Genomic DNA, 56,595 nt, shown 5'->3' with positions numbered 1-56,595 from the left:
GCTGGGTGCCTACATTGACGACGTCGGTCGTCGCAAGGGCCTCATCGTCACACTGTCCATCATGGCGAGCGGGACGGTGCTGATCGCGTTCGTTCCGGGCTACGCCACGATCGGGCTTCTGGCGCCCGCGCTCGTGTTGCTCGGACGTCTCCTGCAGGGATTCTCGGCGGGCGCGGAGCTGGGTGGCGTGTCGGTCTACCTGGCCGAGATGGCCACGCCTGGCCGCAAGGGCTTTTTCACGAGCTGGCAGTCCGCCAGCCAGCAGGTGGCCATCGTCGTGGCGGCGGGCCTGGGGTTCGCGCTCAACCAATGGCTGAGCGCACCGGCCATTGCAGCGTGGGGGTGGCGCGTGCCGTTCTTCGTCGGTTGCATGATCGTGCCGTTCATCTTCGTGCTGCGCCGCAATCTCGAGGAAACGCAGGAGTTCAAGGCGCGCAAGCATCGTCCGAGCATGAAGGACGTATTCGGCACACTGGTGCAAAACTGGACCATCGTCATCGCCGGCATGATGCTGGTAGCGATGACCACCACGAGCTTCTACCTCATCACCGTCTATGCGCCGACTTTCGGCAAGACGGTCCTGCACCTGAGCACGGCCGATAGCCTGCTCGTAACGCTCTGTGTGGGGGTGTCGAACTTCGTGTGGTTGCCGATTGGCGGCGCGCTTTCCGACAGGATCGGCCGCCGGCCGCTGCTCATCGGCATGACGTTGCTCACCATCGCCACCGCATACCCGGCGCTTTCATTCCTTGCTCACGCGCCGAGCTTCATGAACATGCTCGTCGTGCTGCTGTGGCTTTCGTTCATGTACGGCATCTACAACGGCGCGATGATCGTCGCGCTCACGGAAGTGATGCCCGTGCAAGTGCGCGTTGCCGGGTTCTCGCTTGCCTATAGCCTCGCGACGGCAGTGTTTGGCGGCTTTACCCCCGCCATCTCGACGGCCGCCATCCACCTGACCGGCGACAAGGCAGCCCCCGGCTACTGGATGAGTCTTGCTGCGGTGTGCGCTCTCCTGGCGACGTTGACGCTCTATCGTCGCCGCACGGTGACGCTGGCACCGGCGCACTGACGCTCAGTGCATTCCGCCTCCCGCATGTTCATCAATACGTACGACCTGGCATCCCACCATGAAAACTCTGTTTCTGAAACTGTGCGCAGCCGCGCTCGTCGCAACCTCGGCCATTGCGGTCAACGCTCAGGCTGCCGAGCTGCACGTCATCAGCTCTGGTGGCTTTACCGCCGCCTATCAACTGCTCGGGCCGAAATTCGCATCGCAGACGGGCAATACGCTCAACACCGCGCTTGGGCCCTCGATGGGCAAGTCCCCCGAAGCGATTCCGAATCGGCTCGCGCGCGGTGAGCCTGCGGACGCCGTCATCATGGTCGGCTACGCACTCGACGATCTGATCAAGCAAGGCAAGGTCATCCCGGACTCGCGTGTGGAACTGGCCGACTCGCGCATCGGCATGGTGGTGCGCGAGGGCGCGCCCAAGCCCGACATCAGCTCGGCGGAAGGTCTCAAGCAAGTGCTGCTGCATGCCAAGTCGATTGCGTACTCAGACAGCGCAAGCGGCGTCTATATCGAGCGCGAGCTGTTCAAGACGCTCGGCATTGAAGCGCAGGTCAAGGCGAAGTCGAAGATGATCCCGCGCATTCCGGTGGCGTCGGTGGTGGCAAACGGCGATTACGAAATCGGCTTCCAGCAAGTGAGCGAGCTGCTGCCGGTGCAGGGTGCAACCTTTGTCGGAAAGATTCCGGAGTCGCTGCAGTCGGTCACGCGCTTTGCAGCGGGCATCCCCGTTGGGGCACAGCATCCGAAGGAAGCCAAGGCGCTGCTCGACTACCTCGCTTCGCCTGGGGTGCAGGCAGATGTGAAATCGACCGGGCTCGATTCCGTCGCGGCACATTGATCAGCGACGGGGCGCGGCGGGTCAAGCGGCCTTGCTATGCATCGCTTGTGGCCCCGACGCCGCGCTTCGCTTCAATGATCATCCGGTGAAATTCCTCCGCGGCCGGTGTGAGCGCCCGGCCGCGCCGCTTCACGATTCCTACGCGCCGGTTCACCACCGGCTCCACAAGCGGCACGCTCGTGAGGATAGGGTGGTCGTGCCCCGGCATGGCCATCGATGGCACCGCTGCGACCCCAAGGCCCGCTTCAACCAATCCGAGCATGGTCGTGACGTGGCGCGTCTCGCAGACGCTCGGTGCACGCGGCGCCACGGCCGACAGCGCCTGGTCCAGCAACAGGCGGTTGCCCGAAGTCTTGTCCACTGAGACGTATTCGTGCTCGTAAAGCTCGCTCCACGTCACGCGCTTCTTTCGGGCGAGCGGATGATCGCGCCGGCAGGCGGCAACGAATCGCTCCTGCAGCAGCGTCTTGAATTCGATTTCGGGCTCCTGGCTGCCCATAAAACTCAGGCCAAAATCTGCCTCGCCGCTGATGACTGCACCAAGCACTTCGTTCGCGCTTGCATCCAGCAGCTTGACCCTGATGCGTGGAAAGCGGCGGTGATAGCGCGCAATCAGGTTCGGCAGAAAGTAGTAGGCCACTGACGGCACGCACGCGATGGTCACCTGCCCCAGGCGGCTCGATGAAATGTCGCGGATGCCGAGCAGTGCGACGTCGAGATCGTCGAGCAGTTGTTCTGCACTGCGGGCAAACACGCGGCCGACGGTGGTGAGCGTGACGCTGCGTGTGGTGCGCTCGAACAGGGGCACGCCCAGTGCGCTCTCGAGCTTGTCGATCCGACGGCTCAACGCGGGCTGGGAAATGCTGATCGCCTCGGCGGCCTTTCGGAAGTTGCCCAACTCCACCACCGCGCGAAACGCCTGCAAGTCCGTCAAATCGAAGTTGATGCCCACCGCCCGGCCTCCACGTCCCAGATGCAGAACATTTTGCGTGATTTATCCCATCGGTGACACATATCCACGGGCGCGCGGGCAGGCGTCGCCCGGTTTGGTGCTGTGCACGGACACTGGGCGCCGACGGCCGGAATCGATGCTGTTGTCATAGCGATGCGTCATGTGCGCAAGGGACCATGTCCGAATGCTCCCGGATGCTTTTTCAACAAAGCTCATCAAATCTGCCCATGCATTGAAATGTGCTGACGCTTCGTGTCACATGTCGCAACAAGTCGCGTCACCCCTCTTTAGTAGGGGGTGTGGCACGGTTCGTGCAGCCTTGCGCACGGTTTGACGACAACAAAAAAAAGCTGGGAGGGTGTATGAGCAACAAGCAGGTACCAGGAAATCCGCTGTTGGAAGCGTCGAGCCGACCGGGCAGCGCGGTGCAGCTCTCGCGCCGCCACTTCGTGATGGGGCTGGGGGCGTCGCTACTGGCCGGTTGCGGGGGCGGTGGCGATGATGCCGACGCTGCAAGCGTCGCCCCTGCGACAACGGCAGGCGGGAGCACCACAGCGCCCGCTTCGCCGATTGCCAAGACGCCTGTCGCGCCGCCCGCGGGCACGGTGCTGATCCAGAGTTTCACGCATCCGGGTCTGCTGCATACCGAAGCGGATTTCGCGCGCATGCGCACCAAGGTGGGGGCCCACGCGTCCCCCTGGATCGATAGCTGGAACGTGCTGGTCGCGAATGGCCACACGCGCCTGACGAACAAGCCGAATCCGCAAGTCGCCATCTACCGGGGCAATGACCCGACGCATGGCCAGAACTACGGCACGCTCTACCACGACATCGCGGCTGCCTATGGCGACGCGCTGCGCTGGAAGGTGTCGGACGACAAGCAATACGCCGACAAAGCCATTGAGTATCTGGACCAGTGGGCATCGACGCTGACAACGCTTGGCGGCAGCGACGTGGCGCTGGCCGCCGGCATCTACGGCTACGAGTTCGCCAACGCGGCCGAAATCATGCGCAGCTACAGCGGCTGGAGCCCGGCTGGCCTGGCCGCGTTCCAGGCGATGATGCGCAAGGTCTTCTACCCCGTCAGCCATGCTTTCCTGACGCGTATCGACACCGCCATGGACACGCACTACTGGGCCAACTGGGGCCTGGCCAACATCGCGTGCATTCTGGCCATCGGTGTGCTGTGTGACGACGCCGATCTCGTCAACGAGGCCATCACCCATTTCAAGACCGGTGGCAGCAACGGCTGTATTCGGCAGGCCGTGTACTACATGCACCCCGGCAATCTCGGACAGTGGCAGGAAGCCGGCCGTGATCAGGGTCACAGCGTGCTCGGCATCGCATTGACGGGCGCCATTTGCGAGATGGCATGGAACCAGGGCATCGACCTGTACGGCTATGACAACAACCGCTTCCTTGCCGGCGCCGAATACGTCGCCAAAGCTAACCTGACGCAGCCGGACGGCACGTTCTATACAGTGCCTTTTGTCACGTATCAGAACAGCGCCGGCGTCATCCAGACGCAGTTCTCCACCGGTGGGCAGGGCGGTGCCCTGGGTCGCCCGTGCTGGGCGTTGGTGGCCAACCATTACATCAACCGGAAAGGCCTGGCGGCGCCTTACACGAAGCGTGCGGCCGACCTCGTGGCGCCCGAAGGCGGTGGCGGCAACTACGGCCCCAACAGCGGCGGCTTCGACCAGCTTGGCTACGGTACGCTTACCTGCACGCTGGATCCGGGCACACCCGCAGCAACGCCGACCGGGCTGACGGGCTACGCAAGCGCGGGACAAGTGGTGCTGTCGTGGTGGGGCACCAGCAACGCCACGAGCTACACCGTCAAGCGCGCCACGATTGCCGGCGGCCCGTACACCACCATCCACAGCGGTATCACCGATCTGCTGACCTATACCGATACGCCGCCCGCTGCCGGCACGTATTTTTATGTTGTGACAGCGCAAACGATTGCAGGCGAATCGGCGATCTCCAACGAAGTGAAGGCCATCACGGCGGTGCAGCTGCTTGCGCATCTCACCTTCGACGAGGGCAGCGGCACCACCGCAGCCGATCGTTCCGGTAACGGGCGCAACGGCACGCTCAATGGTGCAGTGTGGGGCGCCGGACGCAGCAGCAACGCGGTCTCGCTGAACGGCTCGGGCGCCTATGTGGCGCTGCCCAACGACCTTCTGGTCGACGTGTCGGACTTCACCATCGCCTCGTGGGTGTTCTGGAATGGCGCGCAAACATGGGCCCGTCTGTTCGACTTCGGAACGGGTTTTCACCGCTACCTGATGTTGACACCCCGTGCGCAGTTGCGCAGTGGCTGGGCCGGCATACGCTTTGCCATGACGGCCAATGGCCCTGGCGATGGCCCTCCGGAGCAGATCATCGACGCCCCCGCCGAGCTGCCCAGCAAGCAATGGGTGCATGTTGCCGTGACGCTATCGGGCTCCACCGGCACGCTGTACGTGAACGGCGCACCTGTGAGCACGAACACGGCCATGTTCCAGGCGCCGTTCCGCCTGGAGAGCACCACACAGAACTGGCTGGGCAAATCGCAATACACCGCCGACCCGACCTTCAACGGTCGGATCGATGATTTCCGCATCTATCGCGGCGCGCTCAGCGCTGCCGAGATTGCGTCGCTCATGACGAGTTGATTGCGGTGCAGCCCCATGGAGGGCTCGGCAATCAGATGCACCTCTTCTCTCAAGGATTTCTTCGATGACCGTGTTTTCTCAACGATGGATTGCCATCGCAGCGATTGCGTCTGCGCTGGTTGGCTGTGGCGGAGGGGCCGATAGCACGCAGGGCGGCAGCACAACAGGCACGGGCAGTGGCACCGGGACGCAAGGCGGTACCACTGGAGGCCAGACCGGCGGAAATGGCGGCGGAAACACCGGCGGCGGCACGTCCAGCCTGTCGGCCAGCGCCGCGCTCGTCGCGAAGATGGGCAAGCCTTCGCGCGTGCTCGTCGGCCTGGGTTCGGGTCAGTCGATTTCGGATATGCAAAGCCAGGGCATTCGTCCGGACATCATCGACGTCTACCTCGTAGGCGCGGGGCCCGGTTCGTGGCCTTACTGGAACAGCCCTGATGGCGCGTACATCACGTATGCCGCCCAAGCCGCCCAGGCCTATGGCGCAACGCCGATGTTCACGTTCTACCAGATGGCGCAGAACGGTGACGGCAACCTGAGCGGCATCACCGATGCGACGTTCATGAACACGTACTGGAGCCAGGCGAGATTGATGTATCAACGCATTGCCGCGCTGAATGCGCCCGTGCTGATCAACCTGGAGCCCGATTTCTGGGGCTATGTGTGGGCGCAGGCACCGAGCCATGATCCAACGCAGATGGCCGCGGTGGTGAACAGCCAGCCCGAATGCAGCAGCCTGCCCAACACAGCCGCCGGCATTGGGCAGTGCCTGGTGCAGATGGCCCGCCAGATCGCACCCAAGGCGCTGATTGGATTCCCGCCGGCGTTCTGGTCGGGATCGCCGACTGCGGTTGGGGGGGAAATGCGTGCGGTTGGCGCGCACCAAGCCGATTTCATCGTCGCGCAGACGAGCGACCGTGACGCCGGCTGCCTCGAAGCTGCCACGGTGTCGGAATGCACGGGCCGCAGCGGTACGTTCTACTGGGACGTGAGCAACATCAACACGCCCAACTTCCATCAGTCGCAAGGCAGTTACTCGGACTATCGGACCGCATTGGGTAATGGGCTGCCCATTCTGTGGTGGCAGACACCGCTGGGTGTGCCGTCCAGCACGCCGGGCGGCACCAACCAGCATTACCGCGACAACCGTGTCGATTACATGCTGCGCAACACGCAGGAATACGGCGACAGCCATACCTTCGCCATCGTCTTCGGTTCAGGCGGCACGTACCAGACGACGATCAACACCGACGGTGGCCAGTTTGCGCGCCTGCTCGGTCTTTATCTCGGCGGGGGCGGGGCCACGTTGCAATAGCGAGGCGTAGGGCTATGCCGTTGTCGCGTAGTCGACGCAGTTCCGCCCTCTGCGCTTGGCCGCGTAGAGGGCGTCGTCCGCTGCCTTGGTCAAAGCGTTCAGTGACGGGAAGCTCGATCGACGCGCGGTAGCGCAACCTACACTCACTGTGAAGGGTGCCAAGCCTCGGGTCCCGATTGCGGTGCGGGTCGCTTCGACTTCCGTACGTATCGCTTCGGCGATTTGCTTGGCACCAGCTTCGTCCGTATCGGGCAACACCACCACGAACTCCTCTCCGCCATACCGGGCTGCGAGGTCGCCGCGTCGACGCGCATGCTTGGAAATGCAGTTGGCGAGGTACTGGAGCGCGGTGTCGCCCTGCGCATGCCCGTGCTCGTCGTTATAGCGTTTGAAGTGATCGGCATCGACAAAGAGCACGGATAGGCGACTGTCATTCCGCTGCAGGCGATCCCACTCGTTCTCCAGTGCGACATCCAGTGCGCGCCTGTTCTTCAGGCCGGTGAGCGGGTCGGTTTGCGTCAACTCACGCAGGTGGCTTTCAGCCATCAGGCGCCCGCGCAGCGCAAAAGCCAGGAGCCACACGCCGGCGCAGAAGGCGAGGCTCACGGACACCGACGACAGCCCGACGATCCATGACAACCGCTGCCAGGGCGCAAGCGCATCGCTCATGGCCGGGGCCACCACGGCGATGAAGGGTGTGCCCGGCACACGTTGAAATGTATAGAGGCGCAGCACGCCGTCGCTGGCCGAGGGCGCTACATAGAAGCCGGACTCCTGGTTCACCATGCGCGGGAACGTCAACGATTTGTTCAGGTTGAACTTCTGGGCTGCGCCAGGCGGCGGATTTCTCGCCACCAACGTTCCGTCGATGCGGACAATGGCCGTGATGCCGCGTGGCCCGACGTCGAGCTTCTCAAGAAGCTGCTTGAAGTAATCGAGGTCGATTGCCACCAGCGCGGTGCCCGCGAACGTCCCATCGGCTCGGTTCATCCTTCGGCTCAGCGCAATGGTCTCCACTCCCCCGCGTGAGCGCGCCTGATAGACGGCGGAGATGTAGAGGCCAACGTTTGCGTGGTCGCGATGGACGAAGAAATAGTCGCGGTCGCTGAAATCCCACTGGTGCGTCGTGGAGCAGCAACCGTCAACGAGCCGGCCCTTGTCATCGGTGACACCCATGCCTGTGACATGCTGGGCCGAGGTCGTCCGGCTGAAAAGCAGATCATGCTGCACCTCCGGATCGAGGTTTCGGATACCGGGCTTGTCGAGTGCGGTAATCAGCATCTGCAGCGATTGATCTGCCGAGTCGACAGTGCGCGAGATGTGGCTTGCCAGAACGGCGGCAACATTCTTCGAGGTTTCGTGAGCGTGCTCGATGGCCGTTTCACGGTTTGCCCACAGCGTCAGCACACTGATGGCCAGGACGACCAAGGTCAGCAGCGTCCCGAGCGTACCAACGACAAAGGGGTGGTGGCCTGCCGATGTGGCCAGCCGTTGGGCGTAGGGGCGAAGAGGCATGTCGTGGTCTTGAGCGCGACGACAGACCGCGCGTCTGTCTGTTCGGCAAGGCTGGCTGCGGTCGATCGGGGGGCGATATTGATGCGTGCCTGGCACGCCGTCACCGCTGGTTATCGGCACAAGGCCGGAAAACTGCAGTTCAACGAGCGGTTTTTGTCGCAAGCCTTTCCCATGGGGCCCAGATGCCCGGAAGAGGGCAGGCATCAGGCGCTTGCATGCCGGCCCGCCCACCCTGAATGCGGCTCAGCCGGCACAGGCACAGGAAGCGCCGCCTGGGACATCACAGGGTCCGAGGGCAAGTCGCGCATAGCGAGCAGGCTGTCGCGCGCTTGTCGTCGTTGGTCATGGTGCGCGACACCGTCCGTCTTGGCATGGGGGCCGCGTGTCTGCCCGGGTCGACACTGCTCGATAAGCGCGCCGGAATACCCAGTGCGCGGCACAAGGCGATCATCAGGTGCGCAGAATTCCGGGCAGGTCGGATGCAGCTACTCGGCATTCATGGATTGGCCAGGCACAAATCCATCGATGATGTCTTCGGCCATCTTCGCTGCCGCACGTTTTGCCGTCCCGATGTTCTCCCATTGGATCGCCAGCAGCGGGAAGATTCGGGAGCGTTTGATATTCGGCGGCTCGCCTTCCTGGCAGATCAACACGGAGGCACTGTAAGAACGATCCGGGCGCCGCTCATGCCATTCACGAGGCGGATCAAACAGGTAGATCAGGGGGTAAACATCGAACCCCTTGTAGCGGCAAGTCGGATAGGCGTCCACAGCGATCTCCGTTGAAAGGGGTGGCCTCACTGTACGCTCTTTCCGGCGGCTCCATTGAACTATTCCCGAGAACGCAAGTGCGCACGAAGCGGCCCTTGTGCGGTACGTGATCCCGCCGGTCTGAGATCGCCTTCCCAAGGCCGCGCGCGCATATCGAGGGTATGGTCACCTTCAGCAGTCTTTGCGTAGAGGCTGTCGCGGATCACCTGCCCGATGGCCAAACGACAAAAGGTTTCAACGCTGCCCGCTGCTGCGGATGGCAGATCCGATGGACTTGCCAACACCCTGAAGGACCGTCGTCCTTCACCAACGAAACTGGTGAATTGCACGCAGTTCGGCTGCCCATCGCAGATAAAACCGACCGTGATGGAATACGCCATGCCTTTCGCCGCTCCGGGGAGTGTGCAGAGAAAGCTCGTTTTGTCCGAAGCATGAGTCATCTTGTTTCCTGGCTGGTCGCGCAAGCAACACGCCGCGCCAACGCAACATCAAAAGAATCCGCGGGCTCCATCAACACGTCGCGCCCATTACAGCGACGCCACCGATTCGCCTGGTACCAGGCCATTGATGACGTCTTGGCCGAACTGCAGCACGCCCCGCCTCGCGGTGCCCACGTTCTCCCAGGCGGTAGGCGTCATGCGGAAAACGCGCGAGTGCTCGGCTCCGGGTTGATGTCCTTCGCGGCAGATCATCACGGACGCGTTGAACGTACGGTCGGGACGCTTGCGCGGCCACGACTGGACCGTCTCAGTCCTGTACACCAACGGATACAGGTCGAAACCTTTGTACGTGGCTGACGGGCTTGCATTCATGAATGGCTCCAACCGTGGTGGGCGTGGTCGACACCCGGCAGGGCATCGACAGTGACTGTGAACAGCAATCGGCAGATCGACTCGGGAGGTTATCCATCCACCCCCAGATGAGTTACGGTGATCATGAACGTCCGACCTCCCAGGTTTTCCTGGGAATGCATGCCCAGGCGCGCTCGCAGAAAGCGGTCAAGCATGCACTGCAGCTGGCAGAGGTCTTGTTGGTCTGCATGCATCAACTGGCTCATGACGTCGTGCGTGAATGCGATCGTGAGCGTTCTCACACGCCAGATGCGACTATCGAATTCAGGCACCTGCCAGTTTGCCGCCAGCACACGCGGACCGGAGTTCCAGGTCCGCACATCCTGCCCGGTAATTTCATCCAGCACCGGCTTGGCAAACGCGACAAGGTCGAGCATCACGGATCTCCATGACTTACATCGCGAGTCGGTGCATCAACAGGCAAGCGTCCCTGTGTGGGACTGGCGCTGGCGAGGATGACGGCGTGCCGGGCTTGATCCAGCGTAGGAGGCGCCGCCGAGCGCGGTGATCACAAGTGCGGGTAACAATGCTTTCGTACCAACGGATGCATGATCCGACGCACCAGTGTTGGTGTACCACTGTACTCCCATATATGCACGGTGGCGTGACGATCTTTCAAAGTACCGCACAGCATGCCGCGCGCGAGCAGGAGACGTGTGGGCAGCGACGAAAAAAAAACCCCGCGACGCGGGGTTCTTCTTGGGCAAGCGATTGGTCAGATCACTTCAATCTTGGTCGCCACCGGGCCCTTCTGGCCTACGCCGGACACAAAGCTGACTTTCTGTCCTTCCTGGAGCGACTTGAACCCATTGCCCTGAACTTCGGAGAAATGCGCGAACAGATCGTTGCCACCTGCGTCAGGCGTGATGAAGCCGAAGCCTTTGGAGTCGTTGAACCACTTTACGATACCGATTTCCATGCTGAATTCCTTAAACGTTCTGGATGAGCGCGTGCTCGCCAGGCATGACGATCAAGGAAGGAACAAAGAGAAAAAGGTGCCGCTTGATGTGACAACCCAAAACTTCGGAGTAACTGCTTGAAAAGCCTGCGGTGCAAGGTGTACCGGCATCGCAAGGTTCTGTCAATCAAAAGGGCGATAAACCTGAAAATAACCCATGAATGTGGATGCGGCCGCTCTCTGTCACTGCTCGATGGTGTCCATACGCCGCAGACGTTGCTTGTCAAAGTTGGCCAGCACCATTCGATGGCAGCGCGCAAGGCGAACCGTGGAGGTGGCACAGAGAGCAGGGATGGCGAGAAGCTGTTACTATGCGCAAACTTTTGCCCGTCGTTCGAATCGATCGGGCTGGGTGCCAAGCAAGAAGACATATCAAGCGCTGGCCCCCGTCGGGCGTACACCCGAATCATCTGGGCCACGCGGCCCATCACCTACCTGACCGGCGGTTTATCCGCTCCGTATGCAGCGCGCATGTACTAGGCGTGCCAGCCTACGCAAGTACGGTCACCTCGTTGCCAATAGCTTGCCCCATGCATTTGTATGCATGAACCAAAGGCGTTGGCCCTACCCATCGTGGCGTAGCTCATCAGCAGGAACCGGTTCGCTCAGGCGCTCCGCGTATGCCATCAGCCCTCGCCCGAAGCCAAGCAGTGTATTGAAAAAAATCGACTCCCCGTACACGGTGTCCGTGTATCCAATTGAACAAGAACCCGGCGTCTGGTTTGCCACCTATCTCATCAATGAGTACAGGGATGGCACGGAACGCCTCCTCGCTAACGTCTCGATGCGCCACAACGTACATGGCACGGAAGCGCTTGCAAGGAATGCAGCCCGGGTTGCAGGAAGGGCAGCCATCGCACGTCTGGCACCCCATCACAAGAACTGAACCGCTCAAGCCGCCTCGGGCGGCTTTTTCGCTTGCTACAACGGCAGGCGTAACCCAAAAGTCAACAGGAAGGAAATCACCATGTCTGTTAGCGAAGAGTGGGAAGAACTGCATCTAACGCCCCAGGGCTGGAAAGATGGCAGCTATCGGCACGTACCGGGTGACGCCGTCATGATCGAACCGCCTGCCAACGATGTGCTCACGGTGCGCAGGCATGTGGCTGCCGTCTATGGCGGGCCGTCACGCGTGACAGAAGATCGAACACCGCGCACCGATGACATGAGCCAGATCGAACAATTGCTGTTGAAGTATGGCGCGCCTGTCTTTGGCGTTTAGACCGAAGACGATGCAGAGGACCGCGTCGTTGACCAACGCCGCGGCGCTTCCTCGCATCCGCGCCACATCAGTTCCACGTTATTTGAGAGAGGAATTGGCATGACACTCTGCCGCGCTTGCCTTGCGATTGAAGTCCACCGACTTGGTGCGTCAGGCCATGCTTTCCTAAGAATCACCGACACACAGCGCATCAAAGCGTCCAAGACCGCGGCTGTCACGGTGAGTACGTTTGCATGCCGCACGTGCGGCGCGAGCTGGACCTATCGCGAAGGCAAAAACGTGCCCAACCCGGGATGGTCGCTCGATCAGTAGCGTCTTCATTGGTTCGCTAGCCTCCGGCGTTCTCGCCGAGGCTTTGAGCAACGCTTGGCGGCGCGTCAGGCAACTCACTCCAGGAGTGCAACACCGTGCTTCGCCGTTCCCAGTTCGCTCAGCGCGCGCTACCTGTTCTCTTGAAGCTGTTCGCCTCGCTGCCGCTGCCTGTCATCCACGGCATCGGACGCGCATTCGGTCGGCTCCTCTATGCCTTACCGGGCGGGTATCGCCGCCATGTCCAGCGCAATGTCGCGCAGGCCGGATTCAAAGCCCCCCGCTTTGCGCGGCAGGCAGCCGCAGAAACCGGCGCAATGATGAGCGAATTGCCGCGGATCTGGTTTCGGAGCGATGCATGCATGGCCCAAGTCATTTGTGAGGACTGGAGCGTCATCGAGCAAGCCCTGGCCGAGGGTAATGGGCTCATCATGCTCACTCCGCACCTGGGTTGCTTTGAACTGGCTGCACGCTACGCGGCGCAACGCATTCCGTTGACGATCATGTTTCGCCCGCATCGCAAAGCCCTGCTGCGCAGCCTGCTGGATGCCGTGCGCGACACTTCGAACTTGAAGGCAGTGCCAGCAACATCTCAAGGCGTGCGATCGTTTGTACGCGCATTGCGGCAGGGGGACGCGGTCGGCCTTCTTCCCGATCAAGCCCCGAAGGGTGACGGTGTATGGGTTCCGTTCTTTGGCCGACCGGCGTACACCATGACGCTGCCGGGCAAGCTTGCCCAGCAGACGAACGCTGCCCTGATCGTTGCCGCCGGCGAGCGGCTGCCCGGCGGGCGTGGCTGGCGGATGCACGTGAAGCGCCTGACGGGGCCGCTTCCCGAGGGTGCCGAAGCCCAGGCCGCCTGGATCAATGCAGAAATGGAAGAGATGGTTCGGCGCTTTCCCGAGCAATACCTGTGGGGCTACAACCGATATAAGGTGCCCGCTGGTGCGCCAGCCGCTCCTACGGGCACCGTATAAGCGCGCCGCATCCACCGCGCCGCATCCCACAACCTAGTGACGGAAAAGGGATTCTTAGGGGGTGAGACGTTCGTTGAGCCGTCTGGCGACGGCATTGAGCTTAGCCTGCGAACTGAGTCCGTCGCTTTGAGTTGGATCGCCTCTAGCATGGCGTGGTCCGCGTCTCCGACTACAGCAATATCCCAGCCCGAATGGTTCGATACGCTCGAAACGTCCCGCCGTCCCTCAGCCTTTCAGCCCGTCAGCCAAACTTGCGCGCCGCATCGCGCGCCAGGCCAGAACCGATCCCGCCGAACAGGTCGCCCTCGACGCGCCGCGCCGACGGCAGCACTTGCGCCAGTTGCTCGCGCAGCAACGGCACCCCGCTGGAGCCGCCGGCGAAGAGAATGGTATCGACCGCTTGCGCTGCGACGCCCGCCGTCTTCAGCATCGCCTGCACCGTCGAGACCGTCTTGCCGACCAGCTTCCCAATCGACTGGTCGAAATCCTCGCGCGTGACGGGCTGCTTCAACTCGGGCGCGATGCGGTGCAGGTCGATCTCCGCCACCGGGACGTCCGACAGCGCGATCTTCGCGTCTTCCACCTGGATGGCCAGCCAGTGGCCGGCGCGCTCGCGGATCAGGCGGATTAGGCGGTCGAGTTTTTCGGTGTCGGCAACATCTCGGTAATTGTCCATCACCACCGCCCACGCCTTGCGCGTGTACACATGGTTGATGGTGTGCCAGCTCGCCAGGTCGAAATACTGGCCGGACGGCATCGCCTTGCCGTTGCGCAGCGTGCTGTTCAGGCCCAGTAGCGGCATCACGCTGGCTAGGCTCAAGGCGCGGTCGAAGTTTGTGCCACCAATGTGAACGCCGCCGTTGGCGAGGATGTCCTCACGGCGATCAAGGCGTTTCGCGCGGTCGGGCGACAGGCGCACCAGCGAGAAGTCCGACGTACCGCCGCCAATGTCCGCCACCAGCACAAGTTCTTCACCGCTGATGCCGGCCTCGTAGTCGAACGCGGCGGCGATGGGCTCGTACTGGAAGGCGATCTCGTCGAAGCCGGCGTCGCGCGCGATTTCCGACAGCGTGTCTTCGGCGAGCTGGTCGGCCTTGGGATCTTCGTCGATGAAGAACACCGGGCGGCCCAGCACGGCGCGGCGGAATTCATGGCCGGCGGCGCGCTCGGCACGCCGCTTGAGTTCGCCGATGAAATGCGCGAGCAGCTTGCGAAAGGGCATGGCCTGGCCCATGACCTCGGTGCTGTCGTCCATCATCGACGTGCCGAGCAGGCTCTTGAGCGAGCGCATCAGGCGGCCCTCGTAGCCGGCAAGGTAGTCGGCCAGCGCGGCACGGCCGTAGCTGACCAGCGGGTCTTCGGCGTGAAAGAAGATGACGGAAGGCAGCGTAACCTTGCCGTCTTCGAGCGGCAGCAGGGTGGGTGCGTCCGATCTCAGCCAACCGACGGTGGAGTTGGACGTGCCGAAATCGACGCCGCAGGCGTTTGACATCATAGGATCGTGGCTTCTGGAGTGCAGCGGGGGGGCATGCGCCTGCACGGGATATCAGGAGCGGGCGCCACCGTCGAAGGGGCGCCATTGTAGTGGCTTTGTGCGACGGTTCTCTACGACGGTGGATGCCTTGGTTGCCACGTTTGTTCGGGCTTCTATGTTCGGTAGGTGCAAGTGGCCGCTTGGCGGCGTCGCGGTGTAGCAGACAACTCCAATCGATCGTTAACCGAAAGCTTGGGCTGTTTCATGCGCATACCCGCCGTCCGCTACCGGCCAGAAACGGTCGGCGGTTCAGCTTCAGATATTGGCCGCGATTTATCTAGTCAGACAGATGGAGAAGGATCTCTTGCAATCGCCCAACAGCGCTAGTGCTGCTGCAAAAATCCAGCCGTTCGTGATGGTAGACATTCCTGGCCTTGGTCGTCTTTATGAGCCCCCAGGGGACAGGTATGTTCCGCATGTGCTAGTGCTCCATGGTTCGGAAGGGGCGTGGTCCGGCTTCGCACACTTACAAGCAGCCAGCTTTGCGGCGAGGGGTATTGCAGCGTTGCCACTGGGATACAGCCTGGGCGGCAACCTCTGGAACGCGGGCGCCATCGAGAATGTGCCCATCGATAAAACTGCCGAAGCACTGGATGCCTTGCGACGCCTACCAAGGTCGACCGGTAAGGTCGGTGCCTATGGCGTATCTCGTGGAGCCGAACACGCCTTGCTACTCGCGGTACTCATGACGGTAGATGACTCGATGCATGAGCCCGACGCTGTAGCAGTACACGCTCCACCCGATGTGGTTTGTGGAGCGTTCGACGCTAAAGAATGGAGAGACCCAGGCGACCCCGGCTGGCGAGCATGGGACCCCTCGCGACGCGCCTGGACTTGGAAGGGCGCATCGGACACCTTGCTTCCATCTCAGCCTATTGAGATTCAACGATACGCAGGCCCGCTACTAATCAGCGCTGGTGAGAACGACACGACGTGGTCGTCCGCCATGGCGAAACGCCTTGCGAACCGATACGCCACCGACGGCCGCGTTGCCGAGCAATTGATATTTCCCGGAGAAGGTCACGTGTTGTCAGCCGAGGCGACAATGGTCCGGGATGCTCGCATATCGGCGTTCTTTGCTGAGCATTTGGTGCAGCAGCGAACGCCTCTTTGAGCACGCAAGGCGCTTGGTTAGACAGTAGGCCGCGCCTAAGACCGGTCCGGCCGTCGTAGCCACCGTCCGCTTCCGGCCAAGAGTGGACGCTGGCATCCCTCTGGGGATACAGACGACAGACGAGAGGTCAACATCGGTCCGCCATTCGGAAAGTGAAACTATTTTTGTGACGTATTAAGCTCTTTCATGCACTCTGAAGAGCGGCTCGACTTCGCGTGAACTTCGATCGCTGCGAACCCTCGGCCCCTTTCGCGCCAAATCTCCACCATCTCCAGTTTCGCTAACTTATTGATGGGGAAGCAATTTTTTACCGTGAGGTCAGGCAGGCGCAGCGCAGAGTTCAGAGTTGAGTGAACAAAGTTCAGCGTTGAGTGAATCTCGACACTCGACCACCCCCGTTCTTGAAATCGTAATACCCCGTCCCTATAATTAGCACTCGCCGGACAGGAGTGCTAACAGCGATTCCAGTCCCCGATGCTTTCCCGATGCGCCGTGTCTTGCGGCGCGTTTTTGTGAATAAACACTCACTTTGCATTGAGGAGTTTGTATGAACCTGCGTCCCTTGCATGATCGCGTGATCGTGAAGCGCCTGGACAACGAAACGAAGACCGCTTCGGGCATCGTCATCCCTGACGCCGCCGCTGAAAAGCCGGATCAAGGCGAAGTGCTGGCCGTCGGCCCGGGCAAGAAAGACGACAAGGGCAACGCGATTGCGCTGGACGTGAAGGTCGGCGACCGCGTGCTGTTCGGCAAGTACGCCGGCCAAGGCGTCAAGGTGGATGGTCAGGAAGTTCTGGTCATGCGCGAAGAAGACATCATGGCCGTGGTGGCGAAGTAAGCGAGCGCTTCGTCGCATCGGCTTACCAGTAAACCAATCCTCATTGTCTGCCCCGCGGATTTCCCCGGCGCAGGCAACATCCAAAGATCTCGGAGATTCTCAAGATGGCAGCTAAAGACGTAGTGTTCGGCGACGCCGCACGTGCCAAGATGGTCGAAGGCGTGAACATTCTCGCCAACGCAGTGAAGGTGACCCTGGGCCCGAAGGGCCGTAACGTGGTGCTGGAGCGCAGCTTCGGTGGCCCGACCGTGACCAAGGACGGTGTGTCGGTCGCCAAGGAAATCGAGCTGAAGGACAAGCTGCAGAACATGGGCGCGCAAATGGTCAAGGAAGTCGCTTCCAAGACCAGCGACAACGCCGGTGACGGCACCACCACCGCAACGGTGCTGGCCCAGTCGATCGTGCGCGAAGGCATGAAGTACGTTGCCGCCGGCATGAACCCGATGGACCTGAAGCGCGGCATCGACAAGGCTGTTGGCGCTGCCGTCGAAGAGCTGAAGAAGATCAGCAAGCCGACGACCACCAGCAAGGAAATCGCTCAAGTTGGCGCCATCTCGGCCAACAGCGACGAATCCATCGGCCAGCGCATCGCTGAAGCCATGGACAAGGTCGGCAAGGAAGGCGTGATCACCGTGGAAGACGGCAAGTCGCTGGCCGACGAGCTGGACGTCGTGGAAGGCATGCAGTTCGACCGCGGCTACCTGTCGCCGTACTTCATCAACAACCCGGAAAAGCAAGTTGTCCAGCTGGACAACCCGTTCGTGCTGCTGTTCGACAAGAAGGTCAGCAACATCCGCGACCTGCTGCCGGTGCTGGAACAAGTGGCCAAGGCTGGCCGTCCGCTGCTGATCATTGCTGAAGACGTCGAAGGCGAAGCCCTGGCAACGCTGGTGGTCAACAACATCCGTGGCATCCTGAAGACCGCTGCCGTCAAGGCTCCGGGCTTCGGCGACCGCCGCAAGGCCATGCTGGAAGACATCGCCATCCTGACGGGCGGCCAAGTCATCGCTGAAGAAGTCGGCCTGACGCTGGAAAAGGCAACCCTGAACGATCTGGGCCAAGCCAAGCGCGTTGAAATCGGCAAGGAAAACACCACGATCATCGATGGCGCAGGTGATGCCCGCAACATCGAAGCCCGCGTGAAGCAAGTGCGTGCCCAGATCGAAGAAGCGACCTCGGACTACGACCGTGAGAAGCTGCAAGAGCGCGTGGCCAAGCTGGCCGGCGGTGTTGCCGTGATCAAGGTTGGCGCTGCCACCGAAGTCGAAATGAAGGAAAAGAAGGCTCGCGTGGAAGATGCGCTGCATGCAACGCGCGCTGCCGTGGAAGAAGGCATCGTGGCTGGTGGCGGTGTTGCACTGCTGCGCGCCCGTGCGCTGATCTCGAACCTGAAGGGTGCCAACGCTGACCAGGACGCCGGCATCAAGATCGTGCTGCGTGCCATGGAAGAGCCGCTGCGCCAGATCGTCACGAACGCTGGCGACGAGGCTTCGGTGGTGGTGGCCAACGTCATCGCCGGCAAGGGCAACTACGGCTACAACGCTTCGACCGGCGAGTACGGTGACCTGGTGGAAATGGGCGTGCTGGACCCGACCAAGGTGACCCGCACCGCGCTGCAGAACGCCGCTTCGGTCGCTTCGCTGATGCTGACGACGGACTGCGCCGTGGCAGAACTGCCGAAGGACGATGCAGCTCCGGCAATGCCGGGCGGCATGGGTGGCATGGGCGGCATGGACGGCATGATGTAATTTGCCGCACCGGCCCTGGCCCGGCCATCCTTCGGGATGGCTGTTCCAAACAAAAACCCCGTGGGTGCGAGCCTGCGGGGTTTTTTGTTGCCCGTTTTGTTAAGACGGCGTTAACGCTGCAATGCGCCGGGCTTCGCTACAATCGGCCCACCCGCGAGCCTCAGCGTCGTTCAGTGTCGATCAACGTCCTGAAGCGGGCACGACAACAACTCAGGGAAGGGAAAAACAGATGAACGACATCGCACGCGAGTCCGTCCTGGGCAGCGCCCCCGCGCCGGCTGCGCCGCAGCCCCTGCGGCTGCGCTTTATCGGCAGCGGCTCGGAATACTTCCGCATCTGGATCGTCAACCTGTTGCTGACCATCGTCACGCTGGGTGTCTACTCGGCCTGGGCGAAGGTGCGCACGCTGCAGTATTTCTATCGCAACACACAACTGGCCGGTTCGAGCTTCGATTATCACGGCAGCCCGATCGCCATTCTCAAAGGCCGCGCGATCATTTTCGTGCTGGCGCTTGCGTTCAACCTGCTCGGCCATTCATCGCCGCTGCTGGGGCTGGGGTTGCTTGCGTTGATGGCCGCTGCGTTTCCGTGGCTGCTGGTGCGCTCGCTGCGTTTTCGCATGGCCAACTCCAGCTACCGCGGCCTGCGCTTCGCCTTTACGGGCAAGGATGCCGATGGCTACATGGTGTTCCTGGTGTGGCCGATCCTGAGCGTGATCTCGCTGTATCTGCTTGCACCGCTGGCGCACCAGCGCTTCAAGCGTTTCCAGCACAAGAACACGCGCTTCGGTACCGCGGCGTTTGATTTCTCGGGCACGCCGGGCAACTTCTACGGCGTGTATCTGCGCACGTTCGGCTTGGCGGTGCTGGCCGTTGTGGTGGCTGGTGTGCTCTCGCTGCTGCTGGGGGTGTCGTTCCACCGTGCGCCGGGTGTGGGCCAGATCTTCGGCTTCATCCTCATCGGGCTGTTCATGTATGCCGCGATGCTGTTCCTGACGCCGTACTTCCTGTCGCGCCTGCAGAACGTGGTGTGGAACCACACCACGCTGGGCGCGCATCGGTTCCAGAGCCAAGTGGGTGCGGGCAAGCTGTTCTGGATCTTCGTGTCGAACGCGGTGCTGATCCTGATCACCATCGGCCTGTTCACGCCGTTTGCACGTGTGCGCACGGCGCGCTACAAGCTCGACTCGGTGACGATGTTGGCGGCCGGTTCGCTCGATACCTTCGTTGCCGGGGAAACCACCAAGGTGGGCGCCCTGGGCGACGCCACGGTGGACTGGTACGACATCGATATCGCGCTGTAAACGCGCCGCAAGGCAAAGGCAACCGACGTGATTCTTGCTACCTACTTCGACGGCCGTACCTCGCGCGCGCAACCCGTGCGCCTTGCCGTCGAGGCGGGCGAGGCGGTGCTGTTCAACCCCGAGGGCACGGCGCTGCGCCGCGCGCCTCTCTCTACGCTGCGGGTCTCGGAGCGCGTCAAACATGCACCGCGCTTGATTACGTTCGAGGACGGCGCGTTTTGCGAGATCACCGACCCCGCGGAGCAGGCGTCACTGAACGTGCTGCTGCATCGCACCGGCTATCGCGAGGGATGGGTCGTGCTGGCGCAGAACAGCTGGAAGCTGGCGCTGGGCTCACTGCTGGCCATGGTGGTGGTGCTGGCGCTGGGATATCGCTACGGTTTGCCCTGGGGCGCCAAGGTGGTGGCCGGCATGGTGCCGCAGCGGGCGGAGGCGCAACTCGGGCGCAGCACGCTGAAGGCAATGGACGAGCGCTGGCTCAGGCCGAGCAAGCTGCCGGTGGCGCAGCAGGACCGCATCCGCGCACGCTTCACGGCGCTGCATAGGCCGCCGCAAGCCACGCACACGTATCACATCGTTTTTCGTGACGCCGACATCGGCGCCAATGCTTTTGCGCTGCCCGGCGGCGACATTGTCGTGACCGACGCGCTGGTCAAGCTGGTGGGTGAGGGCGATGGTCTGACGGGTGTGCTGGCGCACGAGGCGGGCCACGTTGAATATCGCCATGGGCTGCGGCAGGTGATTCAGTCGTCTGCCATCGGGGCAACGGCAGCGCTGCTGTTTGGCGATGTCTCGACCATCCTGTCGGGCGTACCGGCAGCGCTCTTGACGCTGCGCTATTCGCGTGACTACGAGCGCGATGCCGACCGCTATGCCGCGCTGCTGTTGCAGGAGAACGGCCTGTCCGTCGGCGCGTTTGCCGATGTGCTGCAGGCGCTGGAAGACACGCATGGCGGTACGCGCAAGGCAGATGCCGCGAAGAAGCCCGACGCTGCCAGCGATGACGATGCTTCGGCGTTCTTCTCGTCTCACCCGCTGACGCGCGAGCGCATCGACACGCTGCGCCGCTTCGACCGCACGCACGGCGGCAGCGACAACGGCGACGCAGAATAGCGGGAGCGGGAATGACGAGGGCGCATCAGCGGAACGTCCAGAACCGGTGCAGCACGAAAGTCAGGGGCGGCACCGTCGTCAGAATGCCCGCCAGCCCGATCCAATAGCTCAGGCCCAGCGTCTGCGCACACCACGAAATCGCGAGCGTCAACGCCAGGCCCAGCAGCGAGACAGCGTAGAAGCGCAGGAAGTTGGTGCGCGCCGGCTTGGCCGAAAAACTCCACAGGGCGTTGAGCAGGTACGAGCACACATTGGCGCAGACAAACGCCGCTCCGTTGGCTGCGACCTGAGTTGCAGAGAAGCCACCGATGAGCGCCATGGCAATCGCCACATGCACCCCGGTGGCGACGACGCCCGAGACCCCAAAGCGGAAGACGCGGATCAGCAGCATGCGATCCGGCAGCGGCAGCACGCCTGCAAGTGCGTTCATGACGGTTGATTCAGCGTGCCGCATGAGGCGTCTCCGGTTGGCATCAGCGACGTGCGGCGTGACTGCGCTGGCGTTCTCCTTGCGGCTGGCGCAGTCGGGCGCTGGCAATCGGAATCACCTGCCGGCTGTTGCTGCCCTGCACGCGGCTGCGGGGGCGGCGCTCCTGATAGCGGCGCTTGACCAGGTAGATCGGCCGGCCCTTGGCTTCGTCATAGATGCGGCCAACGTATTCGCCGATCATCCCCAGGCCGATCATCTGCAGCCCGCCGAAGAACAGCATCAGCGACAGCTCCGAAGCGTAGCCCGGCACCACCACGCCGAAGATCATCGTGCGCACGATGATGAACGCGCCATAGCAGAAGGCCAGCGCGGCGACGAGCGCGCCGAGATACGTCCAGCTGCGCAACGGCAGTGTGCTGAAACTCGTGATGCCCTCCAGCGCGAAGTTCCACAGCCGCCAGCCCGAAAACTTCGACGTGCCCGCGCTGCGTTTCTCGCGTTCGTACTGCACGATCACCGTGCTGAAGCCTACCCACGCGAACAGGCCCTTCATGAAGCGGTGCCGCTCCGGCAACTGCTTGAGCGCGTTGACCACGGCGCGGTCCATGAGGCGGAAGTCGCCCACATTCTCGGGCAGCTTCAGGTCGGACAGTCGGTTGTGGATCCGGTAGTAGGCTGTGGCCGTCACGCGCTTGAGGAACGAATCGCACGCGCGGTTGGCGCGCTGCGCGAGTACGACTTCGGCGCCCTTGCGCCAGTGCGCAACCAGCGTCGGGATCAACTCCGGCGGGTCCTGCAAGTCGGCATCGATTGGGATGACGGCATCGCCCTGTGCCTCGTCCAGGCCTGCGGTGAGTGCGGCTTCCTTGCCGAAATTGCGGGTCAGGTCGACCACGCGCACGCGGGGATCGGCATGTGACACGGCGACGAGCTTGGCGAGCGTGTCGTCTGCGCTGCCGTCGTTCACGCACACGATCTCGAACTGCATGCCGTCGATCGATTCCAGGATCGGCACCACGCGGGCGAAGAACAGGTGCAGTGCATCGCCTTCGTTGTAGAACGGTGCGACCAGGGAAAGCAGTGGCGTGTCGTGTTGGTCTTGATGATTCGGCTGCATGGCTTCCCCCAAAACTTTGATGGCGATACGCAGACCTATGGCTGGCCTGTCGGTGGTTATGCGGTGGTGCGTGCGTTGGCTGCTGCCGGCATGCTCGATGTAGATGCCGGGCCGGGCTTGGCGTTGGTGGCGTGGCCGGCGGTGTGCACTCGCGCGTGCGTGAGCGTGCGATACACGACCATTGCCATCATGGTCACCAGGAAGAACGGCCCGACCTGCGGCAGGTGGAGCAGCGGGTTGGTGAACTCGAACACCGGCAGCAGCCACGCCGCAACAAGCAGCGCGCGCTCCGCACTCGACAGGCCGAAGCGAACACCGTGGCTGATGTAGCCCGCAATGGCCACGACGAGCCAGGTCAGCTCATACGCACGCACATATGGCGAGATCAGCAGCGTGGCGGTTGCCAGCGCTGCAACGCGCAGCCCCGTATCTGTTGTGCGGCGCCATACGGCGGCGGTTGCAAATAGCGCCAGCACGGCCATCGACACTTGAATCGCATAGGCGAGTTTGATGCCGATGCCGGCGGCGCGTGCTGCCGCCAGGAACGTTGGCATGACATACCAAGCCGTGCCGCCGTGTTCGACCAGGTTGGTCTCGGCCCAGTGCGCACTCTGGAAGAAGGCGGGCACCGTGTCCCAGCCGCACACGGCAATGCTGGCGGCGCTGAACAGCACAGCGGTGATGGCTGCGCTTGCCATCGTCTTCCATGCGCGGCTGACGAGCAGCACCACGGGAAACAGCAGCGCCAGTTGTGGCTTGATGGCCAGCAGGCCAATGGCAACGCCGGCCAGTACGGGGCGCTTGTCGAGCCACCCGACGGCAGCAGCAGCCAGCCCCGCGGTGAGCATGGAGTTCTGCCCCATTAGCACCGTCACGAACACGGCCGGCGAGCTGACCACCGACATCCACGCGTGCTGACGTGCATCCACCTTGTTTCCAAGCAGCCCGATCGTGGCCTTCACATAGAGCCCACCGGTGGCCAGCATGAACAGCAGATAGCTCGGCCACAGCGGCAACAGCGACAAGGGCAGCACCAGCAGCAGGAAGGTCGGCGGATACAGCCAGGGCAGAATGCGCTCGCTGCCCGCTTCCAGCGTGCCGTACTGGTTGATCACCACCATGATCTTGTCGATGTCGTAGGCGTGCAGTGGGTGCTCATGCAGTGCGATGTGCGATGCGCCCCAGAACACGGAGAAGTCCGACGCCGGCCCGGTGATGCGTGTGTCGGTGAAGCCGTTCGTCACCCAGGCACCCAGCGCGAAGATCAGCAGGAATACGGCCAGCATCACCTTGCTGCCCTTGCGCACCGTGTTGGCGTTGATCCAGTGGCGATCGGCCATCGGCTGCACGTGTTCTTGTTGTGGTGACTCGCCCATGGCACTTTCCCCGTGGATGGTCTGCGTGCCTAGTTCGCCAGGCGCGGCGGCACATAGGCGCCGTAGTTGGTGCCGGAGCCGCCGCCGCTGACCTTCGTGTTGGTTGTGAAGTTGCCCTCGATGTAGGAGTGCGTGCCGTTGGTGAAGATTTTCGTGATCGTGAAGCCGGCAAACGCAACCACGGGCGAGCTTGATCCGGGGACGACGTTGGCCACCACGGGCATCGTCACGGTATAGGGCAACGGAGGAATCGCGTTATAGACGCTGGTTTTCACGCCGGTGGAGATGTTGATGCTGTCCCCAACGTTGACGGTTGTCGGGTTGCCGCTGCTGACCAGACCCTTTTCTGTATTGGCGTCGGTCGCGCCGCCAAAGCCGGTCCACTCACCGCTAGCGCAGGTGTTGGTGCCGGGCGGGTAGCTGGCGTCGATGTCGATCACGTACGGCTTGCCGGTCGATGGATCGAGCAGTGGCTGGTTGGTGCTGTAGTTCCAGTACAGATCGAACAGGCACTTGTTGAGCGCCACAGGAAACAGCGCTCCGGGGTTGGCGCTGCCGGGCGCGGCGATGACGGCGACCGCCGTGGCGCGGATATCCGCCGTGCCGCCACCAAACACCCATGTGAGCCAGCCTTTGACCGCGCCGCCGTTGACACCCGAGGCGCGCGTAATGGTGACCTGCACGCCTGGCACGTCGTTCTTTCCCGGTGTGATGGATTGTGCTTGCATGCCGGCAGGGCTACCGGTCAGGTTCCAGTAGCCGGCCGTGACGGTGCCGGTAGCGAGCTTCGTGCCATCAGAAGCATTGAGCGTGACGGCGTTGGTGCCTTTGGTGACGCCATTGCTCCACTGCGGCGTGGGACTGATCGGGTTGAGCCCCGCCGCGCCTGCCAGCGCCGCCGCATCCGCCGCGTTTTGCAGCTCATTGCGCACCACATACAGGTGCGCCACGTCGACGGCGATGGCGCCAACCGACAGGAAGACGACCAGCAACATCGGGGCGATCATTCCGACCGCGCCGCGTTGCCGTAGAGGAAGGGCTCGCTTGGTCATGGCATACCTCGCACAGTGCAAGAACTGCGTGTTACTCGCAGAGCATGGTGGTCTGCGCACTCATCGCCAGCGATCCGGTGAAGGGCGCCAAGTGGCCCAGCACCAGGCCAGTGAATGTGTATGACACCGTGACTATCAACTGATTGCCGCTTCCAGCGGTACACGTTGTCGTTGGTGATACTGATGCCGTGCAATTTGAGGCGGCGCCGAACGTCACCAGACGGTTCTGGCAGTAGTTGGTCGCCACGCTCTGGATCTTGGTGCTGGTCGGCACCGGCGAGCTGAAGACCACACCCGCCCGCGCAGCTTCGCGGCTCGCGTTGGTGATGACGGCCTTGTCGTACCACGCCGCGCCAAATTCGACGATGCCGAACACGACCAGCAGCAGGATCGGAAAGACCAGGGCGAACTCGACACCGGCGGCGCCGCGCATCTTGCGCGTGCGGGCAGGGCGGTGCGCGGTACGTTGGTTGGCACGGGAGCGCATGATGGTCTCCTTGGAGCGATGGCGGGTCGGCTGTTTGACTTCGACTTACTGTTGGGCTGCGACCGAGCGCAGCGCGCCGATCACCTGGATGGCAGCCGGGCCAAGCAGCACCACAAACAGCGATGGGAAGATGCAGAAGATCAGCGGGAACAGGATCTTGGTGCCGATCTTGGCCGCGCGTTCTTCGGCCAGCATATGGCGCTTGGTGCGCAACATGTCCGAATGCACGCGCAGCGATTCCGCCACGCTGGTGCCAAAACGGTCAGCCTGGATCAGCATGGCCACAAGCATGCTCACGTCTTCCACGCCGGTGCGGGCGGCCAGGTTGCGCAGGGCCTTTTCACGGGCGAGGCCGGCCCGCAGTTCGAGCGTCAGCAGTTCGTACTCTTCGGCCAGCGCAGGGCGTGCGTGGCGCATTTCGTCCACCACGCGCAGCACGGCGGCATCCAGCCCGAGGCCCGCTTCCACGCACACCATGATGAGGTCCAGACTGTCCGGGAACGCTTCGAAAATGTCGCGTTGGCGGCGGCGGATCTTAGTGCGCAGCACGATGTTCGGCAGGTAGAAGCCAATCAGTGCGGCACCGAACAGCACGCTCAGGTATTCGTTCTGGTGGTTGGCATCGAAGCGGCCCAACAGCACCACCGACAGCAGCAACGGCAACCCCACCGCCAGAACCGTCTTGATGCCGAAGTAGATGGCGGGCGCTTCCGGAGACCGCCAACCGGCATGCACAAAGCGCGTGCGCAGGTCCGACGTTTCCCAGCCGTCTTTGGGCAGCGATGCCTTGGCCAGCGGCTTGGCGATCTGGCCGATCTTGTGCAGCCAGTCGTTGGAGGTGTCCTGCGGCACGAGGCTGGGCGCCTCACGATCGATCTGCCCGAGGCGCCGCTGCAGCGCGCTCGGCCGCAGTACGTTGAGCGCAACCAGCACCGCCCCAAAGACGATGATGAACGTGCCGCCAAGCAAGATTGTCTGTGCGATCTGCATGTCCGTCCAGGGTTGCCCCCGCCTCCGAATTCTGTTCTGTGCTCTATGGCGCCGATGTCATCTCAGATGTGGATGCGTACGATCTGGCGGATCCACAACACGCCCACGCAGGTCATCACGATGGCGGTCCACATCATCTGGATGCCGGTCGGGTCTTTCCACAGCGTGGACATCAATTCCGGGTTCAACTGGTAGACCACGACTGCCATGCCCGGCGGCAGCGCGGTCAAGATCCAGCCGCCGAGTCGGCCCTCTGCCGAGAGCACGCGCACCTTGTCAAGCAATTGCAGGCGCTTGCGGATGAGCGAGCCCACGTTGTCCAGGATCTCGGCCAGGTTGCCGCCCGACTCGCGCTGGATGAGGATGGCGATCACCAGGTAACGGAGGTCGTCCACCGGCACGCGGTCGGTCAGCCCGGCCAGCGCGTCGTTGAGCGTGACGCCGTAGTTGATCTGGCCGAACACCATCGCCAGCTCTGTGCCGATCGGCTGCGGCAGTTCATCACCGGCCATCTCCAGCGCGCTGGGCAGCGAGTGCCCGGCACGCAGCGCACGGCTGATGAGGTCGGTCGCTTCCGGCAGCTGTGCTTCGAGCTTCATCAGCCGGCGCGTGCGTCGATGCAGCACGTAGAACAGCGGCAGCGATGCACCTGCAACGGCCAGCCCAGCCGATGCGAACCACGGCGGATTGAGCGCCGAGATGCCGATGACAACCACGACCGGCACGACCAGTGTTAGCGCCAGAAAGCGTGCGACCGACCAATCGAGCCCCGATTGCAGCAACAGCAGGTCGAGCCGATTGACGCGCGGCAGCTTGCCCAACAGTGCCGCCACCTCCTGCGATTCCGCCAGCACGCGCTGCTTGAGGATGCTCTCGTTGGCGCCGTGCCGCGCGCTGCTGAGCAGGGCCATCTTCAGCCGCTGGCTCAGGCGCTTGGCGGTCTGGCTGTGGCGGCTGTCCCACCACAGATACGCACTCGATACTCCCAGCACAATGGCCACGAAAACCGAGAGCGTGAAACCGATCACCATGGTGTCCATGTCGGCTCTCCTTTAGACCTCGTATTGAACCGAGGGGTCGTACAGCGTCTCGGGCAGATGGATGCCGAAGGCCTGCAGACGTTCCGAGAACTTGGGCCGCACGCCCGTGGCGCAGAAGTGGCCCTTGATGCGGCCCTCAGCATCGATGCCCTTGCGGCGGAAGGTGAAGATCTCCTGCATGTTCACGACCTCGCCTTCCATGCCGGTGATCTCCTGCACGCTGACCAGCTTGCGATTGCCGTCGGTCAGGCGTGTCACCTGCACCACCACCGTCAGTGCCGAGGTGATCTGCTGGCGCATCGTCTTGGGCGGCAACTGCAGGCCCGCCATGCTGACCATGTTCTCCAGCCGGGTCAGCGCATCGCGCGGCGTGTTTGCGTGAATGGTGGCGAGCGACCCTTCGTGCCCGGTGTTCATGGCATGCAGCATGTCGAGCGCTTCGGCACCGCGCACTTCGCCGAGGATGATGCGATCGGGGCGCATCCGCAGCGCGTTCTTCACCAGCGAGCGTTGCGTGATCTCACCGCGGCCTTCGATGTTGGCCGGGCGCGTTTCCAGGCGCAGCACATGGTTCTGGCGCAGTTGCAGCTCGGCCGCATCTTCAATGGTGACGATGCGTTCGTTCGCGGGAATGTAGCCCGAGAGGATGTTGAGCAGCGTGGTCTTGCCGCTGCCGGTGCCGCCCGAGATCAGGATGTTGAGCTTGGCCTTGACCATGGCATCGAGCAGTTGCGCCATTTCCGGCGTCATCGTGCGGAAGTTGACCAGGTCCTGGATCGTCAGCGGGTTGACGGAAAAACGCCGGATCGACAGCAGCGGCCCATCAATGGCCGAGGGCGGAATGATCGCGTTGATGCGCGAGCCATCGGGCAGCCGTGCGTCCACCATCGGGCTGGACTCATCAATGCGGCGGCCGACGCGCGACACCATCTTTTCAATCACGCGCATCAGGTGTGCGTCGTCGTGGAATGTCACGCTGGTCAGCTCGAGCTTGCCGCGGCGTTCCACGTACACGTACTGGTGTGTGTTGACCAGGATGTCGGAGATGGTCGGGTCGGCCAGCAGCGGTTCGAGCGGGCCGTAGCCGAGCATCTCGTCCTGCACGTCGGAGACAAGGCGGCGCCGTTCGCTCTCATTGAGCTGGTGCTTGCCTTCATCGACGATTTGCTCGACCAGTTGCGCCAGCTCGCGCTTGATCTGCTCGGGCGTGAGCTGCTGCAAGCGGCTCAGTTCCACGCGATCGATGATGATCTGGTGCACATCCTGCGCCACCTGCTGATAGGCCGCGCTGGTGTGGCCGTTCGAGCCGTTGGCGTACGCAACGCGTTGCGGTAGCGCCTCGCCGGCTTGCTGAAAGAGTTGTTCTCGCAATGACATGATGGGCTCCACGCGATCGATGGGTTAGGCACGCGTCAGGCGCGTACGGGCGCCGGCACTTGGTTGGCATGGCCGAACAGCTTGCGCAGCAGGCCGTCGCGCTGGGGCTGCGTGGCAGGAAAGAGCTGGCGCGCCATGTCCAACAGCGCACGGCTGATCTGGCTGTTTTCGGCCACATCCAGCACAGGCCGGCCCTGGTTGACCGAGTCGCGCACGGTGGCCGGGTCATACGGCAGCACATGTGCAATGGGCATGCCGAACGCGCTTTCCATGGTGTTCTGCGTGAACGGCACGCGCTTGTCGTACTGGTTGACGAGGAGCTTCAGCCGTTCTGCGCGATAACCGAGCGAGCTGCAGATCTCCATCAGGCGGCGGCCAGCGCGCAGGTAGGCCAGGTTCAGTTGCACCACGGCGTAGATCGCATTGCTGTGGTCCAGCACCAAGATCGACGCCGGGTTGATGTCCTGTCCCAGGTCAAACACCACCACGTCGTACATGGACGCGGCCAGCGTCAGAAGGCGCTCCAGATGCATCGCCTTGATCTCGCCCGCCTTGATCGGGTCACCGGCGCCGGCCAGTACGTCGAAGTTGGTGCTGACGTGCGTCACGCAGGTATCGAGCAGCGCGGCATCCAGGCGGTCGATCTGGTTGCAGACATTGGCCAGCGTTGCCGGCGGGGTCTGGTCCGTCACCAGGAAGGCGGCATCGCCATATTGCTGGCAGAGATCGACCAGCAGCACGTGCTTGCCGTGCCGTGCGCTGAGCACGTGCGCAAAGTTGGCGGCGGTGAAGGTGGTGCCGCTGCCGCCCTTGCACGAGAGGAACGACAGCACTTGGCCTTCGTTGCGCGAGCCGGACAATGCGTGGCTCGTGCAGCGTTGCAGCTCGTCGCGAAATTCGTGCGCATCGGGCGGCCAGGGCAGCACGCATTGCACGCCGGCGCGCATGGCACGCATCAGCAAGTCGGCAGACGGGTTCTCCGTCAGCAGCATGCACAGCGTGTCGGGGCGGTCCGTCGTCAGGCGGCGCAGCTGCTGGATGTCGTCGGTGCTGAAGCTGGCCGCTTCCAGGATCAGCAGGTCGGCGCCCTGCGCAAGCCCCGGTTGGCCGAGTGCCTGGGCCGGGGCGGCACACATGCGCTGAACGACATGGCTGCTGGCCTGTGCAATCAGACCTGCGAGGTATTGCAGGTGCGATTCGTCGGCGGATACGAGAGCGATCTTGGCCATGGCCGGGCTCCTGTGAGCGTCTGGTGACGCGCCGCGGGTGGCGGCGCGTTTTCCTCTTTCTGCGTTCTTGCGTGTTGCGGCCTACCGGCCTTGGGCATCCAGGCTGCTGCCCGAGCCCACACCCACCGTGAAGGCGCTGACATCGGCCGACGGCTTGACGAACTGGGTGTTGTAGCGGTCCATGGCGGCGGTGGCGGCACGCCCGTCGACGCCGGTCACCGGGTTTGTGTTGGCCGATGCATTCGGGTTGAGCGTCTGCATGGCCTGCACCGAGCGGACGGCTTCACCGAAGTGTTTGTCGTACTCCGGGGTGGAAGTCATGCACCCGGCCAGGGTGAGGGCGACTGCGCTGCAGAGTCCCGCACGCGCCAGCTTCGAAGTGATGTTCATGATCGTCTCCTTGAAGGTTGAGCGGTCGGGTCAGTCATGGAAGGGCTGTTCGCCCATCGACACGAAACGGCGTGCGCCGGGTGCTGGCGCCATGGCGGCAGGCGCGGGCGGTGTGCCGTTGTCGGCCGGTGCTGCAGGTGTCGTGGCGGCTGCGGGTGCTTGCGCTTCGGCTGCGGTGTCGGCTGCAGCAGGCGCGCGCGCGGCGGGGGCTGGCGCTTGAACAGGTTCGGCTGCGGGCGCTGCGGCGGCGGTTGCGGTTGCAGCCTCGGCCGCCTTGGGTGCCGGCAGTGCGGAAGCCGGTGCAGCCATGGCGGCCGGTGCCTTGGCCGGCTTGGCCTTGTGGCCTTCCATGTTGCCGTTGAGCAGGATCTCGCCGGTGTTGACCTGGCCGAACGTATCGGTCGGCAGCGGGTAGTCGGCGGGCAGCGGCTTGACCAGGCGCGGCGTGACCACGAACACCAGCTCCGTCTGGTCCTGCTGGAAGCTCGTGCTCCGTGCCAGGGCACCGATCACGGGCAGCTCGCCAACACCGGGGATGGCCTTGAGGCTGCCCGTGATGTTGTTCTTGATCAGCCCGCCGATGGCGAAGCTCTGGCCGTCGTGCACCTGCAGCGTGGTGGACGCGCGCCGGGTGGTGATCAGCGGCAGGATCTGCGTGTTGTTGCTGTTGGGCGCGGTCACTGCCACGCCTGTCGGCGACAGTTCGGACACCTCCGGCGACACCTTCAGGTTGATGCGGCCGTTCTCCATCACCGTGGGGGTGAAGCGCAGGCCCACGCCAAAGGTCTCTTCCTGCAGGATGACCGTGCTGGTTCCGCCCACCGCGGCGCCTTGCGCCACCGGAATGAACACCTTGCCGCCAGCGAGGAAGCTGGCTTCCTGTCCGCTGATGGCCATCAGGCTCGGTTCTGCCAACACCTTGACGAGGCCGTCGCCTTTCTGTGCATCGAGCGCGAACTTGAGCGGCAGGCGGTTGTTCTTGCTGAAGTTCACGATGTCGTTGGAGCCCGACAGGAAGTTGGCGAGCGCGCCCACCGACCAGCTGCCGAAGGCACCGTTGACGTTCAGCGCCGAGCCCATCTGGTCAATCAGGGTCTTGGAGACTTCCGCCACTTTCACTTCCAGCATCACTTGTTGCGGGGCTTCCACCGCCATCATGTTGATGATGCGCGGGCTGCGCAGCGCTGTGCCGTTCTGCCCGCCGGCATTCATCTGACCGGCGGCTTGTTGACCGCCGCCGCCCCCTTCATCGCGAACGGGGCCGCGCGCCTGGCGTGTGACAAACGCATTGGCGATGTCCACGATCTTCTGCGCCTGCACAGAATCGGTCACCGTGCCGCCCAGCACAATGCTGTCGGCTGCGGCCGAGACTTCGACGTTCTTTGCACCCGGCACCAGTCGGCGCAGTGCAGCTTGCAGGCCGGCCGGGTCTGCGCCCACCGACACATCGATCACCGTGCACGATCCACTGCGGCCCTGCACGATCATGTTGGTGGAACCGACTTCCAGCCCCAGCACGTACAGCGTCTGCGGGGACACCAGCATCGCCTGCACCACGCGCGGGTTGCCCACGGTGCGGCTGCGTACGGGTTCCGGCAACTGCACCATCGTCGACTTGCCGATGGGGACGGTCACCTCGCTGTGCTCGCGCATGGCGCCGGTGCAGTTCGGCCCCTTGGGGGCTGATTCGCGGCTCGCTTCGGCATTGCTTGCGCTGCCGATGGTCAGCTGGATCGGCCCGCTGGCCGACATGCTCGTCATACGCATGGGCTTGTTCGGCGCCGCAGCGTTGTTGGTCAGGATGGCGGACTCCACACCGACCTGCGCGTACGCCGCACCTGCCCAAAGCCCCCCCAACATGGCTACTGCGGTTGCAGTCGCCTTCATGTACGTCCCCATGCAGCGTGTCTCGCCGCGTTGCGTGATGAGTCGGTTCATGGTGATCCCCCAGATTGGTTGTTCTGCAAGACAAGGCCGGTTGTGTTTGCCTGTGACCGTGCCGGGGCCCTCTTCCTGGGGCCTTTGGTCTGTTCTTCCTGTTTTCTTGTTGATCGCTGCCCGTGTGTTCAGTGGCGCGTTTTGCTTCAGAAGCACTCGGCGCCGCGATCCACACCGGCAATCACGCCGATGCAGTTGCCGGGCGCCCGCTGCACAGCGGCCACGCGGCGTACCACCTGCACCGTCTTGGTCACCGGCACCGCCACGGCGGCCGTGATGGCGGGCTCCTTGAGCAGCGTGCTCTTGGTTGCGCCATTGGTATCTGCGGGTTGCGGGTCGACCTGGTTGCGCAGCACCAGCGAGAGCGTGCCCACGCTGCGTGCGAGGTCCAGCTTCTCAGCTTGTTCGGGCGTGACTTCCAGGGTGACGGCGTTGACGACCTTGGGCTTGGTGTCGTCGCGGTTGACCTCTTGTGCGACGGCCAGCACCAGGATCTTTTCCAGCACGATCTTCGAGATCGATTGGTCGGACCGATCACCCGCCGCCGGCTTGCCGTCTTTGCTGTCTTGCAGCGTGTTGACGATGATGTCGACGTAGCTGCCCGGCAGAGCGAAGCCCGCCACGCCCACCACGTCATTCACACGCACGGTGATGGCGCGTTTGCCGTCGGCAATGACGGCCGACAATCCACCTGCCGTGCCTTGCGGCGTGAGCTTCGATTCCAGTACGGGCTCGCCGCGTGTCAGGCTTGCGCGGACGACCCGGCCACTAAGCGCCTGCGTGTCGGAGATGGCGCCCGGCGGCAGGCTGGCGGTCGGCCAGTCCACCACCTTGACGAAGTCCGGCGACAGGCGCTGGCCGAGGTCAATATCGGCTGCGGCCACCGCCACCTTGGTGATGCCGCTGCTGCTTTGCTGCGTGAGCCAGCGCGAGGCAAAGACCACCGCCGCAAGGCCGGCGATCGTGGCAATCAGCAGCATGGAGAGAATGCGCAGGTTTTTCATTTCCCAACCCCACTCAGATGGTTCTCAATCCCACCGCCACTTGGTCCGAAGACACGTGACGGGCATGCACGGCCGGCCAATGCGCCGGTCAGCCGAAGAAGACGGTGAAGAGGGAGGTGCGTGCCAGGATGGGCGTGGCCCACAGGCATGGCGATGGGGCGCCGCGCAGGTCCTGGCTTGCCCGATGGTGCGACTGGATTGACGCATGTCACTTCTCCCCGGTCTTGGACCGTTCTTGCGTGGTCCTTGATGCCTCGTATGTCTGGCGCGTGCCTGGTGGCGTTCATTCCGTCAGGCTGTCTGCGGCGACGCCGTGTGCTTGTTCTGCACCGCGTCGGCACGCGTCAGGTGTTCCCCCCCTCGGCTACAACACTCCCCACTTCACCAGCAACGTGCCTGCGGCAAACGCCACCGCGTATGGCAGCTGGATCGTTCCGCTGCGCTTGCCCCCGGTTTCTGGAGAAGGCACGGCCTTGCCCCCGAACGGCAGCGACATCAGCAGCGTTGAAACCCCTGCAAACGAGCGTTGCGCGTCGCGGCGCAGCAACACCATGGCAAGCGCGAGAACCCCGCCTGCGAGAAAACTCACGAAGGCGATGTGGAGGGCGCCGAAGGGCCCCACGAAGGCGCCGATTGCGCCCATCAGCTTCACGTCGCCGGCGCCCATGCCACCGAGCAGGTAGACACCGATGCACAGACCCATACCCACCGCTGCGCCACCGAGCCAGGCGAGCGCGCCTGCGGTGAAACCCTGCGTGAGGCATTGCGCGAGGAGCGCGGCCACCAGGCCCGAAGCCACCAGCCAGTTCGGGATGCGGCGCGAGCGCACGTCGCTCGCTGCGGCCATCACGATGAGCACGATCAGGCTGAGGTTCGCCAGGGCGCTCAGGCTTGTCATGGTGGTCATCTCGGGTTCCTCTCGGGCGATTGTTCTGGCTGTCCGCGCGGCATCATGTGCCGCGGGTCAGCGCTTGTTCTGCCGGATCAGGCCCGGGGCTGCCGGACCTGACCTGGGCGCACTGGCTCTGCTCAGGCGGCGGCCGTCGACAGCTGGGTTGCGATCGAATTCCAGATGGCGCCGACCGCGGTCTTGACGGTGGTCCCGTAGGTCACCATCACCAGAGCCACAAAGGCCAGCAGCAGTGCGTATTCCACGCCGGCTGCACCGTCTTCTTCGCGCACGAAACGCTTGATCATGGCTTTCATTTCAATCTCCTCACGTCATGGTTCAAGGAAAGGCGCACCGCTGAAGATCGGGCGCTGGGTTCTGGCCAGACAAGCCGGCCAAGGCCAAACCAGGGGTTCCGGAGATCGTGTGCGCACACCGGTGCCACACCGGCGCAAGGCCAGCATGTTCCGGAGCACAACAACACCAAGAGGCTCCCCCGACTTCACCAGTTCTCAGGGCTTGCACCGGCGTGGCCGCTGGTGGTCGCTCGCCCGGGCATCGCCGCACATTGCAGCAGGTGCCCACTGGACGCCGTGGGCTGGTCCACCATTCCTCCAGGGACCAGCTCACGCCTGAAAGTGCAACAACTTCCGTGTTCACCGCAGACGCTCCCGGCGGTTTGCCGGTCCCTGCAGTCGGCTGGCCTCTTTGTGCCAGCGCGTTCACAACTTCCCCGTACGTCTTTTGTTCTGTTCGCTGCGCTGCTCGTCTGGCATGCGCTGTGTGCTACTGGCCCGTGGCGCGATTGCGCGCTGCCCAGGCCCTGGAATGTCAACCACCCGAACCACCGCCCTGCGAGCCCGATGATCCGAACCCGCCGGGTGTCATCAACACCGATGCCGCGTTGCTCCAGAAATCGCCCACGCTGGTTTCGACGCTGGCCATGACGGCAACCAGCACCAAGGCCACCATCACCAGCAGCAGCGCGTATTCCACGCTGGCGGCGCCGGTCCGGCGGTGCTTGATGTGTTGGTCTTTGGTTTCCACGTCTCACCCCCTCAGGTGTGCGCCGGTTCTGTCTTGTCTTTCCGAAACACCGTGTTGCTATGTCGGCGGGACCAACAGAGCGACGACCGTGCCATTGCTGCTAAGTCCTTGATTTTCAATGGCTGGGCAGGCTTGCCAGCGTCCAGCCCAGGCAATCGGTCGGCGCTTGATTCCCGGGTGTTACGCGCACTTTGTGCGGCCTGCAATACAGCAAACGATGCCGCGCGCGAGGTTTGCGCAAACGCCAAACGTAAAAGTGATGTATGCGCGTTGTGCGCCGCAAAAACCTGCGGGTAAGCCCGCGGCTGTGCCAGCCACGTCAATGCGTGCATTGCTGAAACATGCAGCCTTTGCCGAGACAAGATGCGATGCATTGCAGTCGTCCGGCGCGGTGTGGCCGCGGCGTGTCTTATGGGGCGTGTTGCAAGAAAAGAGGAGCGCTTTATCGGAGAGGTGGCCTACGGCAGAACCTTGGCCTGATCTCGACGCCTGATGCGCCGGCAGCCAATCCCTCGTATGGAAGGATTAGGTGCGCGACCGACAGGGTTGGCGCGGCCAGGCACGTCAAAACCGTTTCGGTTTTGAAACATGGCCCGGCAAGGCGGGGGAGAAACGAACGAAGGGCGGAGCCGTTACAGCACGACCGGCCGGTCGCTCAGCTCATTGGTGCGCGGCGTGCCATCGGAGGGCGCGTGCGCGGCGAGGAGGTCGTTGATCTGCGCCAGTGCATCGAGCACTGGCGTCATGGACACGCGCTGCGCAAAGCCGCGCGTGATGGTTTCGCAGATGGTGCGCCACGTGTGCGCGTCGACCTTCGCGGCGATACCGTGGTCGGCCAGGATCTCAACCGCGTGGTCCGCCAGGTTGATGTAGAGCAGCACGCCCACGTGTTCGCGCGTGTTCCAGACCTCCAGCAGCCCGAACAGCATCCGGGCGCGGTGACGCGGCGACACACCGGCCCACGCGTCGCGCACTGGCAGCGAGCTTTCGATGACGACGCGCACTTCGCCGCGATGGCGCTGTTCGCCTTCGCGCACGGCGGCTTCGAGCTTTTGCAGATCCGCCGGCGGAAACGCGCGCCTGGCATGCGAGGAGGTGGTCAGCAGATGGGTAAGGGCACGGCGTGCGCCGCGGTGATGTCGGGTCTTGGAAGCCATGGTTGTGTCCACCGGTTACCAGTTGCCGGAGGCGCCACCGCCACCGAAATCACCACCACCGCCGCCGCCAAAGCCGCCGCCACCACCACCACCGAAATCACCGTCGCCGCGTCCCCAACCACCGCCCAGTCCCCCACCCAAACCGCCGATGGTGCCCGGGCCCCAGCCGCGATTGCCCATCACCACGCGCGAGCCGGGGCGCCCCGGCAGGCTGCCCGTCACGCGCCCGCCTGAGCGCATGGCCGCGCTGAGCACGAAGAACACGATGATCGCCAGTGGAAACAGCACCGGCAGCCAATCGCCGATGCCGCCTCCGGATTGCTGGCGCTTGGCGCGCTCAGCCGGCGGCAGGCTCTCTTGTGCAATGACGGTCTGGATGGCCGAGATACCCGCCGACAGCCCGCCATAAAAATCGCCCTGGCGGAAGTGCGGTGCCATCACATCCTGCAGCACGCGTTTCGATTGCGCGTCCGTCAGCGCACCTTCCAGCCCGCGCCCGACCTCGATACGCATCTTGCGCAGCGACGCCGGGTTGTCCTTGGCGATGAGGATGATCGCGCCGTCGTCCACGCCCTTGCGGCCGGCCTTCCAGGCATCGGCCACGCGGATTCCGTACGCCTCGATGGGTTCTGGCGCGGTGGACGGCACCATCAACACGAAGATCTGGCTGCCGCGCTGCTGTTCGTAATCAGCCAGCACCTGTTCGAGCGCGCTCTTCTGCTCGGCGCTGAGCGTGCCGGTCAGATCGGTCACGCGCGCGGCCAGCGGGGGTACGGCCACCATGTCGCTTTGCGCGCGGGCAGGCAGCGCAGTGGCCAGCCACAGGGCCGCAGTCAGCAAGAAGGCGAAGCAGGCACGCGCGCGCATCGACATGATCGTCAGCTCGTCAGAACTTCACTGCCGGGGCGGTGGAGATACCCTTCTCGTTCTCGACCGTGAAGTTCGGTTTGACCTGGTAGCCCATCACCTTGGCAGTCAGGTTGGTCGGGAAGCTACGGGCCAGCACGTTGTAGTCCTGCACCGATTTGATGTAACGCTGGCGCGCCACGGTGATGCGGTTTTCCGTGCCTTCCAGTTGCGACTGCAGATCACGGAAGGACTGGTCAGCCTTGAGCTGCGGATAGTTCTCCGACACCGCCATCAGGCGCGACAGGGCGCTCGAAAGCTCGCCCTGCAACTGCTGGAATTTCTGGAACGCCGCCGGATCGTTCAGCACCTCCGGCGTGATCTGGAAGCTCGTGGCTGCGGCGCGCGCCTTGGTCACCGCTTCGAGCGTTTCCTTCTCGTGCGAGGCGTAGCCCTTGACCGTATTCACCAGGTTCGGGATCAGGTCCGCACGGCGCTGGTACTGGTTGACCACCTCGGCCCAGGCGGCCTTGGTGGCTTCGTCCTTCGCCTGGAAATCGTTATAGCCGCACGCAGACAGGAACGGCGCGGCCAGCACGGCCAACGACAGCGCCAGCCAGCGCAGCACCGAAAAACGCGTCGAGCGGAAGGTCAGGGCAGGGGTCATGAAGTCCTCTAGATCTGAATCTGAAAAGAATGTGGCATGAGACCGACATCGCCTCATGATGTTTCAGCGCACTGTAGCTTATGCGCTTGACGCTCCAGTCACACATCAGTACGTTATGGGGACTTTTTTGACAATTTCCATGCGCGCGATTTCCTGTTCCTCGTCGATCTGCACGGCACCGGCGTTCAGCCTGTCGGTCGTGTCGACGCTCGCGTGCGCCAAAAAAGCCACCAAACAGCCGCTCGTCTGACCGGAGCGCTGTTCCGTCAGATGGGCGACGGAACAGTGGTTGACCGACACGTTAGACACGGTTGCCTCTCACCCGCATTTCGCGGGCCCGCATTTCCGAAGCGCTCCTGACGGTTCTTGACCGGTCGTTGATTCGTCCAGGAGTGTTGTCGTGCTTGAAAATTCATCCACTCATCTGTCCAACCACGAACGTCCGTCGTATGCGGGCATCTGGGTACCCATCGTGACGCCTTTTGCCGATGACTCGGCGCGGTCGGTCGACTACGGCGCGCTGTATACATTAGTAGCGCGATACCGCGCGTTGGGCGTCGCTGGTTTTGTGGCGTGCGGCAGCACTGGCGAGGCCGCAGCGCTGACTGATCAGGAGCAGGCCGACGTGCTGGATACAGTACGTGCCGCCGCCGACGGCTTACCCGTGGTGATGGGCGTCTCGGGTAGTGCCCTCGGGCCCGTACGCGAGCGCATGCTGCGCTTGGCCGAGCACCGGCCCACCGCGTTTCTGGTGGCTGCGCCTTCCTACATCCGCCCGTCGCAGGACGGGATCATCGAATACTTCACCGCATTGGCCGATGCATCGCCCGTGCCGGTGCTGCTGTACGACATTCCGTATCGCACCGGCGCGAACATCGACACCGAAACGCTGCTTGCGCTGGCGGCGCATCCCAACATCCATGGCATCAAGGATTGCGGGGGCGACGCGGACAAGACGCAGCGCGTGATTGCCGATGGGCGCTTGCAGGTGCTGGCGGGGGAGGATGCGCAGGTGTTTGGCACGCTGTGCGCGGGCGGCGTGGGGGCGATCATTGCTGCCGCGCATGTCCGCACGGAGCTGTTTGTTGAGATGGCAAGGGCGGTGCAAGAGCAGCGGTTGAACGACGCGCGGCGGTTGCATCATGCGCTGGCGCCGGTGATTCGGTTGCTGTTTGCCGAGACGAATCCTGGGCCTTTGAAGGCTTGGCTTGCCGCCGAGGGGCTGATTCGGAATGTGTTGCGCGCGCCGATGATGGGGGCGTCTGAAGCGCTGGGGCGTGAGTTGGCGGAGGTGGTTGGGCGGGTTTGATTTTTTTGGTGTTGGTTCATCCCCCTTTCGTGCCCTGCCGGGCACGGCGGGGGATGAACAAGGGATGCGCAACCAAGCCCATCCCAAAAACAAAACTCAAACAGCCTTGAACGCCTTCCGAGCCGCCTCAAAAGTCGCATCCAAAATCGCGTCATCGTGCGTTGAAGACACAAAACCGGCCTCAAATGCAGACGGCGCCAGATAGACGCCCTGATCCAGCATCGCATGAAAGAACGCATTGAAGCGCCCAACATCGCTCTTGGTCACTTCAGCAAAGCTGGTCGGCACACCCTCGCGGAAGTAGATGCCGAACATGCCGCCCACGCTGTCGGCGGCAAACGGCACACCAACCTCGCGAGCAATATCCGCCAGCCCATCCACCAGCTTGCGCGTCTGCGCGGCCAGCCGGTTGTGGAAGCCATCTACAGCAATCAGCCGCAACGTGGTCAGCCCAGCCGCAACCGCCAGCGGATTGCCCGACAACGTCCCCGCCTGGTACACATTGCCCAGCGGCGCCAGGAACCCCATGATGTCGCTGCGGCCACCAAACGCCGCGGCTGGCATGCCCCCGCCAATCACCTTGCCCAGGCACGTCAGGTCCGGCTTGATGCCGTACAGCGCTTGCGCGCAACCGAGCGCCACGCGGAAGCCCGTCATCACCTCGTCAAAGATCAGCACGGCACCGTGCTCGGTGCATAGCGCGCGCATGGCTTGGTGGAATTCGGTGCTGCCACGCACGAGGTTCATGTTCCCGGCCACCGGCTCGACGATCACGGCGGCGATTTCCTTGCCATGGCGGGCAAACGCCTCGCGCAGCGCGGTAACGTCGTTGTACGGCAGCACCATCGTGTGCTTGACCACGTCTTCCGGGACGCCGGCGGAAGACGGCGCGTTCTGCGTCGTGTCGGCAAAGGTCAGCAGGCCCGAACCGGCTTTGACCAGCAAGCTGTCGGCATGCCCGTGGTAGCAGCCTTCAAACTTGACGATCAGGTCGCGCCCGGTAAAGCCGCGCGCCAAGCGCAGGGCGCTCATGGTGGCTTCGGTGCCCGATGACACCAGCCGCACCTGCTCGATCGACGGCACGAGCTTGCAGATTTCCTCGGCCATGACGACTTCAGCCTCGGTGGGCGCGCCGAACGAGAAGCTGTCGGCCGCCACTTCCTGCACGGCGCGGACGACGTCCGGATGCGCGTGGCCAACGATCATCGGACCCCACGAGCCCACGTAGTCGACATAGCGGGTGCCGTCGGCGTCCCACAGGTACGGGCCGGCTGCCTTGGCAATGAAGCGAGGCGTGCCGCCCACCGAGCGGAAGGCGCGCACCGGCGAATTCACCCCGCCTGGAATGGTCTTCTGGGCACGTTCAAACAGGGCAGCGCTACGGGAAGGAGTCGACATGGATGCGGTTGGAAGAGAGGAGCGCCGCGCAGAACGATGCTGCGGCACGGTTTAACGGCTGTTTGAGGCGATTATGTGGTGGTTTGCCGCAGATCCGGGCTGGATGCAGTCAAACACCGTGTCTGCCCGGCGCCTGTTCTGGCGCACCCGGGCGTGATTCGGTACCATCTGGCCTGCCATTTTAATAGACGGAACCCACCGAAGCTTTGCCCTATGGAACAACAGATTGAATACAAGACGTGGATGTGCCTGATTTGCGGCTGGATCTACGATGAAGAACAAGGCGCCCCGGACGACGGCATTGCGGCCGGCACGAAGTGGGAAGACGTGCCCATCAACTGGACGTGCCCCGAGTGCGGCGCGCGCAAGGAAGACTTCGAAATGGTGCAGATCTGATCCGGATCTGACCTGTCTCCCGTCAGCAAGTGAGCGTTTGCCCTCTTGCTGACAGCCAAGTATCAGGAAGTGACGGTTCGATGAAATAGGCTCGTCGCTTCCATGCCACAAGCGCTCGGCGGACAGCCGGCGCCATTGACGGCGAATAGGTGACTTGTCACACTTCGTCAAATTCTGAGCTTCACACTTCATAAGCGGGCCGGGGGGCGTAGTTTTGAAGTCGTCGCCAGCGTGGGCCCTTTCCGTTTGGAGGGCACGCTGCGCGGCGATTTGCCGCGATCCATCCGGTCAGAATGTCGTGGCGACCCGTGGTCGCGCACTGCGAGAACATGATGCAATCCGCGCGGGTGGAACAACTGGCTGACTCCCAACCGCTGGCGAACTCTCCGCTGGCGCATTCCCTGACAGGCTGCAAGGTGCTGGTGATCGACGATTCCAGCACCATTCGCCGTACCGCGCAGATTTTCCTCACCCAGGCCGGGTGCCAGGTCATGCTGGCCGAAGACGGCTTCGATGCCCTGGCCAAGGTGGGTGACCTGAAGCCCGACCTCGTGTTCTGCGACATCCTGATGCCGAATCTCGACGGCTACCAGACCTGTTCGCTGATCAAGAAAAGCCCAAAATTTCATGCCACGCCTGTGATCATGCTGTCTTCGCGCGACGGAATTTTCGATCGCGCGCGGGGCAAGTCGGTCGGGGCGGTGGACCACCTCGCCAAGCCGTTCTCGAAGGAAGCGCTGCTGGAGGCGGTTCAGACGCATTTGCCGGTGGCGCCATCTGCCGCGCAGTGACGGCATCTCTCTTAACGAAGGACTGTTTGTATGGCAATCAAGAAAGTGTTGGTCGTCGATGATTCTCCGACCGAAGCGCTGCACCTGTCGGAAATTCTCGGCAAGAACGGTTTCAAGGTGACGGTCGCAGCCGATAGCGAGCAGGCGATGACCAAGCTCGAGGCCGAAACCTTCGACCTGATCCTGATGGACGTGGTGATGCCGGGCCAGAACGGCTACCAAGCGACCCGCGCCATCAAGAAGGACGAGCGCTTCCAGGGTATCCCCGTGATCATGTGCACGACCAAGGGCCTGGAGACCGACCGCGTGTGGGGCATGCGCCAGGGCGCATCGGACTACATCGTCAAGCCGGTCAAGGCCGAAGAGCTGCTCGAGAAGATCGCCAAGCTGGCGCAGTAACCCTGCGGCAGTCGGCCAATCGTTATCCAACCGCGCGCAACGCCTGACAGGGCGCACAGCACAGGACAAGAGCCAGACGTGAACGAACAGCGCACCACACTGACCTCCCGCCAGCGCCTGCACGAATACCAGGCGATGCTGGCCCGCCGCCTGCAAGAGGCGCGCGCCAAGTCGTCGACGGAAGGCTTTCTGGGCGTGCAGATCGGCGAGCACCACTGGCTGCTGTCGCTGACCGAAACCGGCGAGGTGCTGGACTACCAGCCGCCCGCACGCGTGCCGCTCACGCAGCCGTGGTACCTCGGTCTCGTGAATGCGCGCGGCAACTTGCTCGGCGTGATTGATTTCGGCCTGTTCTGCGGTGAAGCGCCGACGGGTAGCGGTACGGGCGCCAAGATCGTGGTGCTGTCGAAAGACCCGCAGCGTGCGTGCGCGATTGTCGTGCCGCGCGTGGCGGGCCTGCGTAGCCTGAGCGACCTGCAACCGGCGGAAGCCGTCGCGGAAGAGGGGCGTCCGTGGATGGGCCGCGCCTGGCGCGACGTGCACGGCACGCAGTGGCGCGAACTGGATGTGCGGCAGTTGCTGGCCGATCCGGCGTTCCTGCAGGTCGGCCGCAGCCGCGCATAAAGCAAATGGGCAATCAGGCCGTAGAGCCGTAGAGCAAACAAGAAAGATTGGGCACGCCGCAACGGGAGCGGGGTGCGCAGGGGCAAGAGGCGGTGCGTGGCGCGCGCAACAGGGCGCGCCAGATGTATTCGACAGGCACCGCCGAAGGTGCGTACCACGCCGGGTGGAACAAGGCGCGGACGCGGACGGGAAATCCATGTGGCCGATCTCGACAGAACGAGACGGCAGCATCGACAAAACAAGAGGGTCCTATGGGGTTCAAGTGGTTCAACGCAGGTCGCCGTGCCGGTGAGGCTGGGGCGCCGGAGGTTGCAGCGGAGGGCGCGTCGGCGGCTTCCGTGCAGTTGGCGCAGTTGGACAATGCGCCCCATGCGGATGACGACAATCCCGCTGGCCCGCCCACGCAGCTCGGCCGCTCGCCCATGGATGCCGTGGTCGGCTGGATGGAGCGCGTGCCGTTTGCCGCGCAGCAGCGCGTGTTCACGATCGGCCTGGTGGTCGGTCTGCTGGCCCTGCTGATCTCGGTGTACCTGGATAACCGCCAGGCCAACAACGGTTCGGTGCAGATTGAAATTGCCGGTGACACGCTGATGCACTCGCAGCGTCTGGCCAAGGCAGTGCCGGTGGCGCTGCTGGGTAACACCAACGCATTCGCACAGCTCAAGGAGAGCCGCGCGCGCCTTCAGGAAAACCTCGAAGCGCTGAAGAGCGGTAACTCCGAGCGCGGCGTGCGTGCCACGCAGGGCAGCGATTCCGAAGCCCTGCTCGACAAGTCGATCGAAGAGTGGAAGCGCAGCGACAAGAGCGCCCAGGCCATCTTGGCGCAGGAAAAGACGCTGGTGGCGGTGGGTAAGACGCTGAACGTGTTCAACGCGTCGAACCCCGAGCTGCTGGAAGAAGCCGAGCAGATCTCGTCGATGAAGCTGCAGACGAACGCACCAGCCCGTGAAGTGGCCGCCTCGTCGCAGCTGGTGATGTTGACGCAGCGTTTGGGTAAGAACATGAACGAGTTCCTGGCCGGCGAAGGCGTGAACCCGGAAACGGCGTTCCTGCTCGGTAAGGACACCAACACCTTCCGCGAAACCCTGAACGGCCTGCTCAACGGCTCGGAAGCGCTGCGCCTGTCGGCCGCCACCGATGCCGAGACCAAGGGCTACCTGCAAGAGCTGTCGACCCGCTTCGACAACGTGCAGAAGACCACGCAGATCATCCTGGAAAACCTGCCGGGCCTGATTGCTGCAAAGCGCGCCCAGCAGCAGATCTTCAACGACAACGAAAAGCTGCGTGCCGATCTGTCGGACCTGCAGTCTGCCTATGCGGGCAGCGTGCGTAGCCGCCCGGTGACGCTCGGTGCGGTGGTGCTGTCGGCCATCCTGACCGTGGTCTGCCTGGCCGGCCTGGCTGCCCTGTACCTGCGCGATTCGCGCGTGCGTACGATGGAAGCAGAAGCCCGTCAGCGCGAAGCTGAAGAGCGCCGGATGGTGGAAAAGCGCAACAACGATTCCACCCAGGCCGCAATTCTGCGTCTGATGAACGAACTGCAGGACATTGCAGACGGTGACTTGACCAAGCAGGCCACCGTGTCGGAAGACATTACCGGCGCCATTGCCGACTCGGTGAACTACACCGTGGAAGAACTGCGCGAGCTGGTCGGTCGGGTGCAGCAGACGGCCGAGCAGGTGACGCAGGCATCCTCGGCGGTGCAGACCACGTCGGAGTCGCTCGTGGCCGCATCGGAAGAGCAGTCGCGCCAGATTCGCCAGACCGGCCAGTCGGTCGTGGAGATGGCCGACCGCATTACGCAGGTCTCGCGCGGCGCGGCCGAATCGGCCAACGTTGCACGCGCCTCGCTGGCCGCTGCCGAGCAAGGTCAGCAGGCCGTGCAGAACGCCATCACGGGCATGAACGACATCCGTGACCAGATTCAGGAAACCTCGAAGCGGATCAAGCGCCTGGGCGAATCGTCGCAGGAGATTGGTGAAATCGTGGAGCTGATTTCGGACATTACCGAGCAGACCAACGTGCTGGCACTGAACGCTGCCATCCAGGCGGCCTCCGCTGGTGAAGCCGGCCGCGGCTTCTCGGTGGTGGCAGAGGAAGTGCAGCGCCTTGCTGAACGTTCGGCAGAGGCAGCCAAGCAGATCGGTGCGCTGATCCGCACGATTCAGACCGACACGCAAGACGCGGTGCACGCCATGGAGCGCAGCACGGCGGGTGTGGTGGAAGGGGCGAAGCTGTCCGATAACGCCGGTGCCGCACTGGTGGAGATCGGCCGAGTGTCGCGCCAGCTTGCCGAACTGATCGAGAGCATTTCGCAGACGACGTCGCACGAAGCGACGCTGGCTTCGGACGTTGCGCAGAACATCGAACAGATCCTGCACATCACGGAACAGACGTCGACGGGTACGCGCCAGACCGCGCAGTCTGTGCGCCAGCTCACGCAGCTTGCTGAAGAGCTGCGTGACTCGGTGGCGCGGTTCCGCATCGCCTGATCTCGTCACCACTGGATTTCGGGCGGGAACGCCGGCTGGGTCACCCCGGGGCAATCGCGGCAACCGCCACCTGCTTTTTGGAAGCACACATGCGTCATCAATCTTCCGCCCAGCCCGAATCCGCCTCTGTCGAGGCGGTTGGAGCCTCCGCCGGGCGTCAGAAGTCCGGTCCGAAGCCTGCCGTGCGCGCGCGTGATCTTTCCGCGCTGGCGTGGGTGGCGCCCAATATGCGCGCCGCACTCGACGATGCCGTGCGCGAGTTTGGCGAATACGCGGCTGAGGTCATCGCCAATCCGGAGGTCATCGGTGCGCGCGATACGACGTCGCTGCGCCTGGCTGGCCAGTATCTGCACCAGGCTGCCGGCGCACTGCTGATCGTCGGCCTGCGTGGTGCCGACGTGTATTGCCAGGCTGCCAAGCGCCTGCTCGAAGCCGTCGATGCCGGCGCGGTACCCGCCGACGCGCAGACGCTGGATGTGTTCTCGCGCGCCGTGCAGGCGTTGCAGGAATACGTGGCCGACCTGATGGCCGGCATGGCCGAAGAGCCGCTGCGCCTTTTCCAGCCGTATCAAACCGTGCTCGCCCGTCTGGGCGAAGAGCGTATTCACCCGGCTGACCTGTGGGCCGATGAGCTGCGCCACCTGCCGGCGCTGCTGCTGCCCTCTCGCGATCTGCCGGGGCTGGCACGCCTGCGCCGCAAGTTCGAACTCGCGTTACTGACTGCACTGCGCGCGCCGGCATCCAATGCCGAGGGTGCGCAGGTGGATCCATCCGCCGCCGCTGCGGCCTACGCCCCCCTGGAAGACCTGCTGCATGGCATCCGTGCGCTCGAGCGCGAACCGCGCCGCGCCGGGGACGACCTGCAGCGCGACCTGTGGCTCGTGCTGGCGCTGACCTTTGGCGCTTTGCGTGCCGGCCTGGTGCCGGCTGACATGACGGCCAAGCGCCTGGCGGCACGCGTGAACCTGCTGCTGCGCCAGTACTCACACAACAACGTCCACCTGCCGCAAGGCCTGCTGACCGACGCGCTGTACCTGTTGGCCGGCATGGCCTACGGCAACGCACCCGCGGCGCCGGTGGGCGACGACACGCTCGGCCCGGACATCGTTGCCTGCGTGCAGGCCTTTGCGATTCCGCCCACGCACGCACCTGCGGGCGCACTGCACACGCGCCAGTACTACGCGTTGCTGCCAACGGACACCAGCGACACGCTACAACGCGTTGGCCGATCGCTCGAAACGCTCAGCCAACAACCTGCACCCGCTGCGGACGAACTCGACGCCGCGCTGCAGACGCTCGCGCTGCATGCCCATGCGTTGGGCCAGCCAGCCCTGTCTGAGCTGTCGAACCGCCTGACCGAAACCGCTGAGCAGGACATTGCGCCCACGCTGCAATTCCTTTCGCGCATGTTGGCCCGCCCGTGGGCGTTGCATGGTGAATCCGGCGACTTGCGCAGCGCGTGGTTTGCCGCCCGTTGCAGCGAACTGGCCGAACACGCCCGCGCGACGCAAGACGGTCACGCGGTACCTGCACCCGCATGGCTTACGCTGCTGGCCGAAGAAGCCGCACAACGCCGCGCGCGCGCCGAGCAGGTTCGTGGGCTGCAAACGCTGCTGGCCTCTGCCGAAACGCACCTCGACGCCTTCGAGCGCGAAGGCGAAGAAAGCGGCGGCCTGCAAGAAGCCGCCCGCCTGTTCGGCGAGATGCAGCGTGCCTTTGCCGCGCTCGACGCCCTTGAGGCCGTGCACGCCACCGAAGCCGCGCAATCGACCATCAACGCGCTGCAAGCCGCGGGCGAGGGCGCAACCGCCGATCGAGAACGCTATCTGGCTGCGCTGGCCGCCAACGTCAGCGGCTTGCAGGCCCTGCTCGACGCGCTGTCTGCCGGCACTGAACTGACCGGCGGCCAGGTCGACGAGATCGTCATCGAAGGCCAACTGACGCCGACCGAGCGCGAAACTGCATGGCGCGAGTTCGCCTTCGATACCGAATCCGGCATGCTGGTCCGTCGCGAGCCGCAATCCGAAACGCAGGCCGGCGCAGACATTGCCAACGCCGATGCCGCGTCGCCGCTGCAATCGCTGCTTGACCGCCTGCTGGCCAAGCAACCGGTCGACCCGGCCGACCCGCTCGCCGCCGAGTTGCGTACCGCACTGCAAGAAGCGCGCGACGCCGCCGCCATCGACGACGATCCGGCTCGCCGCCGTCGCCTGGAAGAGGCGCTGGCCCAGTTCGACGCATGGCAGGTTGGCAGCGCCGGTGCGCTTGAGCGCATGCAGGCCGCATTGGCGGCACCGGCTGCCGTGCCTGCCGCAGCCACCGCACCCGCGCCTGCTGCCGCGCGGGATACCCAATCCATTGATGCCGAGCTGCTCGACATCTTCCTGTCCGAAGCCGAAGAAGTCTTGGCCGGCGTGCGCGCCGATCTGCATGGCCTGCAGGCCGCCGCCGATATGGGCACGGGTGGCCTGGCGGCCGGCTCCGACCTCGACTTGCTCACGCAACTGCGTCGCGCGTTCCACACGCTCAAGGGCTCGGGCCGCATGGTCGGCCTCACGCGCTATGGCGAAGCCGCCTGGGCCATCGAGCAGGTCATGAATGTTTGGCTGGCCGAGAGCCGCGTGCCGACGCTTGATCTGGCCGCGCTGCTGACGCGCGCCGAGTCGGAGCTGTCGACGTGGGCCGCCGCCATTGCGCAATCGCCGCAAGCCGATCACGCCATTGAACCGCTGGTCGCCGCCGCAGAGCGTGTGCGCCATGGTGGTCCGTTCGTGTGGCTGGAGGCCGTGCCCGACACGCACGCAACTGCCGAACACGCTGAGCCACAAACGCCTGAAGCGCCGGCGGTGGAAACCGCATCGCACGATGTGGACGCGGTCCAGCCGATGGAGCTGGCCGCGCCGGATGTGCCCGTTGCGCAAGCCGAAGACGCCGTCACGCTCACGTGGGATGACGAACCCGCGCTGCCCGAAGTCGAAGCGCCGATGCCTGAGGCCACCGCACCGGTGGTCGAGCATGAGGCAGTCGAGCCGGTGGCGGAGCCCGTCGAAGAGGCCATTCAGGAAACCGCCGCTGAACCGGTTGCCGCCGATGCCGATGCCAAGGTGATCCCGTTCCCGTTCGCGCAGACCGGCGAGCAGGAGGAGGCACCGCACGACGATGGCGTGAAGGAGATCGGGCCGGTTCGCATCAGCGTGGCGCTGTACAACGTCTACCTGCAAGAAGCCGATGATCTGATCCGCCGCCTGGGCGTGGATTTTTCGGAGTGGCGTCACGAAGGCCGCACGCCGCCGAGCGAGCTGGCCCTGCGCGCCGCGCACACGCTGCAAGGCAGCTCCGCCGTGGTCGAACTGGAACCGGTGCGCCAGTTGGCAGGCGCGCTGGAGCAAGTGCTGCTGAACCTGAACAGCCGCCCGGTGGCGATGCATCCTGGCGATTTCCGCTTGCTCGACCAATCCATCGAGCGCATGCGCGGCATGCTGCATCAATTTGCTGCGAGCCTCTGGCCGGAAGCGGACGAGCCGCTGCGCCGCAGCCTGGACGAGCTGTGCGAGCGCCTGCTCGTGCGTCCGCGCCTGCCGCTGGAGCCGGCGCCTGCCGCCTTTGCCGAAGCCGAACAGGCCGAGAACGAAACCGCTGGCCTGGCCGGCGAGCCCGGGTTTGAACCGGCGGAGATCGCGCCGACGTTCGTGCCGTCGCTGGTGCCCGTGCATCAGTCGCCGGTTGCCGAGCCGGCGGTGGGTGAGCTGGTCCGCCAGGCACCGGCCGACGCACTCGACCCGGCGCTGCTGGAAATTTTCCTGGAGGAAGCGCACGTCGCGCTGCCCGAGCTGGGCCAGCACCTGCGTGCGTGGGAAGCCGCGCCACAGGACCGCAATGCCGCCGGCCTGCTGCTGCGCAACCTGCACACCGTCAAGGGCAGTGCGCGCATGGCCGGCGCCATGACCCTGGGTCAGGCCGCGCACGAAATGGAAAGTGCCATTGAAGGCGGCCTGCGCCAGAACCGTGTGGACGACGCCCTGTTCCGCAAGCTCTACGTCTGGTTTGACCGCATCCAGGCGCATGTCGATGCGCTGGGCGCAGGCAACCTGCTGCCCCTCGACGCCGGTCTTGCCGATGCTGCCGATGCGCAGCAGACGGCCGCCGACGTGCAGGCATCGTCCGGCGCATCGATGCTGCCGGCTGTTGCGGTATCGACGAGCGTCGATCTGACCGGCACGCGCAGCCCTGAAGCCGAAGCCCTGGAAGTGGCCGAACGCCAGCGTGCGATGGTGCGCGTGCAGGCGCGTGCGCTCGATTCGCTGATCAACGATGCCGGTGAAGTCGGTGCCGCGCGTGCGCGTCTCGAGTCGGAAGTCGATGCGCTCAAGACCTATCTGTCGGAACTGAACGACAACGTGGCGCGTTTGCGCTCGCAGGTGCGCGAGATCGAAATCCAGGCCGAAACGCAGATGGAGTCGCGCATTGCCGATGCGGCCGCGCACGACGAATCGTTCGACCCGCTGGAGTTCGACCGCTTCACGCGCTTGCAGGAACTCACGCGGATGATGGCCGAATCCGTCAACGACGTGGCGACGGTGCAGCAGAACTTGTTCCGCGGTTTCGATCAGGCGTCGCTCGATCTGGAAACGCAGGCACGCCTCACGCGCGGCTTGCAGCGCAGCCTGATGCGCGCGCGCATGGTTCAGTTCGATACCGTGGCCGACCGTTTGTATCGCGTGGCCCGCCAGGCCGCGTCGGAAACCGGCAAGGAAGTCCGCCTGTTCATCAAGGGCGGTACGGTGGAACTGGATCGCAGCGTGCTGGACCGCATGGGCGGCCCGCTGGAGCACATGATTCGGAACGCCGTCGCGCACGGCATTGAGTCCGCCGACGATCGCCGCGCCAAGGGCAAGGCTCCCGCTGGTGAACTCACGCTGGAAGTGCAGCAGGAAGGCAACGAAGTCGTGCTGCACTTCGTGGACGACGGTGCGGGTTTGAATCTTGACCGCATCCGCGCGCGTGCGTTGGAGCGCCAACTGCTGGCCGCCGACGAAGAAGCCAGCGACGCGCGCCTCACCGAGATGATCTTCACGCCGGGTTTCTCCACGGCCGATCAGGTGTCGGAACTGGCCGGACGTGGCGTGGGCATGGACGTGGTGCGTGCCGAAACCGTCGCCCTGGGCGGGCGGATCTCGCTGCAGACCACGCCGGAAGTCGGCACGCGTTTCACCATCCACTTGCCGCTGACGACTGCCATTACGCAGGTGCTGCTGGTGCGCGTGAGCGAGCGCGTGTACGCGATTCCGTCAGGCATGATCGACCACGTACAGCAACTGCGTCCGCAGGCGCTGGCTGAGGCGTACAACGCGGCTGCGCTGCAATTGCCGACGGGCCCCGTGCCGTTCCACTACTTCGGCGCGCTGCTCGAAGAAGCGACGTCCGTCACGGGCGGGCGCAAGTACTCGCCGGCCGTGGTGGTGCGCAACGGTGCCGAGCGCGCCGCCGTGCACGTCGACGAAGTGATCGGCAACCGCGAAGTGGTGGTCAAGCACATCGGCCCGCACCTTGCACGTCTGGAAGGTATTGCCGGTGCGACCACGCTGGGCGACGGCGAGATCGTGCTGATCTACAACCCCGTGGTGCTGACGCAGCGCTTCGAGCGCGAAGCCGCCGCACGTGGTCTGTCCGATCAGGAAGCGACGGGCGCCGTGGCCGAGCTGCACCGCGACGGCAGCACCGACGCCGTGCCGGGTCTGGCTACACAGCCGATCGTCATGGTGGTCGACGATTCGCTCACGGTGCGCAAGGTCACGCAGCGTCTGCTCACGCGCTCCGGCTACCAGGCTGTGCTCGCACGCGACGGTGTGGATGCGCTGCGTCAGCTGCAGGAGATCACGCCCGATGCAATGCTCGTCGACATCGAAATGCCGCACATGGACGGCTTCGACCTCACGCGCAACGTGCGTGCGGACGAACGCATCGGCGCCACGCCGATCATCATGATCACCTCGCGTACGGCGGACAAACACCGCCGCTACGCCGCGGAGATCGGCGTGAACGTCTACCTGGGCAAGCCGTACAACGAAGAGGAACTGCTCCAGCATCTGCGCAACCTCATCGGCGAGCGCGCGCCGGCGGCCAACGCAGGCTGACGACACGCTTCGCAGAAACAACAACGGGCCGGTGTTCTACCGGCCCGTTGTTGTTTGGTGCGTGGTGATCTTCAACCTTCGGCGCCGGTCTTGCTCAGTGCCGCCGCTTCAGCGCCCGATGTGCGATGCGCCTTGGTGACGGCATAGCGGTCGAGCGTGGCCGCACGTGCCCCCGCGTGATCGACGATGGGCAAGGGATACGTCTGGCCCAACACGACGCCCGCGTCTTTCAGCACATTGGCCGGCGCCGTCCATGGTGCGTGGATGTACTTGTCGGGCAGCTTGCCCAACTGCGGCAGGTACTTGCGGATGAAGCGGCCCTGCGGATCGAACTTCTCCGATTGCGTGACCGGGTTGAAGATGCGGAACCAGGGCTGCGCATCGCACCCGCTGGACGCCGCCCACTGCCAGCCGCCGTTATTGGCGGAGAAGTCGAAATCGTTGAGCACGTCGGCAAAATATTGCTCGCCGCGTCGCCAATCGACGCCAAGGTCCTTGATGAGAAAGCTGGCCGCCACCATGCGCAGGCGGTTGTGCATGTAGCCGCTCTGGAAGATCTGCAGCATGGCCGCATCCACCAGTGGGTAACCGGTGCGCGCGTCCTTCCACGCTTCGAAGCGCGTGTCGCCAGTGTCCCCTTCTACCCAGCGGATGCGATCAAACTCCGGGTGAAACGCGGCGCCATCGGCCAGATCGGGGCGGTGATGCAGGATCATGAAGTAGAAGTCACGCCAGACCAGCTCCGACAGCCACGTCGCCGCGCCCCGGCTGCCGCGCAGCATGGCGGCATGTGCGCGCGCCGCGAGCGTGCGGATCGACACGGTGCCAAAGCGCAAATGCGTTGACAGATAGCTGGGCCCGCGCACGGCGGGAAAGTCGCGGCGCGCATGGTAGTCGTCCATGCGGTCTTCAAACTCGTCGAGCAATGCTTGGCCGCCCGACATGCCGGTGGGCAGGGCAATCTCCGACAGGTTGGTGCGCGTGAAGCCCATCGCTTCCAGCGCGGGCGTGGCGGGCGCAAGCGCCTGCGGCGGCTTGGCCAGCGCGCCGAAGTAGGGCTCTGTGGGATACGCGCGCAAGTCGAACGGCGTCAGCGCTGCCAACCATGCGTTCTTGTAAGGCGTGAAGACGCCATACGGTTTGCCTTGCCCGTTCAGGATTTCGTCGCGCTCGAAGATCACCTGATCCTTGAAATCGAACCAGGCGCAGGGCTGCTGGGCCAGCACTTTGCGCACCGCCTCGTCGCGGGCCTGCGCAGAGGGTTCTTCGTCATGGTTGGCGAAGACGGCTTCGATGTTGAGCTTGCGCGCGATCTCCGGAATCGCGTGGCGCGGGTGATCATGCACGACGATGAGGTCGCCGCCGGCCTCGCGCAACGCGCTTCGCAGTGCCTCGATGGACGCGCGGATGAACTCGATGCGGCGGTCGGCCCTAAGCCCGCGCGCAAGCAGCGCGTCGAGGATGTCGCGGTCGAACACGAATACGCAATAGACCTGGCGGCAGTGGCGCAAGGCATAATGCAGCGCCGCGTGGTCAAAGTGCCGCAGATCGCGCCGAAACCACACCAGACCGCGCTGGAAATGCGCTTCGATGGCATAGGGTTGGCGGTTTCCAGTAGTGGGCGGCATCGGGTGGTTGTTGGCTGATCCAAAGATTGGCTGAGCGTATAACAAAATCCGGCAAAACCCCGTAAAAACCCCGCCGCGTCCTCTTCTTCACGTTGTTGTCATGGCTGATTCCTCTGCTCGTCTTCCGCTGTATCGCATCCTGCAATCCCAGGGTTTCGGCACGCGCCGCTATTGCAAGGACCTTGTACTCGCGGGTCTGGTATTCATCAACGGCGTCGAGATGGAAAGCCCCGATGCGCTGGTCGATACCGCTGGCTTGGTGCTGGATGTCGACGGCGAGCGCTGGGCGTACCACGCCCGCGCCTATCTGATGCTCAACAAGCCGGCTGGCGTGGAGTGCTCGCAGAAGCCGAAACATCATCCGAGCGTGTACACGCTGCTGCCCGTGCCGCTGCGCGAGCGGGCTGTGCAATGCGTCGGCCGGCTCGACCAGGACACCACGGGTCTGCTGCTGCTCACCGACGATGGCCAGTTCGTTCACACCGTCACCAGCCCGCGCCACCAGGTGCCTAAGGTGTACGAGATCACCACGGCGGAGCCCGTAACCGATGCGCAGATCGCCCAGTTGTGCGCCGGCGTGCTGCTGGCTGACGAGAATGAAAACGTTGCCGCCGCCTGGGCCGAGCGCGTGGACACACACCACCTGCGCATGGCGCTCACGCAGGGCAAATACCACCAGGTAAAACGCATGGTGGCGGCCGTCGGCAACCATGTGGACGGGTTGCACCGCAGCACCATCGGCGGGTTGTCGCTGGGGGATCTGGCGCCGGGCGAATGGCGCTGGCTGGAAGCCGCGGATCTGGAAGCGCTGAACACCACGCCGCCGCACGCTGCCGGGGCGAGTGCTTAAAACGCCACAATGCGCCACAATGCGCCACCCCAAAAAACTTTGCGCCCCGGGCCGATTCCTCCAAATGAAAGGGGCAGTGGTCGGGGGCTTTTGGTAAACTAGCCTCATGGCCTCGCCGGACGCACTTATCAATCTCACGAATCAGTTCCTGATCGCTATGCCCGGCATGGCGGATTCCACGTTTTCGGGCACGGTCGTCTACATGTGCGAGCACAATGAGCGCGGCGCGCTTGGGCTCGTGATCAACCGCCCCATCGATATCGACTTGGCGACGCTGTTCGACAAGATCGACCTCAAGCTCGAAATCCATCCCCTCGCAGAACAATCCGTGTACTACGGCGGCCCGGTGCAGACCGAGCGCGGCTTCGTGCTGCACGACGCCACGGGCGCCTATTCGTCGTCGCTGGTGGTGCCGGGCGGGCTGGAAATGACGACCTCCAAAGATGTGCTGGAAGCCGTCGCCCAGGGTGGCGGGCCCCATCGCTTCATCCTGACCCTCGGGTATGCCGGCTGGAGCGCCGGTCAACTGGAAGACGAAATCAGCCGCAATGGCTGGCTGACTGTCCAGGCGGATCCCGAGATCATCTTCAACGTGCCTCCTGAAGCGCGGTTTGCCGCGGCGCTGAGCCTGCTCGGCATCAACCCTGCCATGCTGTCGGGTGAGGCGGGGCATGCCTGAGCCCGCATCGTCGACGGGCCTGGCCACCGCTTCCGTGCCCGCAGAGGGCACCTTGCTGGCATTCGATTACGGCGAAAAACGCATCGGCGTGGCGCTGGGCAACTCCATCACGCGCTCGGCGCGGGCGCTGGAGACCATTCCTAACCGCTCGGTCGATTTCCGTTTCGCGCAGATCACGCGGCTGGTTGGCGAATGGCAGCCCGTCGGCTTCGTGGTCGGCATGCCCGTCCACCCCGACGGCGAAGAGCAGCCGATGATCAAGCTCGCCAAGCGCTTCGGCAATCAATTGCACGGCCGCTATGGCCTGCCGGTCACCTGGGTGGACGAGCGGTATTCTTCGATCGCCGCGCAGGACGCCGGCGCCTCCGACGATGTGCTCGACGCAGAAGCCGCGCGCATCATCCTCCAACAGTTTTTCGACGAATCATGACATCGCAACAGATCGATGCCGAGGCCCTCTACCAGAGCCTCGTCGCACAACTGCGCACGCGGATGGCCGACGGCCATGCCTGGTCGGTGGCTGGAATCGTCAGCGGCGGCGCCTGGATCGCCAAGCGTCTGGCGCATGACCTTGGCCTGCCGGAATATGGCGTGATCAACGTCGCCATGCATCGGGACGACTACGCCAAGAAGGGCCTGCACGCCAAGGCACAACCGACTACGCTCCCATTCGACGTCAACGAGCGCCGCATCCTGCTGGTGGACGACGTGCTGGCCAGCGGCCGCACCATCCGCGCGGCCATCAACGAGCTGTTCGACTATGGTCGTCCGGCAGCGGTGGAGCTGGCCGTATTGGTCGACCGCGGCGAGCGCCAACTGCCCGTTGCCCCGGATTACATCGGTGAGCGCATCACGCTGCCGCCCAACGAATCGCTCGTGCTGAGTGAAACCGGGGAGGGCGCTTCCGCACGCTTTACATTCACGCGCGAGCCAAAGGGTGCCTGACCCGCGCTCTGCATGGCTTCTGCATTGTCCTGACCTGTCCTGACCTCGTCGCCTTTCGTTTCTCATGCCCAAGACTTTCGCCAACCCGCAGCTCACGAAAAACGGCGAGCTCAAGCACCTGCTGTCGATCGAGGGTCTGTCGCGCGACATCCTCACGCACGTGTTGGACACCGCGCAGCAGTTCGTCTCCGTATCGGATTCCGACCGCGAGGTGAAGAAGGTGCCACTGCTGCGCGGCAAGAGCGTGTTCAACCTGTTCTTCGAGAACTCTACGCGCACGCGCACCACGTTCGAGATCGCGGCCAAGCGGCTGTCGGCAGACGTGATCAACCTGAACATCAATGCGTCGTCCACCAGCAAGGGTGAGTCTCTGCTCGACACCATCAACAACCTGTCTGCCATGCAGGCAGACATGTTTGTCGTGCGGCATGCCAGCTCCGGGGCGCCGTACCTGATTGCGGAACACGTTGCGCCGCACGTGCATGTGATCAACGCCGGCGATGGGCGCCATGCGCACCCCACGCAGGGGCTGCTCGACATGTACACCATCCGCCACTACAAGAAGGATTTCTCCAACCTGACGGTGGCGATCGTCGGTGACATCCTGCACTCGCGCGTGGCGCGCTCCGACATCCACGCCTTGACCACGTTGGGCTGTGCGGAAGTCCGTGCCATCGGCCCGCGCACGTTGTTGCCGGGGGGGCTGGAACACATGGGTGTGCGCGTTTTCCACAACATGGAAGACGGGCTGAAGGGCGTGGACGTGGTCATCATGCTGCGTCTGCAGAACGAACGGATGAGCGGTGCGCTGCTGCCCTCCGCGCA

General features: G+C 63.8%; 54 protein-coding genes and 1 pseudogene (2 of these 55 only partly in view). 26 read left to right on the top strand and 29 right to left on the bottom strand.

Features of this window, described 5'->3' with window-relative positions; all coding sequences use genetic code 11:
• Positions 1-1,072, top strand: partial view of an MFS transporter gene (gene tcuC, locus R2N16_RS00830; protein WP_316663611.1) — the 3' portion only. It extends 224 nt beyond the left edge of the window; the window shows 1,072 of its 1,296 coding nt (coding positions 225-1,296); the start codon falls outside the window, past its left edge; it ends in the stop codon at positions 1,070-1,072.
• Positions 1,073-1,130: 58 nt separating this feature from the next.
• A complete protein-coding gene (locus R2N16_RS00825; RefSeq protein ID WP_316663610.1) occupies positions 1,131-1,913 on the top strand; it encodes a substrate-binding domain-containing protein in 783 nt (260 codons plus the stop codon).
• A gap of 34 nt (positions 1,914-1,947) precedes the next feature.
• On the opposite strand, the gene R2N16_RS00820 is transcribed toward R2N16_RS00825, so the two are convergent.
• Positions 1,948-2,865, bottom strand: a complete 918-nt coding sequence (locus R2N16_RS00820) for a LysR family transcriptional regulator (protein ID WP_316663607.1) — start codon at positions 2,863-2,865, stop codon at positions 1,948-1,950.
• Between the two features lie 362 nt (positions 2,866-3,227).
• Between R2N16_RS00820 and R2N16_RS00815 the strand changes: the two genes are divergently transcribed.
• Both R2N16_RS00815 and R2N16_RS00810 read left to right on the top strand, forming a co-directional pair.
• On the top strand, positions 3,228-5,525 hold the full coding sequence (locus R2N16_RS00815) for a LamG-like jellyroll fold domain-containing protein (RefSeq protein ID WP_428984076.1): 2,298 nt from the start codon (positions 3,228-3,230) through the stop codon (positions 5,523-5,525).
• Between the two features lie 64 nt (positions 5,526-5,589).
• On the top strand, positions 5,590-6,837 hold the full coding sequence (locus tag R2N16_RS00810) for a hypothetical protein (RefSeq protein WP_316663604.1): 1,248 nt from the start codon (positions 5,590-5,592) through the stop codon (positions 6,835-6,837).
• A gap of 12 nt (positions 6,838-6,849) precedes the next feature.
• Here R2N16_RS00810 and R2N16_RS00805 read toward each other — a convergent pair whose 3' ends face one another.
• Positions 6,850-8,352, bottom strand: coding sequence for a sensor domain-containing diguanylate cyclase (locus R2N16_RS00805; protein WP_316663603.1), 1,503 nt, complete (start codon positions 8,350-8,352; stop codon positions 6,850-6,852).
• A 249-nt stretch (positions 8,353-8,601) separates the two neighbouring features.
• Here R2N16_RS00805 and R2N16_RS00800 point away from each other — a divergent pair.
• Positions 8,602-8,750, top strand: a pseudogene (locus R2N16_RS00800) (LysR family transcriptional regulator); the annotation flags it as partial.
• Positions 8,751-8,837: 87 nt separating this feature from the next.
• Here R2N16_RS00800 and R2N16_RS00790 read toward each other — a convergent pair.
• From R2N16_RS00790 to R2N16_RS00770, 5 genes are all read right to left on the bottom strand, one after another.
• A complete protein-coding gene (locus tag R2N16_RS00790) occupies positions 8,838-9,122 on the bottom strand; it encodes a hypothetical protein (protein ID WP_316663602.1) in 285 nt (94 codons plus the stop codon).
• A 59-nt stretch (positions 9,123-9,181) separates the two neighbouring features.
• Entirely contained in the window at positions 9,182-9,562 is a 381-nt protein-coding gene (locus R2N16_RS00785) for a hypothetical protein (protein WP_316663599.1), read from the bottom strand.
• 87 nt (positions 9,563-9,649) lie between these two features.
• Positions 9,650-9,934: a hypothetical protein gene (locus R2N16_RS00780; protein ID WP_316663597.1), complete on the bottom strand. Its 285-nt coding sequence runs from the start codon at positions 9,932-9,934 to the stop codon at positions 9,650-9,652.
• 89 nt (positions 9,935-10,023) lie between these two features.
• The gene (locus R2N16_RS00775) at positions 10,024-10,350 is read right to left on the bottom strand and encodes a hypothetical protein (RefSeq protein ID WP_316663594.1); all 327 of its coding nucleotides are present in this window, start codon (positions 10,348-10,350) and stop codon (positions 10,024-10,026) included.
• 338 nt (positions 10,351-10,688) lie between these two features.
• A complete protein-coding gene (locus tag R2N16_RS00770; RefSeq protein ID WP_316663591.1) occupies positions 10,689-10,892 on the bottom strand; it encodes a cold-shock protein in 204 nt (67 codons plus the stop codon).
• 694 nt (positions 10,893-11,586) lie between these two features.
• Here R2N16_RS00770 and R2N16_RS00765 point away from each other — a divergent pair.
• The 4 genes from R2N16_RS00765 to R2N16_RS00750 all read left to right on the top strand — a co-directional run bounded on the left by R2N16_RS00765 (position 11,587) and on the right by R2N16_RS00750 (position 13,439).
• Positions 11,587-11,817, top strand: coding sequence for an isochorismatase (locus R2N16_RS00765; protein WP_316663589.1), 231 nt, complete (start codon positions 11,587-11,589; stop codon positions 11,815-11,817).
• Between the two features lie 81 nt (positions 11,818-11,898).
• Positions 11,899-12,153 carry a translation initiation factor 1 gene (locus tag R2N16_RS00760; RefSeq protein WP_316663588.1) on the top strand — a complete coding sequence of 85 codons (255 nt, stop codon included), beginning with the start codon at positions 11,899-11,901 and terminating at the stop codon, positions 12,151-12,153.
• Between the two features lie 99 nt (positions 12,154-12,252).
• A complete protein-coding gene (locus tag R2N16_RS00755; protein ID WP_316663585.1) occupies positions 12,253-12,465 on the top strand; it encodes a hypothetical protein in 213 nt (70 codons plus the stop codon).
• 95 nt (positions 12,466-12,560) lie between these two features.
• On the top strand, positions 12,561-13,439 hold the full coding sequence (locus tag R2N16_RS00750; RefSeq protein ID WP_316663582.1) for a lysophospholipid acyltransferase family protein: 879 nt from the start codon (positions 12,561-12,563) through the stop codon (positions 13,437-13,439).
• 241 nt (positions 13,440-13,680) lie between these two features.
• Here R2N16_RS00750 and R2N16_RS00745 read toward each other — a convergent pair whose 3' ends face one another.
• Positions 13,681-14,934 carry an Hsp70 family protein gene (locus R2N16_RS00745; RefSeq protein WP_316663580.1) on the bottom strand — a complete coding sequence of 418 codons (1,254 nt, stop codon included), beginning with the start codon at positions 14,932-14,934 and terminating at the stop codon, positions 13,681-13,683.
• Between the two features lie 343 nt (positions 14,935-15,277).
• Here R2N16_RS00745 and R2N16_RS00740 point away from each other — a divergent pair, with 343 nt between their 5' ends.
• The 5 genes from R2N16_RS00740 to R2N16_RS00720 all read left to right on the top strand — a co-directional run bounded on the left by R2N16_RS00740 (position 15,278) and on the right by R2N16_RS00720 (position 21,089).
• Positions 15,278-16,087 (top strand): alpha/beta hydrolase family protein, encoded by an 810-nt coding sequence (locus R2N16_RS00740; RefSeq protein WP_316663578.1) that lies wholly within the window; start codon positions 15,278-15,280, stop codon positions 16,085-16,087.
• A 547-nt stretch (positions 16,088-16,634) separates the two neighbouring features.
• Complete coding sequence (gene groES, locus R2N16_RS00735; protein WP_004629730.1) at positions 16,635-16,925, top strand: co-chaperone GroES; 291 nt, start codon at positions 16,635-16,637, stop codon at positions 16,923-16,925.
• 104 nt (positions 16,926-17,029) lie between these two features.
• Positions 17,030-18,673 (top strand): chaperonin GroEL, encoded by a 1,644-nt coding sequence (gene groL, locus R2N16_RS00730; protein WP_316663574.1) that lies wholly within the window; start codon positions 17,030-17,032, stop codon positions 18,671-18,673.
• A 229-nt stretch (positions 18,674-18,902) separates the two neighbouring features.
• A complete protein-coding gene (locus R2N16_RS00725; protein WP_316663573.1) occupies positions 18,903-19,976 on the top strand; it encodes a YjgN family protein in 1,074 nt (357 codons plus the stop codon).
• 27 nt (positions 19,977-20,003) lie between these two features.
• Complete coding sequence (locus R2N16_RS00720) at positions 20,004-21,089, top strand: M48 family metallopeptidase (protein WP_316663571.1); 1,086 nt, start codon at positions 20,004-20,006, stop codon at positions 21,087-21,089.
• Positions 21,090-21,114: 25 nt separating this feature from the next.
• Here the strand turns inward: R2N16_RS00720 and R2N16_RS00715 are convergent, their stop codons facing one another.
• The 19 genes from R2N16_RS00715 to R2N16_RS00625 all read right to left on the bottom strand — a co-directional run bounded on the left by R2N16_RS00715 (position 21,115) and on the right by R2N16_RS00625 (position 38,425).
• On the bottom strand, positions 21,115-21,543 hold the full coding sequence (locus tag R2N16_RS00715; RefSeq protein ID WP_316663569.1) for a GtrA family protein: 429 nt from the start codon (positions 21,541-21,543) through the stop codon (positions 21,115-21,117).
• 19 nt (positions 21,544-21,562) lie between these two features.
• Positions 21,563-22,636 (bottom strand): glycosyltransferase family 2 protein, encoded by a 1,074-nt coding sequence (locus R2N16_RS00710; protein ID WP_316663566.1) that lies wholly within the window; start codon positions 22,634-22,636, stop codon positions 21,563-21,565.
• A 56-nt stretch (positions 22,637-22,692) separates the two neighbouring features.
• Positions 22,693-24,012, bottom strand: a complete 1,320-nt coding sequence (locus R2N16_RS00705) for a glycosyltransferase family 87 protein (protein ID WP_316663564.1) — start codon at positions 24,010-24,012, stop codon at positions 22,693-22,695.
• Positions 24,013-24,041: 29 nt separating this feature from the next.
• Positions 24,042-25,064 carry a TadG family pilus assembly protein gene (locus R2N16_RS00700; RefSeq protein WP_316663561.1) on the bottom strand — a complete coding sequence of 341 codons (1,023 nt, stop codon included), beginning with the start codon at positions 25,062-25,064 and terminating at the stop codon, positions 24,042-24,044.
• 31 nt (positions 25,065-25,095) lie between these two features.
• On the bottom strand, positions 25,096-25,551 hold the full coding sequence (locus R2N16_RS00695) for a TadE/TadG family type IV pilus assembly protein (protein WP_316663560.1): 456 nt from the start codon (positions 25,549-25,551) through the stop codon (positions 25,096-25,098).
• Between the two features lie 45 nt (positions 25,552-25,596).
• The gene (locus R2N16_RS00690) at positions 25,597-26,541 is read right to left on the bottom strand and encodes a type II secretion system F family protein (protein ID WP_316663558.1); all 945 of its coding nucleotides are present in this window, start codon (positions 26,539-26,541) and stop codon (positions 25,597-25,599) included.
• Positions 26,542-26,603: 62 nt separating this feature from the next.
• Complete coding sequence (locus R2N16_RS00685) at positions 26,604-27,581, bottom strand: type II secretion system F family protein (protein WP_316663556.1); 978 nt, start codon at positions 27,579-27,581, stop codon at positions 26,604-26,606.
• 12 nt (positions 27,582-27,593) lie between these two features.
• Positions 27,594-28,958 carry a TadA family conjugal transfer-associated ATPase gene (locus R2N16_RS00680; protein ID WP_316663553.1) on the bottom strand — a complete coding sequence of 455 codons (1,365 nt, stop codon included), beginning with the start codon at positions 28,956-28,958 and terminating at the stop codon, positions 27,594-27,596.
• Between the two features lie 35 nt (positions 28,959-28,993).
• A complete protein-coding gene (locus R2N16_RS00675; protein ID WP_316663550.1) occupies positions 28,994-30,187 on the bottom strand; it encodes a CpaE/TadZ family protein in 1,194 nt (397 codons plus the stop codon).
• A gap of 81 nt (positions 30,188-30,268) precedes the next feature.
• Positions 30,269-30,577 carry a hypothetical protein gene (locus tag R2N16_RS00670; RefSeq protein WP_316663548.1) on the bottom strand — a complete coding sequence of 103 codons (309 nt, stop codon included), beginning with the start codon at positions 30,575-30,577 and terminating at the stop codon, positions 30,269-30,271.
• 30 nt (positions 30,578-30,607) lie between these two features.
• Positions 30,608-32,515 carry a type II and III secretion system protein family protein gene (locus tag R2N16_RS00665; RefSeq protein WP_316663546.1) on the bottom strand — a complete coding sequence of 636 codons (1,908 nt, stop codon included), beginning with the start codon at positions 32,513-32,515 and terminating at the stop codon, positions 30,608-30,610.
• A gap of 146 nt (positions 32,516-32,661) precedes the next feature.
• Positions 32,662-33,519 carry a Flp pilus assembly protein CpaB gene (cpaB, locus tag R2N16_RS00660; RefSeq protein WP_316663543.1) on the bottom strand — a complete coding sequence of 286 codons (858 nt, stop codon included), beginning with the start codon at positions 33,517-33,519 and terminating at the stop codon, positions 32,662-32,664.
• A gap of 364 nt (positions 33,520-33,883) precedes the next feature.
• A complete protein-coding gene (locus R2N16_RS00655) occupies positions 33,884-34,417 on the bottom strand; it encodes an A24 family peptidase (protein WP_316664204.1) in 534 nt (177 codons plus the stop codon).
• 131 nt (positions 34,418-34,548) lie between these two features.
• A complete protein-coding gene (locus tag R2N16_RS00650; RefSeq protein WP_027678035.1) occupies positions 34,549-34,725 on the bottom strand; it encodes a Flp family type IVb pilin in 177 nt (58 codons plus the stop codon).
• Between the two features lie 514 nt (positions 34,726-35,239).
• On the bottom strand, positions 35,240-35,455 hold the full coding sequence (locus R2N16_RS00645) for a Flp family type IVb pilin (protein WP_316663540.1): 216 nt from the start codon (positions 35,453-35,455) through the stop codon (positions 35,240-35,242).
• A gap of 632 nt (positions 35,456-36,087) precedes the next feature.
• On the bottom strand, positions 36,088-36,612 hold the full coding sequence (locus R2N16_RS00640) for a TPM domain-containing protein (protein WP_316663538.1): 525 nt from the start codon (positions 36,610-36,612) through the stop codon (positions 36,088-36,090).
• A gap of 15 nt (positions 36,613-36,627) precedes the next feature.
• Positions 36,628-37,485 carry a TPM domain-containing protein gene (locus R2N16_RS00635; RefSeq protein ID WP_316663535.1) on the bottom strand — a complete coding sequence of 286 codons (858 nt, stop codon included), beginning with the start codon at positions 37,483-37,485 and terminating at the stop codon, positions 36,628-36,630.
• A 13-nt stretch (positions 37,486-37,498) separates the two neighbouring features.
• The gene (locus tag R2N16_RS00630) at positions 37,499-38,125 is read right to left on the bottom strand and encodes a LemA family protein (protein WP_316663533.1); all 627 of its coding nucleotides are present in this window, start codon (positions 38,123-38,125) and stop codon (positions 37,499-37,501) included.
• 105 nt (positions 38,126-38,230) lie between these two features.
• Complete coding sequence (locus R2N16_RS00625; RefSeq protein ID WP_316663531.1) at positions 38,231-38,425, bottom strand: hypothetical protein; 195 nt, start codon at positions 38,423-38,425, stop codon at positions 38,231-38,233.
• A gap of 100 nt (positions 38,426-38,525) precedes the next feature.
• Here R2N16_RS00625 and dapA point away from each other — a divergent pair, with 100 nt between their 5' ends.
• Positions 38,526-39,434, top strand: a complete 909-nt coding sequence (dapA, locus tag R2N16_RS00620; RefSeq protein ID WP_316663528.1) for a 4-hydroxy-tetrahydrodipicolinate synthase — start codon at positions 38,526-38,528, stop codon at positions 39,432-39,434.
• A 96-nt stretch (positions 39,435-39,530) separates the two neighbouring features.
• On the opposite strand, the gene hemL is transcribed toward dapA, so the two are convergent.
• Positions 39,531-40,832: a glutamate-1-semialdehyde 2,1-aminomutase gene (hemL, locus tag R2N16_RS00615; RefSeq protein WP_316663526.1), complete on the bottom strand. Its 1,302-nt coding sequence runs from the start codon at positions 40,830-40,832 to the stop codon at positions 39,531-39,533.
• Between the two features lie 213 nt (positions 40,833-41,045).
• On the opposite strand from hemL, the gene R2N16_RS00610 reads away from it, so the two are divergent.
• From R2N16_RS00610 to R2N16_RS00585, 6 genes are all read left to right on the top strand, one after another.
• On the top strand, positions 41,046-41,228 hold the full coding sequence (locus R2N16_RS00610; RefSeq protein WP_039597588.1) for a rubredoxin: 183 nt from the start codon (positions 41,046-41,048) through the stop codon (positions 41,226-41,228).
• 293 nt (positions 41,229-41,521) lie between these two features.
• Positions 41,522-42,019: a response regulator gene (locus tag R2N16_RS00605; protein WP_316663520.1), complete on the top strand. Its 498-nt coding sequence runs from the start codon at positions 41,522-41,524 to the stop codon at positions 42,017-42,019.
• Between the two features lie 30 nt (positions 42,020-42,049).
• Entirely contained in the window at positions 42,050-42,418 is a 369-nt protein-coding gene (locus tag R2N16_RS00600) for a response regulator (RefSeq protein WP_004629647.1), read from the top strand.
• Between the two features lie 78 nt (positions 42,419-42,496).
• Positions 42,497-43,042: a chemotaxis protein CheW gene (locus tag R2N16_RS00595; RefSeq protein ID WP_316663515.1), complete on the top strand. Its 546-nt coding sequence runs from the start codon at positions 42,497-42,499 to the stop codon at positions 43,040-43,042.
• A gap of 251 nt (positions 43,043-43,293) precedes the next feature.
• Positions 43,294-45,534 carry a methyl-accepting chemotaxis protein gene (locus R2N16_RS00590; RefSeq protein WP_316663513.1) on the top strand — a complete coding sequence of 747 codons (2,241 nt, stop codon included), beginning with the start codon at positions 43,294-43,296 and terminating at the stop codon, positions 45,532-45,534.
• 89 nt (positions 45,535-45,623) lie between these two features.
• The gene (locus tag R2N16_RS00585; RefSeq protein WP_316663511.1) at positions 45,624-51,668 is read left to right on the top strand and encodes a hybrid sensor histidine kinase/response regulator; all 6,045 of its coding nucleotides are present in this window, start codon (positions 45,624-45,626) and stop codon (positions 51,666-51,668) included.
• A gap of 71 nt (positions 51,669-51,739) precedes the next feature.
• Here R2N16_RS00585 and R2N16_RS00580 read toward each other — a convergent pair whose 3' ends face one another.
• Complete coding sequence (locus R2N16_RS00580; protein WP_316663509.1) at positions 51,740-53,296, bottom strand: cryptochrome/photolyase family protein; 1,557 nt, start codon at positions 53,294-53,296, stop codon at positions 51,740-51,742.
• Between the two features lie 100 nt (positions 53,297-53,396).
• Here R2N16_RS00580 and R2N16_RS00575 point away from each other — a divergent pair, with 100 nt between their 5' ends.
• The 5 genes from R2N16_RS00575 to R2N16_RS00555 form a co-directional block, all read left to right on the top strand.
• Entirely contained in the window at positions 53,397-54,146 is a 750-nt protein-coding gene (locus tag R2N16_RS00575) for a pseudouridine synthase (protein WP_316663507.1), read from the top strand.
• Positions 54,147-54,252: 106 nt separating this feature from the next.
• Positions 54,253-54,825 carry a YqgE/AlgH family protein gene (locus R2N16_RS00570; protein ID WP_316663505.1) on the top strand — a complete coding sequence of 191 codons (573 nt, stop codon included), beginning with the start codon at positions 54,253-54,255 and terminating at the stop codon, positions 54,823-54,825.
• Complete coding sequence (ruvX, locus tag R2N16_RS00565; protein WP_316663503.1) at positions 54,818-55,255, top strand: Holliday junction resolvase RuvX; 438 nt, start codon at positions 54,818-54,820, stop codon at positions 55,253-55,255. The genes R2N16_RS00570 and ruvX overlap by 8 nt, the downstream gene beginning before the upstream one ends.
• Positions 55,252-55,770: a bifunctional pyr operon transcriptional regulator/uracil phosphoribosyltransferase PyrR gene (pyrR, locus tag R2N16_RS00560; protein WP_316663502.1), complete on the top strand. Its 519-nt coding sequence runs from the start codon at positions 55,252-55,254 to the stop codon at positions 55,768-55,770. Before ruvX ends, pyrR begins: the two co-directional genes overlap by 4 nt.
• Positions 55,771-55,834: 64 nt before the next feature.
• Positions 55,835-56,595 carry the 5' portion of an aspartate carbamoyltransferase catalytic subunit gene (locus R2N16_RS00555; RefSeq protein ID WP_316663500.1) on the top strand. 211 nt of this gene lie beyond the right edge of the window, so 761 of the gene's 972 nt are visible here — the first part of the coding sequence; the start codon lies at positions 55,835-55,837; the stop codon falls past the right edge of the window.

Origin of the sequence: Ralstonia psammae, assembly GCF_958405935.1 — a bacterium.
Classification (GTDB): Bacteria; Pseudomonadota; Gammaproteobacteria; order Burkholderiales; family Burkholderiaceae; genus Ralstonia; species Ralstonia psammae.
This window is presented reverse-complemented; position numbering and strand designations above follow the sequence as displayed.

What these genes read in the sequence shown, in the direction of transcription:
- R2N16_RS00650 (WP_027678035.1), bottom strand. Translation starts at nt 34,725, where the DNA reads ATGAAAGCCATGATCAAGCGTTTCGTGCGCGAAGAAGACGGTGCAGCC.
- cpaB (WP_316663543.1), bottom strand. Translation starts at nt 33,519, where the DNA reads ATGAAAAACCTGCGCATTCTCTCCATGCTGCTGATTGCCACGATCGCC.
- R2N16_RS00680 (WP_316663553.1), bottom strand. Translation starts at nt 28,958, where the DNA reads ATGTCATTGCGAGAACAACTCTTTCAGCAAGCCGGCGAGGCGCTACCG.
- R2N16_RS00655 (WP_316664204.1), bottom strand. Translation starts at nt 34,417, where the DNA reads ATGACAAGCCTGAGCGCCCTGGCGAACCTCAGCCTGATCGTGCTCATC.
- R2N16_RS00585 (WP_316663511.1), top strand. Translation starts at nt 45,624, where the DNA reads ATGCGTCATCAATCTTCCGCCCAGCCCGAATCCGCCTCTGTCGAGGCG.
- R2N16_RS00705 (WP_316663564.1), bottom strand. Translation starts at nt 24,012, where the DNA reads ATGGGCGAGTCACCACAACAAGAACACGTGCAGCCGATGGCCGATCGC.
- R2N16_RS00810 (WP_316663604.1), top strand. Translation starts at nt 5,590, where the DNA reads ATGACCGTGTTTTCTCAACGATGGATTGCCATCGCAGCGATTGCGTCT.
- R2N16_RS00780 (WP_316663597.1), bottom strand. Translation starts at nt 9,934, where the DNA reads ATGAATGCAAGCCCGTCAGCCACGTACAAAGGTTTCGACCTGTATCCG.
- R2N16_RS00785 (WP_316663599.1), bottom strand. Translation starts at nt 9,562, where the DNA reads ATGACTCATGCTTCGGACAAAACGAGCTTTCTCTGCACACTCCCCGGA.
- R2N16_RS00690 (WP_316663558.1), bottom strand. Translation starts at nt 26,541, where the DNA reads ATGCAGATCGCACAGACAATCTTGCTTGGCGGCACGTTCATCATCGTC.
- R2N16_RS00695 (WP_316663560.1), bottom strand. Translation starts at nt 25,551, where the DNA reads ATGCGCTCCCGTGCCAACCAACGTACCGCGCACCGCCCTGCCCGCACG.
- R2N16_RS00825 (WP_316663610.1), top strand. Translation starts at nt 1,131, where the DNA reads ATGAAAACTCTGTTTCTGAAACTGTGCGCAGCCGCGCTCGTCGCAACC.
- ruvX (WP_316663503.1), top strand. Translation starts at nt 54,818, where the DNA reads ATGCCTGAGCCCGCATCGTCGACGGGCCTGGCCACCGCTTCCGTGCCC.
- R2N16_RS00630 (WP_316663533.1), bottom strand. Translation starts at nt 38,125, where the DNA reads ATGACCCCTGCCCTGACCTTCCGCTCGACGCGTTTTTCGGTGCTGCGC.
- R2N16_RS00575 (WP_316663507.1), top strand. Translation starts at nt 53,397, where the DNA reads ATGGCTGATTCCTCTGCTCGTCTTCCGCTGTATCGCATCCTGCAATCC.
- R2N16_RS00775 (WP_316663594.1), bottom strand. Translation starts at nt 10,350, where the DNA reads ATGCTCGACCTTGTCGCGTTTGCCAAGCCGGTGCTGGATGAAATTACC.
- R2N16_RS00770 (WP_316663591.1), bottom strand. Translation starts at nt 10,892, where the DNA reads ATGGAAATCGGTATCGTAAAGTGGTTCAACGACTCCAAAGGCTTCGGC.
- groES (WP_004629730.1), top strand. Translation starts at nt 16,635, where the DNA reads ATGAACCTGCGTCCCTTGCATGATCGCGTGATCGTGAAGCGCCTGGAC.
- R2N16_RS00675 (WP_316663550.1), bottom strand. Translation starts at nt 30,187, where the DNA reads ATGGCCAAGATCGCTCTCGTATCCGCCGACGAATCGCACCTGCAATAC.
- pyrR (WP_316663502.1), top strand. Translation starts at nt 55,252, where the DNA reads ATGACATCGCAACAGATCGATGCCGAGGCCCTCTACCAGAGCCTCGTC.
- R2N16_RS00605 (WP_316663520.1), top strand. Translation starts at nt 41,522, where the DNA reads ATGTCGTGGCGACCCGTGGTCGCGCACTGCGAGAACATGATGCAATCC.
- R2N16_RS00635 (WP_316663535.1), bottom strand. Translation starts at nt 37,485, where the DNA reads ATGTCGATGCGCGCGCGTGCCTGCTTCGCCTTCTTGCTGACTGCGGCC.
- R2N16_RS00760 (WP_316663588.1), top strand. Translation starts at nt 11,899, where the DNA reads ATGTCTGTTAGCGAAGAGTGGGAAGAACTGCATCTAACGCCCCAGGGC.
- R2N16_RS00570 (WP_316663505.1), top strand. Translation starts at nt 54,253, where the DNA reads ATGGCCTCGCCGGACGCACTTATCAATCTCACGAATCAGTTCCTGATC.
- R2N16_RS00745 (WP_316663580.1), bottom strand. Translation starts at nt 14,934, where the DNA reads ATGATGTCAAACGCCTGCGGCGTCGATTTCGGCACGTCCAACTCCACC.
- R2N16_RS00640 (WP_316663538.1), bottom strand. Translation starts at nt 36,612, where the DNA reads ATGGCTTCCAAGACCCGACATCACCGCGGCGCACGCCGTGCCCTTACC.
- R2N16_RS00665 (WP_316663546.1), bottom strand. Translation starts at nt 32,515, where the DNA reads ATGAACCGACTCATCACGCAACGCGGCGAGACACGCTGCATGGGGACG.
- groL (WP_316663574.1), top strand. Translation starts at nt 17,030, where the DNA reads ATGGCAGCTAAAGACGTAGTGTTCGGCGACGCCGCACGTGCCAAGATG.
- R2N16_RS00610 (WP_039597588.1), top strand. Translation starts at nt 41,046, where the DNA reads ATGGAACAACAGATTGAATACAAGACGTGGATGTGCCTGATTTGCGGC.
- R2N16_RS00580 (WP_316663509.1), bottom strand. Translation starts at nt 53,296, where the DNA reads ATGCCGCCCACTACTGGAAACCGCCAACCCTATGCCATCGAAGCGCAT.
- R2N16_RS00755 (WP_316663585.1), top strand. Translation starts at nt 12,253, where the DNA reads ATGACACTCTGCCGCGCTTGCCTTGCGATTGAAGTCCACCGACTTGGT.
- R2N16_RS00685 (WP_316663556.1), bottom strand. Translation starts at nt 27,581, where the DNA reads ATGGACACCATGGTGATCGGTTTCACGCTCTCGGTTTTCGTGGCCATT.
- R2N16_RS00725 (WP_316663573.1), top strand. Translation starts at nt 18,903, where the DNA reads ATGAACGACATCGCACGCGAGTCCGTCCTGGGCAGCGCCCCCGCGCCG.
- R2N16_RS00590 (WP_316663513.1), top strand. Translation starts at nt 43,294, where the DNA reads ATGGGGTTCAAGTGGTTCAACGCAGGTCGCCGTGCCGGTGAGGCTGGG.
- R2N16_RS00815 (WP_428984076.1), top strand. Translation starts at nt 3,228, where the DNA reads ATGAGCAACAAGCAGGTACCAGGAAATCCGCTGTTGGAAGCGTCGAGC.
- R2N16_RS00710 (WP_316663566.1), bottom strand. Translation starts at nt 22,636, where the DNA reads ATGCAGCCGAATCATCAAGACCAACACGACACGCCACTGCTTTCCCTG.
- R2N16_RS00715 (WP_316663569.1), bottom strand. Translation starts at nt 21,543, where the DNA reads ATGCGGCACGCTGAATCAACCGTCATGAACGCACTTGCAGGCGTGCTG.
- R2N16_RS00805 (WP_316663603.1), bottom strand. Translation starts at nt 8,352, where the DNA reads ATGCCTCTTCGCCCCTACGCCCAACGGCTGGCCACATCGGCAGGCCAC.
- R2N16_RS00670 (WP_316663548.1), bottom strand. Translation starts at nt 30,577, where the DNA reads ATGAACATCACTTCGAAGCTGGCGCGTGCGGGACTCTGCAGCGCAGTC.
- hemL (WP_316663526.1), bottom strand. Translation starts at nt 40,832, where the DNA reads ATGTCGACTCCTTCCCGTAGCGCTGCCCTGTTTGAACGTGCCCAGAAG.
- R2N16_RS00600 (WP_004629647.1), top strand. Translation starts at nt 42,050, where the DNA reads ATGGCAATCAAGAAAGTGTTGGTCGTCGATGATTCTCCGACCGAAGCG.
- R2N16_RS00700 (WP_316663561.1), bottom strand. Translation starts at nt 25,064, where the DNA reads ATGACCAAGCGAGCCCTTCCTCTACGGCAACGCGGCGCGGTCGGAATG.